This window comes from Planosporangium spinosum (assembly GCF_049999945.1).
GTDB classification, from domain to species: domain Bacteria; phylum Actinomycetota; class Actinomycetes; order Mycobacteriales; family Micromonosporaceae; genus Planosporangium; species Planosporangium spinosum.
Window position 1 is genome coordinate 114,727 of sequence record NZ_JBLYUB010000016.1, and the last position, 57,671, is coordinate 172,397.

The following is a 57,671-nucleotide window of genomic DNA, read 5'->3' on the forward strand; positions in this document are numbered from 1 at the left end:
TAACTGGAAGACAGTATGAAGTGAGAGTAGCTTCCAGAATCTGCGGACACAACGAATCGGACACAACGAAAGGGCGCCCGGCGTGCAGCCGGGCGCCCGAGGTCGCGGAAATTGACTAGCGGCGGAGCTCCGCCGCGAGCAACTCGGCGATCTGCGCGGTGTTCAGCGCCGCACCCTTGCGCAGGTTGTCGCCGGTGACGAACAGGTCGAGCGCGCGCGGGTCGTCCAGCGAACGCCGGATCCGGCCGACCCACGAGGGGTCGGTGCCCACCGCGTCGATCGGCATCGGGAACTCGCCGGCGGCCGGGTCGTCGACCAGGATCACGCCGGGCGCGTTCTGCAGCACCTCGCGCGCGCCCTCGGCATCGACCTCCGCGCCGAACACGGCGTGGACCGCGACCGAGTGCCCGGTCACCACGGGTACGCGGACACAGGTCGCCGAGACCTTCAGGTCGGGCAGACCGAGGATCTTGCGCGACTCGTTGCGCATCTTCAGCTCTTCGCTGGACCAGCCGGCGTCGCGGAGCGTGCCGGCCCACGGCACCACGTTGAGCGCGAGCGGCGCGGGGAACGGCCCGAGGTCGTCGCCGACGGCCTGCCGAACGTTGCCGGAGCGGGAGCCGAGGCTCCGGTCACCGCCGACCCGGTCCATCTGGTCGAGCAGGGTGTCGATGCCAGTCTTGCCGGCCCCCGAGACCGCCTGGTAACTGGCGAGCACCAGCTCCTTGAGCCCGTACTCGCGGTGCAGCGCCGCGATCGCGACGATCATCGCGAGGGTGGTGCAGTTGGGGTTGGCGATGATCCCCTTCGGCCGGTTACGCACCTGCTCGGGGTTGACCTCGGGCACCACCAGCGGCACGTCGGGGTCCATCCGGAACGCGCCGGAGTTGTCGACGACGACCGCGCCGTACTTCGCCGCGATCGGCGCCCACTCCATGGAGACCTCGTCCGGCACGTCGAACATGGCGACGTCGACGCCGTCGAAGACCTCCGGCGACAGGGCCCGGACGGTCAGCTCCTCACCGCGGACCACCATGGTGCGCCCGGCCGACCGCTCCGACGCGACCAGCCGGATCTCGCCCCACCTGTTCTTGCGCGAGGACAGCAGCTCGCACATGACGGTGCCGACGGCGCCGGTCGCCCCGACCACCGCCAGGGTCGGCAGCGGGCGCACCGAGGTCACCTCCCGGTCCCGGCGTAGACGACCGCCTCCTCGTCACCACCCAGTTCGAATGCGTCGTGGATCACGCGGACCGCGGCGTCGAGGTCGGTGTCGCGACAGACCACGGAGACCCGGATCTCCGAGGTCGAGATCATCTCGATGTTGATCCCCGCGTCGGCCATCGCCGAGAAGAAGGTCGCCGCCACGCCCGGGTGCGAACGCATGCCGGCACCGATGAGCGAGACCTTGCCGATGTGGTCGTCGTAGAGCAGGCCCTTGAAGCCGATCTTCTCCTGCACCTTGCCGAGCGCCGCCATCGCGGTCGGACCGTCGGTCTTGGGCAGGGTGAAGGAGATGTCGGTGCGCCCCGTCGACTCGGTCGAGACGTTCTGCACGATCATGTCGATGTTGCTCTCGGCACTCGCGACGGTCTCGAACACCCGCGCGGCGACGCCCGGCTCGTCGGGCACGCCGACGATCGTGATCTTCGCCTCGCTCCGGTCGTGGGCGACACCGGTGATCATTGCCTGTTCCACGGGAACGTCCTCCATCGAGCCGGTCACCATCGTGCCCGGGTTGTTTGTGTACGAGGAGCGCACGTGGATCGGGATCCCGAACCGCCGCGCGTACTCCACACAGCGAAGCATGAGCACCTTGGCGCCGCACGCCGCGAGTTCGAGCATCTCCTCGTACGTGATCTCCTTGATGTGCCGGGCGTTCGGCACGATCCGCGGGTCGGCGGTGAACACGCCGTCCACATCGGTGTAGATCTCGCAGACGTCGGCGTGCAGCGCCGCGGCGAGCGCGACGGCGGTCGTGTCGCTGCCACCACGCCCCAGCGTCGTGATGTCCTTGGTGTCCTGGGAGACGCCCTGGAAGCCGGCGACGATGGCGATGGCGCCCTCGTCGAGCGCGCCGCGCAGCCGGCCGGGCGTCACGTCGATGATCCGGGCCTTGCCGTGCGTCGAGGTGGTGAGCACGCCGGCCTGCGAGCCGGTGTACGACCGGGCCTCGTACCCCAGGTTGTGGATCGCCATGGCCAGCAGCGCCATGGAGATCCGCTCCCCGGCGGTGAGCAGCATGTCCAGCTCTCGCCCCGGCGGTAGCGGGCTGACCTGATGGGCGAGATCGAGCAGCTCGTCGGTCGTGTCACCCATGGCCGAGACGACCACGACGACCTCGTTGCCGGCCTTGCGGGCGGCGACGATACGCTCGGCGACCCGCTTGATGCGTTCGGCGGTTGCCACGGACGAGCCACCGTATTTCTGGACGACCAGCGCCACCTCGGTCAGCTCCCTTCACACGTGCCAACGCCGCCGGTGATCTCCCTCCGCGGTGAGGACGAAGCCGGCGGCGCTATCGGGACAACCCGAGCGTACCGGCGCCGCGAATCCGCCGGGAGTGGCGTTCCCACGATCCGACCTCGAACCACGCCACAATGACCCCATGCGGCGCCTCAAGGCTTCGATACCCGTCCTCGTCATGGCGACGCTCCTGACGTCCGGGTGCGCGGGTTCGCGGAACTCGCCGGCGGCCGCGGCCGGCGACCTGCCGCCGCCGTCGGCCTCCCCGCTCGATCCGCGCATCCAACTGGCCGGCCTCGTCGCCGCGGCCAAGGACCGCCGGTTCAGCGCCGGGTACACCTTCACCCCGCCGGGGCAGGCGCCCCGTACGGTCACGGTCGAGCTGGCCGCCGACGGCTCCTGGCGGGTGGAGGTGCCGGGCGGGGCGCTCGGCGGCCAGGCCACCGTCGCGCTGGTGGGCAACGCCACGGGGCTGTACCAGTGCCGGGTGTCCGGCGCGAGCCCGAGCTGCGTGAAGGCCGCGGACCCCGACGGCACGCTGCCGCCGTCGGCCGACCCCCGGGTGCAGCACCCGCTGGTGGACTGGCTGGATCCGCTGACCGACCGCACGTCGGCGCTGTCGGTGACGGTCGCGCCGGCGCCGGCCGGCGCCCGGGGTACGTGCTTCTCCGTCGAGGCCAACACCGCGGCCCTGACGGCCCCGGTCGACCCGGGCGTCTACTGCTACGACACCGACGGCACGCTGACCGCCGTCAAGGCCGGCTTCGGCTCGCTGGTTCTGGCGAGCACGCCGGCGCCGGCACCGGCGACCGTGGCACTGCCCGGACCCGTCACCGCCGGTGCGCCGTTGCCGACCGCCGCGGCGGGCGCCGGCTCCACGCCCTAGCCCCGCTCTGTGTCCCATTTAATGGGATCGGATTCCAGCCACCGAGCGCCCACCTCGCCGACCAGCACCGATGTGACCAGTACTATCCCCTGACGGGCTGACATCGGCGCCGACAGTCATGTACCGTGGCAGGCGTCATGTGGCAGGCGCGCCTTCTTCCGTGCCGCGACGAGGCCCCATCCGGCCGGCACCTCGTCGCGGTGTGCACCCGCGCCATCGCCTGAGAGCGCCGAGCGCAGCCGGTCGATCCCCTCGTATGGATCGTCCCCATCCCATGACTTTCTGGAGTCTTTTCATGTCTCATGACGTATCGGCTGACGCATCGACCACCGCCGGCACCATCGGCCACCAGCAGCCCAGTCGGCTGCCCGTGCACCGCTACCAGCCGTACCACGAGCAGTTCTCGGTCGACCTGCCCGACCGCCAGTGGCCGGGCCGCCACGTCACCCGGGCGCCCCGCTGGTGCGCGGTCGACCTCCGCGACGGCAACCAGGCACTGATCGACCCCATGTCCGTCGAGCGCAAGCGCCGGATGTTCAACCTGCTCGTCGCCATGGGATACAAGGAGATCGAGGTCGGCTTCCCGGCGGCCAGCCAGACCGACTACGACTTCGTCCGCCTGCTGATCGAGTCCGATCTCATCCCCGACGACGTCACGATCCAGGTCCTGGTGCAGTGCCGCGATCACCTCATCGAGCGCACCTTCGACTCGCTGCGCGGGGCGAAGCGCGCCATCGTGCACTTCTACAACTCCACCTCGACGCTGCAGCGGCGTGTCGTGTTCGGCCTGGACAAGGCCGGGATCACCGACATCGCCACCAGTGGCGCGCGGCTGTGCCAGAAGTACGCCGAGGCGATCACGCCGGACACCGAGATCTTCTACGAGTACTCGCCCGAGTCGTACACCGGCACCGAACTGGACTACGCGCTGGAGGTGTGCAGCGCCGTCATCGACGTGTTGCAGCCGACGCCGGACCGGCCACTGATCGTCAACCTACCGGCCACGGTCGAGATGGCCACGCCCAACGTGTACGCCGACTCGATCGAGTGGATGTCGCGCCGCCTGCCGCACCGCCAGTCGGTCGTGCTGTCGGTACACCCGCACAACGACCGGGGTACCGCGGTGGCCGCCACCGAACTGGCGCTGCTGGCCGGCGCGGACCGGGTCGAGGGCTGCCTGTTCGGCAACGGCGAACGCACCGGCAACGTCGACCTGGTCACGCTGGGGCTCAACCTGTTCAGCCAGGGCATCGACCCGCAGATCGACTTCTCCGACATCGACGAGGTGAAGCGCACCGTCGAGTACTGCAACCAGCTCCCGGTGCACGAGCGGCACCCGTACGCCGGCGACCTGGTCTACACCGCCTTCTCCGGCTCCCACCAGGACGCGATCAAGAAGGGCTTCGAGGCACTGGAGCGCGACGCGGCCACCGCCGGCGTACCCGTCGACCAGTTCACCTGGGGGGTTCCGTACCTGCCGATCGACCCGAAGGACGTGGGCCGCTCCTACGAGGCGGTCATCCGGGTCAACTCGCAGTCGGGCAAGGGCGGCGTCGCCTACATCATGAAGGCCGAGCACCAGCTCGACCTGCCCCGCCGGCTGCAGATCGAGTTCTCCGGCGTGGTGCAGCGCCACACCGACGACGAGGGCGGCGAGGTCGACCCGCGCGAGATGTGGGACATCTTCGCCGGCGAGTACCTGCGCTCCGGCCGGCTCGCGCTGCGCGACTACGACAGCGCGACCGTCGACGACAAGGTCGAGGTGTCGGCGGTCATCGAGTTCGACGGGGTACGGCACACCCTCGACGGGCGCGGCAACGGCCCGATCGAGGCGTTCGTCAACGCGCTGTCCGGGGTGGACCTGGACGTCCGGGTACTCGACTACGCCGAGCACGCCCTGACGGCCGGCGAGAACGCGCAGGCGGCCGCGTACGTGGAGTGCTCGGTCAACGGGCAGACGTACTGGGGCGTCGGCGTCGACGCGAACATCCTCACGGCGTCGCTGCGCGCCGTGGTGAGCGCCGTCAACCGCGGCGTCTGACCACCCGCTCCGGATTTCCTGCCCGTCGCCCCTGGCCACCACGCCGGTGACCAGGGGCGACGGGACAACCACGATCACAGGTGTCGAAGTTGTGACGAATACGGCGCCGTGTCGTGCTGGCCGTAACCGCTCCTCATCATCCACATTGACGGGTATGCGCGCCCCTCGCCTTCTCGCCGCCCTCCTCACCGTCGCCGCCGCGGTACCGGCTGCCGCATGCACCGTCCAGAGCGGTACGCCGACTCCGACCGCCCCGTCCGCCTCGGCGGCCTCGGCCGACCCGTCCCGGGCCCGGCAGGAACTCGACGGCCTCACCGTCGCCGCACCGCAGTCCATGGCCGGCTACAGCCGGGACCGGTTCCCCCACTGGAGCCAGCAGGGCAACGGCTGCGACACCCGCGAGTACGTACTCAAACGGGACGGCACGTCGGTACAGACCAGCCAGAACTGCAAGGCCACCAGTGGGCGGTGGCTCAGCCGGTACGACAACAAGACGGCCACCGAAGCGAACACGCTCGACATCGACCACATGGTCCCGCTGGCGAACGCCTGGCGCTCCGGAGCCAACTCCTGGACCGACGACAAGCGCTCGCAGTTCGCCAACGACATCACCCGCCCGCAGCTGTTCGCCGTTTCGGCGAGCGTCAACAGGGCAAAAGGTGACCAGGACCCGTCACAGTGGAAGCCGCCCTACCACGGGTACTGGTGCGAGTACGCGCAGAACTGGGTGACCGTCAAGAAGTACTGGCAGCTGACGGTGACCCAGGCGGAGAAGGCGGCCCTCGTCGACATGTTGGGGACGTGTTAGTGGCAGAGCAGCGGACAACCGACATCAAGGCCGGCCCCGGCGGCGTGATGACCGACGAGGTCGGCGTCGTGACCGGCGACCTCACCCTGCGGACCGAACTGGACGACTCCGGCGACGCGGCGCTCCGGGTGCAGTACAAGGACGCGGCCGAGTGGTACACCGTCACCGGAGGTAAGGCCAGGCTGGCCGATCCGGCCGACCTCGATGCGGTCCACGGCATCGCGGTCGGCCTGCTCAACCGCCCGGAGGGCTGACCGGTGACGAAGGGCGCCCCGCAACACGGGACCGTGTCACGGGGCGCCCTTGGTCACCGCGCTACAGCGCGGGCCCGGCCACGGTGTCCGGCGGAATCTCGGCCGCCGCCTGCTGGGCCGCCATCCGCCCCTGCGGGGTGCGCTCCACCTCGGTCACCGGGAAGTGGCAGGCGACCTGGTGCCCGGGGGCGATCTCGCGCAGCGGCGGCACCTCCTGGGCGCACCTGTCCTGCGCCTTCCAGCAGCGGGTACGGAACCGGCAGCCGGACGGCGGGTCGATGGGGCTGGGCACGTCGCCGGTGAGCAGGACCCGTTCCCGCTGGGCCCGGTCGCGCCGGGAGGGGTCCGGCACCGGGACCGCCGACAGCAGCGCCAGCGTGTACGGGTGGAACGGGCTGGCGTACAGCGCGTCCCGGTCGGCCACCTCGACCATCTTGCCCAGGTACATCACCGCGACCCGGTCGGAGATGTGCCGCACCACCGACAGGTCGTGCGCGATGAACATGTACGTCAGGTTCAGTTCGCGCTGCAGGTCGTCGAGCAGGTTGACCACCTGGGCCTGGATGGACACGTCCAGGGCGGACACCGGCTCGTCGGCGACGATCATCTTGGGCTTGAGCGCGAGCGCCCGGGCGATGCCGATGCGCTGGCGCTGGCCGCCGGAGAACTCGTGCGGGTACCGGTTGTAGTGCTCCGGGTTGAGCCCGACCAGTTCCAGTAGCTCCTGCACCGCGCGCTTGATCCCCTGCGGCGTCGGAATGTTCTGCACCCGCAGCGGCGCGCCGACGATCGTGCCGACGGTGTGCCGCGGGTTCAGCGACGAGTACGGATCCTGGAAGATCATCTGGATGTCACGGCGCAGCTTGCGCATCGCCCCCGTGGACAGGTGAGTGATGTCGCGCCCTTCGAAGGTGATCGAACCGCCGGTCGGCTCCAGCAGGCGGGTCACCAGCCGCCCGGTGGTCGACTTGCCGCAGCCGGACTCGCCCACCACGCCGAGCGTCTCACCGGTACGGACGGAGAAGTCGATCCCGTCGACCGCCCGCACGGCGCCGACCTTGCGCTGGACGAAGGCTCCCCGGGTGATCGGGAAGTGCTTCTCCAGCCCGCGGACCTCGAGCAGGGTTTCGGTCGCCGGGCGGGTCGCGGTGCGCTCGGTCTGGGTACTGCTAGCCACAGGGTGCTCCTTTTGCGAACGATCCGCGGTCACAGCGCCGGGGCGACGTCTTCAGCGAAGATCCGCTGGCGGTCCGCCGGCGGGATGTGGCAGGCGACGCCGTGGTCGCTGCCCTCCGTCAGCGTCGGGACCTCGGAGCGGCAGGGGATGCCGTTGTGTCCCGCGTACGGGCAGCGGGGGTGGAACGCGCAGCCGCTGGGCAGGTTGATCAGGCTCGGCGGCGTGCCCTTGACCGGGATGAGCCGGTCGCGCACCTCGCGGTCGACGCGGGGCATCGAGCCGAGCAGGCCCCAGGCGTACGGGTGCTCCGGACGGCGGAAGATCGTCTCGGCGGTGCCGTACTCGACCGACTTGCCGCCGTACATCACCAGGATGTCGTCGGCCAGCTCGGCGACCACGCCCAGGTCGTGCGTGATCATGATGACCGCCGAGTGGAACTCCTCCTGCAGGTCCCGGATGAGGTCGAGGATCTGCGCCTGCACCGTCACGTCGAGCGCCGTGGTCGGCTCGTCGGCGATGAGCAGCTCGGGGTTGTTCACCAGGGCCATCGCGATCATCGCACGCTGGCGCATACCGCCCGAGAACTGGTGCGGGTAGTCGTCCACCCGCTTCGCCGGCTGCGGGATGCCGACCCGGTCGAGCATGTCGATCGCGCGCTGGCGGGCGGCCTTCTTGGAGACGTTGTGGTGCACCCGGTACGCCTCGACGATCTGGGCGCCGACGGTGAAGTACGGGTGCATCGCGGTCAGCGGGTCCTGGAAGATCATCGCCATCCGCTTGCCGCGGAGCGAGCGCACCCGCTCCGGCGTGGCGGAGATGAGTTCCTCACCGTCGAGCCAGACCTCGCCGGACACCTTCGTCTTTCCCATCCGGTGCAGGCCGAGGATGCCCAGGCTGGTCACGCTCTTGCCGGAGCCGGACTCGCCCACGATGCCGAGGGTCTTGCCGCGCTCCAGGCTGAACGACAGGCCGTCCACCGCCTTGACCAGACCGTCGTCGGTCGGGAAGTGGATACGCAGGTTACGGACGTCGAGGAAGGGCTGTGCCCCGGACGGCTGGGAGCCGCCGGCCGCCGGCTGTCCACCAACAAGCAGATCGGTCGCCATGTCCACCCCTTTCATGAAAGCCGGACGCGCGGGTCGATCATGGCGTACACGATGTCGACGATGAAGTTCGCGAGCACGATGAAGAGCGCGCCGAAGAGCGTCACGCCCAGCACGACCGGCAGGTCCTTGGTGTTGACGGCGTCGATCGACAGGCGGCCGATGCCGGGGAGGCTGAACACGGACTCGGTGAGGATCGCGCCGCCGAGCACCGCGCCGAGGTCGAGGCCGAAGATGGTGACGATGGGCGTCAGGACCGAGCGCATCGCGTGCTTGCCGATGACCGTGCGCTCACGCAGGCCCTTCGCCCGGGCGGTGCGGATGTAGTCCTCACCGACCGTCTCGAGCATCTGGGCACGGGTCAGTCGGGCGTAGGTGGCCGCGTACAGCAGCGCGAGGGTGACCCAGCCGAGGAAGAGCTTGTTGGCCCAGCCGAAGGGGTCGTCGGCCAGGTTGACGTACTCCCCGCCCTTGAGCCAGTGCAGGTTGTGCACGAAGACCAACTGGGCGAGCAGGCCGGTGAAGTAGATGGGCAGCGACACACCGGCCAGCGCGACGACCATCATGACGCGGTCGAGGATCGATCCGCGCCGCAGCGCGGAGATGACGCCGGCGAGTACGCCACCGAGGAGCCAGATGACCGCGGCACCGACGGCAAGCGAGGCCGTCACCGGCAGGCGGTCGAGCAGCAGCGGCCAGACCGGGCGGTCGTTACGGAAGGAGTAGCCGAAGCAGGGCGCCGCGCAGTGCGTCTTGTCCGGACCGTTGTCGTAGTCCCGGCCGGCCACGAGGCCCTTCATGAACTCCCCATACTGCACGTAGACCGGCTTGTCGAGGCCGAGCTTGCGTGCGGTGGCCGCCACGTCCGCCGGCGTCGCCGACTTGCCGACGTACAGCTCGGCCGGATTGGAGCCGGCGAGCTTGGGGACCATGAAGAACACCCCGAACGTGACCATCGAAATGATGATCAGCAGTACGACCGAGGTCACCACCCGGCGAAGGATGTAATTGATCATGTTCTAGGCCTCGCGCCGGCCGGCGCCACGGGGGTTGCCCGCGGCGCCGGCCGGCGCGGTGGCCGTCACCTGCCTTCTACTACTCGCGCGAGAGGGGTAGGGACCGGCTCACTTGCCGTCGCTGAGACCCAGCTGACCGAAGCTCCACTCGCCCCAGTACTGGTCCTGGAAGACGTTGGTCAGCCGCGGGTTGCGGTAGTTGATCGCCTTCTCGTACACGAACGGCACCAGGGTCGCCGAGTCCATCACCTTGGCGTTGATCTGGCCCCAGATCTCCTGCGCCTTCTTGGCGTCCGGCTCGGCCTTGGCCTTGTCGATCAGGCTGTTGATCTCCGGGTCGTTCAGCTCCGGGTAGTTGTTGTTACCGCTCGGCAGGATCATCCGGCCGTCGACGAGCACGTCGAGGTAGCCGTAACCGGTCGGGAAGTCGGCCAGCCAGCCGGCGACCATGATCCCGTAGCCCTTGGCGTGCACGTTGGCGGGCGAGCCGATGGTCGACCGGAAGTACAGCGACGCGTCACCCTGGTCGATCGTGGCCTTGATGCCGACCGCCGCCAGCGACTGCTGGAGCGCCTCGGCCATCTTGGGCTCCTTGCCCTTGTTCCGGACCGCGATCTTGGTCTCGAAACCGTCCGGCTTGCCGCAGAGCTTCAGCTCCTCCTTGGCCTTCTCGACCTGGGGCTTGCCGCTCTTGGTGTTGTACGGGTCGAGGTTCGGGTCGTGCCCACCGATGTTCGGCGGCAGCATGTTGACGCCGATGTCACCGCCGTTCTCCGAACCACCGCGGGCGGTCTGGATCGCGGTCTTGTCCGTGGCGTACTGCACGGCCTTGCGGCAGTGGATGTTGTCGAACGGCGCGACCTGGGTGCTGAGCGCCGCGTAACGGATCGCACCGTTGTTCGGGGCGTCGGCGTTCTTCTTCAGGTTCGCGTCGAGCAGGATCTTGGCCTGGGCCGCCTGCTGCACACCGGTCTGCCCGAAGTCGAGGTCGAGCGTGCCGTCAAGCAGCTGCTTGTCGAGCTCGTCCGCGTTCATCTGGAGCGTCATCTCGATCCGGTCCGGCAGCGCCTTGCGGGTCTTGTCGGTGGCCGGGTCCCAGTGCGGGTTGCGCACCATCGTGAGCTTCTTGCCCGGGTCGAAGGTCTCGACCATGTACGGGCCGGTCGAGATCGGGTGGTCGGTGTACTTCTCACCGGTGTCCTTGGCCTTCGGCACCGCGCCGGCCGCCATGACCAGCAGGTACGGGAAGTCCGAGAAGGGCTGCGCCAGCTTGAAGGTGATGGTGGAGTCGTCCGGCGTCTGGACCGACTTCAGGCCCAGCTTCTCCGGGTCGGTGTCCTTGTACGGGCCGGGGTAGTTCTGCCCCTGGTCGAGCATCTCCTTCAGGTACGTCGGACCGCCGGAGAGCACGTCCTGCGCCCAGGTGCGCTCGATGCCGTACTTGACGTCCTTGGAGGTGACCGGCGTGCCGTCCTCGAACTTCAGGCCCTTCTTGAGCTTGAAGGTGTAGGTCAGCTTGTCGGCGCTGATCTCCGGCAGGGCCTCGGCCATGTCGGGCTCCAGGAGCAGCCCGTCCTTACCCGGCTTGGAGGCCGGGGTGATCAGCGTGCGGTTGTAGAACGACCGCATGAAGTTCTGGCCGGACGCGTAGTAGATCCGGGTCGGGTCGAGCGAGTCGACGTCCGAGGTGTACCCGAACCGCAGCGTGCCGCCCTTCTTGTCGGACGGGTTCACCACACCGGTGACACCGGCGTTGTATCCGGCGCTGCTCTTGGTGTCCTTGTCACTGGAAGAACCGCCGCCACCACAGGCGGTCAGTCCGAGAGCGACGGCGACCGTACCGGCCACCACCGCCCCTCTCTTGATCCTCACTGGATATTCCCTCCTTGTTTGCCACGGCCCTCCGGGGAGTTGGGCCATCGTGGCGGTAATGCGAGTGGGGTGGTGGGTGACCACCCGGGTCGAGTGGTCACCGGCCGGTTGGTCAGTGGTTTGCCGGTGGCGCCGAGCGCTCAGCGGTTCGCCCGTGGGGCCCGGCGTTCAGCGGTTCGCCCGTGGGGCCCGGTGCTCGGCGGTTCGACGTAGGGCCCGGCGCTCAGCGGTTCGACTTGGGGTCGAGCGCATCGCGCAGGCCGTCGCCGAAGAGGTTGAAGGCCAGCACGGTAATGAAGATCGCCATGCCGGGAACGAGCATGTACATCGGGTCGTGCTCGTAGTAGTTGACCGCGTCCGACAGCAGCCGGCCCCACGACGGGGTGGGCGACGGCACACCGACGCCGAGGAACGACAGGGCCGCCTCGAAGAGGATGTTCGTCGGGATGATCAACGTCGAGTAGACCAGGATCGGCGCCGCCAGGTTGGGCAGCAGTTCCCGGAAGATGATGCGGAAGTTGCTGGCGCCGATGCTCCGCGCCGCCTCGACGAACTCCCGCTCGCGCAGCGAGAGCGCCTGACCGCGCACGATGCGACCAATATAGGGCCAACTAAATCCGCCGATGATTAGTACGATGACGGTGACGCGGTACCAGTACGTCGGGGGGAGGACGGAGATCAGCGCGATCGCGAAGAGAATCAGCGGGAACGCCAGGATCAGGTCCATGAAGCGGCTGAACAGCGAGTCGACCCAGCCGCCGAAGAAGCCGGCGGTGATGCCGACCACGATACCGATGAACACCGCCAGCACCGTGGCGAGCAGCGCGATGAGCAGGGAGGTCTGTGCGCCGTAGATGATCTGGCTGAACAGGTCGCGACCGGTCACCGGCTGCACGCCGAGCAGGTAGTCCGCGCTGATCCCGCCCCAGGTCCCGATCGGCGGGATACCGCCGAGGTTCGCGTCGATCTTGTCCTGGTGGTACTCGTTCACCGGGTGGCCGAAGAACTTGTTGAGCACCGGCGCCAGGAGGGCGACCAGGATCAGGAAGACGATGACCACGCCGCCGCCGAGGGCGACCCTGTCGCGCTTGAGCCGCGTCCAGGCGATCCGGCCGAGCGAACGGCCCTCGATCGCCTGGCCGTTCGCGGCCGGCGTCTCCTCCTGCGCTGGCGGCGTCACATCGGTGCTCGATGTCACCGGTCCGACTGTCATGAACGCCGTGCCCCTCCTCCGACCGCCGCACGGAGCCACAGCAGCGACCGTCGGGGCATCACTGCCACGTCGGCGTAACCGGGGCCCGTTGCAGGCGGCAACCGATCTGGTCGCCCTTGCATGGACTCCTGCGGCTCCCAACCATAGGACACGCGTACCGTGACCTCGCAGGGAGTACAGCCGAAGACAGACTCGGTCAGTCGTCTTCGATGGGGGAACCCTGTCGCCCAGACTCCCTGGCGTCAAGTGCAGGATGCCCGGCCGTAACCAAGTTCAGGCCACACCGTGATGGTGGCGTGACCGCGAATCATCCGTTCGGCGGCCGGCCGCCACCCATGGGATGACAGCCGGTACAGCAACGGCTGTCCCGGATGCGCCGACGAACCGACGCCCGCCGGGCGCCCCGGTCGCGCGGTGGGCGTCGGTTCGCACGTGGCCGGTCGGTCAGATCGCGCGCCGGCCCTCGAACGCCCGGCCCAGCGTGATCTCGTCGGCGTACTCCAGGTCGCCGCCGACCGGAAGGCCGCTCGCCAGCCGGGTGACGTTCAACCCCATCGGCTTGACCAGCAGCGCCAGGTAGGTCGCGGTCGCCTCGCCCTCGGTGTTCGGGTCGGTGGCGAGGATCAGCTCCTTCACGTCACCGGCGGACAGCCGGGTCATCAGCTCGCGGACCTTGAGGTTGTCCGGTCCGACCCCCTCCAGCGGGTTGATCGCGCCGCCGAGCACGTGGTACCGGCCGCGGAACTCGCCGGTACGCTCGATCGCCACCACGTCCTTGGGCTCCTCGACCACGCACAGCACCTCGTTGGTGCGGCGCGGGTCGCGGCAGATCCGGCACTGCTCGGACTCGGCGACGTTGTAGCAGGTCGCGCAGAACTTCACCAGGTCCTTGACCCGGTGCAGCGCCGCGGCCAGCCGCTTGACGTCCACCGCGTCCGCGGCCAGGACGTGGAAGGCGATGCGCTGGGCACTCTTCGGCCCGATACCGGGTAACCGGCCGAGTTCGTCGATCAGATCCTGGATTGCGCCTTCGTACACGACCCGCCTACATTCCGGGGAGGCCGAGGCCGCCCGCGAGTGGACCCATCTTCTGCTCGGTGAGCGTGCGCGCCTGGTCCGCGGCGTTGTGCAGCGCGGCGAGCACCAGATCCTCGAGCGTCTCGACGTCGTCCGGGTCGACCGCCTTCGGGTCGATCTTCACACCGGTCACCTCGCCCGTGCCGGTCACCGTCACCGTGACCAGTCCACCACCGGCGGTACCGGTAAGCTCAGTCTCCGCGAGCTGAGCCTGGGCCGCAGCCATCTGCTGCTGCATCTTCTGAGCCTGCTTCATCAGCTGCTGCAGGTTCGGCTGTCCACCGGGGCGCACGGGTTACTCCTTCACGTCGACTGCGATTCGCCAGCCTAGTCGGTCGTACCGCTGAGATTACGCGGCGTTCGCATTCCCATACCCTGGATCGGCTCCAGACCGAACCGCCGGTAGTACCGGACCAACGGCGGGTCGCAGAGCAGGTCGACGGAGTACAGGTGGCCCAGCCGGTCGAGCATGCGGCGCATGAGCTTGGCGCCGACACCACGGCCGCGGTACTCGGGTACGACCTCCAGCCACGGGATGAAGGCGGCCGCCACGCCGTCGGAGAGCGCGTTGACGAAGCCGATGACCCTGTCCCCCACGATGGCGAATTCCACGGCGTAGCTGCCGCGCAGCGCATCCTGGAAGGTCGCCTGCGTGGGCGGGGACGGCCAGCCCTCGAAGAAGTCGGCGGCCCGGGGAACCGGTTCGTACCCGTATCCGCTGCGGTAAACGATCTTCTCTTTCACCGTCGTCCGTCGTCGATCTTCTCCGCACCCAGCGCCTCGGCAAGCAGCCGCAGCGCCTGCTCCTCACTCGACTCGCGGACCACCCGCTCGTCGATGACCTCGTCGGTCGGCTCGTCGCCGGGGTCGAAGCCGGGATACTGCGGGTCGTACACCGGCGGGTCGTAGTCCGGGTCGTACGGCGGCTCGTCCGCCGGGGCGGCGTCCCGGAAGCCACCGGCGTTCGGCCCCCGGTTGGCCCCGCGGCCGGCCGGACCGGCGGGCGCCGGGGAGACCGGGGCCTCGGCCGGGACCGGCTGGCGGCTCCCGGCCGGTACGCGACCGGCCGCACCCGCCGCGGCGGCACGCGCGGCGGCGAGCGCCGCGGACCGAGCGCCGGACGCGCCGGTGGCAGGCGGCTGGTCGGCGGCGGACGGGCGGCCGGCGGTGGCCGGCTGAGCGGCGGCGGATGGCTGGTCGGCAGTGAACGGGCGGCCGGCGGCGGCCGGCTGAGCGGTAGCGGGTGGCCCGGCCGGGGCGGTGCGGGCCGCCGTCATGGACTCGGCCACGCCGCTCGTCACCGGCTTGTCGGCCGGGGCAGCGGCCGGCGCCTGGCCGCCCGGGCGGGCCGGCTCGGGCCAGTCGTCCACCACGGCCGTCGGTGCCGGCGCGGCGGCGGTCGCACCGCCGGGTCGGGCCGGCGTCGGCCAGCCGTCGTCACCGGTGGCCGGGGCCTGGCTCGCGCGCGGCCCGGGGGCCGGGTGGCCGGGCGGGGCGGGTGGCGGGGCCGGCTGCGCGGGGCCGGCGGGGCCCCGCGCGGGAGCCGCGCCCCGCGGCGCCCCGCCCTGCGGGCCGCCGACCTCGCAGCGCACCTGCCAGGTGCCCCCGAGGACCTCGGTCATCGCCTGGCTCAATACGTCGGCCGACCTGGAAAGCATCTCGGCGAGGGGGCGGTGCTGGAGCAGCAGAACGACGGTGTTGCCCTCGACCTCGCGCACGGTCGCGTCACGCGCGAGCGCCGCGGTGGCCTTCTTCTTACGCCCGGTGGCGCTGACGATCTCGTCCCAGACCCGCCGGACGGCAGCGGCGTCGAGGATTCCCGGCGCGCGGGCCTCGTCGGACGGCTGACCGACCGGTGTCGCGTGACCGGGAGCGTCGCCGGATGGCGGTTGGTGGGGAGCACCCCGACCGAGCGGCGCGGCGGCGGGCGGCGACACGGCAGCCGGCGGCGCGGCGGCGGGCGGCGACACGGCGGCCGGCGGCGCGGGAGCCGGTGGCGGCGCGGCGGCGGGCGGCGACGCGGCAGCCGGCGGCGCGGGAGCCGGTGGCGGCGCGGCGGCGGGTGACGGCGCGGCGGCGGGTGACGGCGCGGCGGGCGGCGGCGCGGCGGGCGGCGGCGCGGGAGCCGGCGGGGCGGCCACCGGCGCGGCGAGACCGGCCGTGGCTGCCTCCCCCACCGCACCCAACCGGCGCTCCATGCGCTCCAGCCGTTGCAACAGGGCGACGGACGAGTCGTCGGCGCCGGGCAGCAACATGCGCGCGGTGACCAGCTCCAGCAGCAGCCGGGGCGCGGTGGTGCCACGCATCTCCGTAAGGCCGCCATGGACGATGTCGGCGAAGCGCGACAGCGTCGCCGGGCCGATCCGCGCGGCCTGGGCAGCCATCCGATCGAGCTGGTCGTCGGGGGCGTCGAGCAGCCCCTTGGTGACCGCGTCCGGTACCTGCTGCAAGACGATCAGGTCACGCAGCCGTTCCAGCAGGTCGGAGGCGAACCGGCGCGGGTCGTGCCCGGCCTCGGCGACGCGGTCGACGGTGGCGTACGCGGCGGCACCGTCACCGGCGGCGAGCGCGTCGCACATCTCGTCGATCAGGGCGACGTCGGTGACCCCGAGCAGGGCCACGGCACGGGCGTAGCTGACCCCCTCGGGGCCGGCGCCGGCGATGAGCTGGTCGAGCACCGACAGGGTGTCCCGGGCACTGCCGCCACCGGCGCGCACCACCAGCGGGAAGACCGCGGGCTCGACCTGGACCCCCTCGCCCTCGCAGAGCTTCTCCAGGTACGGTCGGAGCACGCCGGGCGGGATGAGCCGGAAGGGGTAGTGGTGGGTACGCGACTTGATCGTGCCGAGCACCTTCTCCGGCTCGGTCGTCGCGAACACGAACTTGACGTACTCCGGCGGCTCCTCGACCAACTTCAGCAGGGCGTTGAAGCCAGCGGACGAGACCATGTGAGCCTCGTCGATCACGTACACCTTGAAGCGGCTGCTGACCGGTGCGAAGAACGCCCGTTCCCGCAGGTCGCGGGCATCGTCCACGCCACCGTGGGAGGCCGCGTCGATCTCGATGACGTCGATCGAACCGGAACCGTCGGGAGCCAGGTCGCGGCAGGACTGGCACTCCCCGCACGGCTCCGGGGTCGGCCCCTTCTCACAGTTGAGCGAGCGGGCCAGGATCCGGGCGCTGCTGGTCTTGCCGCAGCCGCGCGGCCCGGAGAAGAGGTAGGCGTGGTGCAGCCGGCCACTGCGCAGCGCCTGGGCCAGTGGCTCGGTCACGTGCTCCTGGCCGATGACCTCGGCGAAGGTGCGTGGACGGTACTTGCGGTAAAGCGCGAGCGCCATCTGCGACCTCCTCGCCGCCGTCATCGGGGCCGCACGCCACGGTAGCGCCTATGCCCGACAAAAAGGGGCCCCCCGTGCACCCGTCAGAGCCCGCTTACCCTTGCTGCCTTCCGGCCCTGGGGGAGTTCACAGGATGTACGCCGCACGAGGGGCGACACCTACTGTACCCGGTTCCGCGGCGGCGGACGCTATGGGTATCCTTCTCGGCGGAGGATTCGCCTAGAGGCCTAGGGCGCACGCTTGGAAAGCGTGTTGGGTTCACACCCTCACGAGTTCGAATCTCGTATCCTCCGCCAGCCTGAAAAGGCAAAACGCAGGGCCGGTCCGCCACGGACCGGCCCTGCGTGCGACTACGGCACACCAGCCACCCCTCACCTCGTCGCACACCGCCCAGCGGTCGGTAAGGCGCATCCGATGGCGTACCTCACGACGTTCACCTGCGATTTCTCCGGCGCTGCCGGCCGTCGCCGGGCCCCTCCAGCCCGCAAAGAAGAGGGATGGTGGCACAGATCACAGTACGGCTCGACGCTGGAGCGGGAAGGCACCGTCGTCGCCTTCCCGCTCCGCCGTCGCCGTGACCGTCGGGCGATGACCCGGCCGAAGCGCGATGATCCGGCCGAAGTCAGTACTCGAAGACCGTCGAGTAGACGGTCTGTTTCGTTCCCTCCGTCTCCACGGAGACCCGGAAGTCGGCGTCCGGCTTCGGGTGGCCGAGGTAGGTCACGACGGTACGGTCAGGCGTCAGCGGCCAGCCCCACTTCCGGACGTCCGGATCGTGCGCCAGCGGTATCCGGTCGGCCGGCCCGGGTGAACCGCCACGGAGATCGTTGCGCTCCAGGAACGAACGCACACAGGTCTCGTCGGCCGTGAAGGTGAGGAAAGCCGTGCCCCCGATGACGGCGTCGTAGTAGTAGTAGTGCAGGTTCTCGACCGGGCAGTCCGGCAACGTGATGTGGAATTTGTCGGCCGTACCCTCGAGCGACCTGAACAGCGAGCTGCCCGGGTACGCGCGCCCGTCGACGAGCGCGCGCCCCCGCCACACCACGAGGCCACCGAGGACGATCACGAGCGCCACGATCGACACGGTCGACACGATGAGCCACACCCATAGACGTCGCCCGCGCGTGGGCCGCGACTCAGCCACGCTCATCCCCTGATCTCGTACGTGCCGCTGTGGCCACGCAATCCCATGCACCTCTTCAAGTGATTCATTTCGCTCGGACGCGTGATGGAGCCTAGAGGCCAGGGCGTGCGCCCGCCGCCGGCATAGCACGAAGTATGTCAATGCATCACATCGATGACATGCCGAGCGGGCCACGGCCGCCGGCCCGGTTCATCCGCGCGGCGATCCACGCGCCGGTCAGACGCGGTCGACCGAACCGGACGCGCGGGGAGCAGTCGCGGGAGCGGACCTCGCCGTACGTCCCCCGCGTGCCCTGGATCACCTCGGTCCGAGTGTCCTCAATCACTCCATCCGCCGGCCGATCACTCCGGTCGAGATCTCGTCCCTTTTGGCGCGATCATGCACTTTGCGCGAGCAACAACATGGATCGGAGTGGACCGTATGGCCATCGACACCACGGCGGGCAAGGAACGTACCAACTGGTTCGCCGACCGGAGCGTGACCACGAAAATCCTGGCCAGCCTCCTGGTGGCGTGCCTGACGACCGGCCTGGTCCTGGCGGTCGCACTGGCCCGGATGGCCACCCTGCGCGACAGCGCCCAGCAGATCCGCGACGGGGCCATCACCCCGATCGTGAACCTCAGCGAGATCCGCCGGGCCTTCCTCCAGACCCGGGTCGACAGCCTCGCCGACCAGACCATGGCCACGGACGCCAGCAGCCCCGAGCACCAGGCGTACCTCAAGGACGTCACCGCGATGGAGAGCGCCCTCGCCACCTACGGCCGCAACGACCTGTCGGCCGAGGAGCGGGCCACCCTGGACGACCTCAGCAAGTCGTGGACGTCCTACAACGACGTCGTCGCCAACCAGCTCATCCCGCTCGGCTGGGCCGGCAAGATGGTCGAGTTCGGGATCATCCGCACCCAGAAGGTCAAGCCGCTCTCGGCGCAGATCCAGACCGACCTCGACAAGCTGATCGCCAGCTCGAACCAGCGGGTGACCGCCCGAATGAAGGCCAACACCGCCGCGTACGACACCGCGCTCGTCACGGTGCTGACGACCGCGGCGGTCGGCATCGTGCTGTCCGTCCTGCTCGCGCTGATCACCGTACGCTCGATCATCGGCTCCGTCCGCAAGGTCTCCGGGGTGGTGGAGCGGCTCGCCGAGGGCGACCTGACCCGCTCAGCCGACGTACACAGCGGTGACGAGCTGGGCCGGATGGCATGCGGCCTCGACACCGCCACCGCCCGGCTGCGCGAGATGGTCGGCGCGGTGGCCGACAGCGCCCAGGCGCTGGCCGGCTCCGGCGAGGAGCTGGCCGCGGTCAGCAAGCAGATCACCGAGTCCTCGGCGCAGACCTCCAGCCAGGCCGGCATCGTCTCGGAGGCCGCCGATCACATCAGCCGCAACGTACAGACCCTCGCCTCCGGCGCCGAGCAGATGGGCGCCTCGATCGGCGAGATCTCGTCGAACGCCACCGAGGCGGCCCGTGTCGCCCAGGAGGCGGTCCAGGCGGCCGGCTCAGCCAGCACCACGATCAACCAGCTCGGTACGTCCTCGGCGGAGATCGGCAACGTGATCAAGCTCATCACCTCGATCGCCGAGCAGACGAACCTGCTCGCCCTCAACGCCACCATCGAGGCGGCCCGCGCCGGCGAGGCCGGCAAGGGCTTCGCCGTGGTCGCCAGCGAGGTCAAGGACCTCGCCCAGGAGACCGCGCGCGCCACCGAGGACATCGCCCGGCGCATCCACGTCATCCAGGGTGATGCTGGTCATGCCGTCGAGGCGATCGGCCGCATCGGCGACGTCATCGGCCGGATCAACGACTACTCCACGATGATCGCCTCTGCCGTCGAGGAACAGAGCGCCACCACCAGCGAGATGGTCCGGAACGTCGCCGAGGCATCCACCGGCGCCGCCGACATCGCCGGCAACATCACCGGCGTGGCCACCGCCGCCCAGTCGACCAACACGGGCATCGCCGAGACCAACCGCGCCGCCGCCGACCTGGCCCGGATGGGTAGCGAGCTGCAGCAGCTCGTGGGCCGCTTCCGGTACTGACGGCCGACCGGACGACCAGCGCCGACCGGCAAGCAGGAGGCCCGGACCACACCAGGTCCCGGCCTTCGTGCTGTCAGCCGTGCAGTGACGTCAGGGCACGACCGCACCGCCCGTCCGGCATCCGCCCGGGTGGGATCACGGCCGGTATCCGCCCGGCTGGGTTCAAAGATCAACGGCCGGGCCGCCCTCCTGGGGCTGCCCGGCCGTTCGACCTGTTCACAAGCGGTGGCGGCGGGATTTGAACCCGCGGAGGGGTTGCCCCCTCACACGCTTTCGAGGCGTGCTCCTTAGGCCACTCGGACACACCACCGCCGAGAAGGGTACATGACGCGCCAACGGGTTGTCGCGCACCCCACGCCGAAGCCGCCTGGCAGGATCAACGGCATGAGTACGCATATCGGCGCCAAGCCGGGTGAGATCGCGGAGCGGGTCCTCCTACCGGGCGACCCGCTGCGCGCAAAGTGGATCGCCGAGCACTTCCTCGACGACGCGAAGTGCTACTCGACGGTCCGCAACATGTTCGGCTTCACCGGGACGTACCGTGGCGTACCCGTCTCGGTGCAGGGCTCCGGCATGGGCATGCCGTCGGCTTCGATCTACACGCACGAACTGATCAACGAATATGGTGTCAAGACGGTCATCCGGGTCGGCAGCTGCGGCGCGCTCTCCCACGACCTGGGCCTCCGCGACGTGATCGCGGCCAGCGCCTCGAGCACCGACTCGGCGATGAACCGGGTGCGCTTCGACGGCCTGGTCGACTACGCGCCGGTAGCCGACTTCGGGCTGCTGCGCACCGCGGTGGACATGGCCGCGGCCAGGGGCGTCGAGATGACCGTCGGCCCGGTGCTGGCCGCCGACGCGTTCTACACCGACCGGCCCGACCTGTACGACCGGCTCGCCGACTACGGCGTGCTGGCCGTGGAGATGGAGTCCGCGGCGATCTACACGATCGCGGCCCGGTACAAGGCCCGGGCGCTGACCGTCCTGACCGTCAGCGACCACATCCGCACCGGTGAGAAGACCAGCTCCGAGGAGCGCGAGCAGACCTTCAACCAGATGGTGGAGATCGCGCTCGACACGATCATCGCCTGAACGTGATCGTCTCTCCTTGATCGTCACAACTTTCCCGAAGTCGTGGTCTCGGCACCCCCGGAGACCACGACTTCCCGGAAGTTGTGACGATCAAGGGGCCTGATCGGAACTCAGCGCCGCCGGGCGAAGAAGTCCAGCAGCAACGCCGCGCATTCGGCTTCGAGTACCCCGGCGTACACCTCGGGCCGGTGGGTGAGCCGCCGGTCGCGTACCACGTCCCACAGCGACCCGACGGCCCCCGTCTTGGGCTCCCAGGCACCGAAGACGAGCGTCCGCACGCGGGCCAGGACCAGCGCGCCGGCACACATCGTGCACGGTTCGAGGGTGACCACCAGCGTGCATCCGTCGAGGTGCCAGCCGTCACCGTGGACGGCCGCCGCCCGACGCATCGCGACGATCTCGGCGTGGCCGGTCGGGTCGCCGGTCAGCTCCCGCTCGTTGCGACCGGTCGCGAGCTCCCGTCCGTCCGGCCCGTACAGGACCGCACCGACCGGGACGTCGTCGGCGTCGGGCGCCGCACCGCCGATCGGTCGGAGCGGAACGGCGACCTCCAGGGCCCGCCGCATCCATGCCTCGTGCCGGACCCGCCGCCCGGCAACCTCGGGGGACCGGCTCACCCCTCGCGCAACTCCTCCATCTCGTCGCCGCACCCGATGACCTGGCACACCTCGGCGGTCACGTCCGACGGCAGCATGCCCTCCCGCGCGCACAGTTCCAGCAGCCGGCGCGCGGGCATGCCCAGGTCCGACAGCAGATCAGGGTCGCCGATGGGCTCGATGCCGGCCCCGGCCGCGCCCGGCTCCTCCTCATCGGCGCCGTGCCGGACGCTCCGCGCCTCGCCGGTGGCCCGGTCGATGTCGATGGCAGGCTCCTCGACGTCACCGAGCAGCAGCGCACCGAGGCGGGACTCCTCGGCGAACGTCGAGTCGGATCCGAAGACCCTCAGGTCCTCACCCTCGTCGAGGCGCAGGATCGCGAGGTAGGTCTCGTCGGACTCGACGAAGAGCAGCGACACCTCCGCGTCGGGCTCGGCGTCGCGGAGCAGGTCGGCCACCTCGTCGATGTCCGCGGCCCCGGACAGATCCATTTCGGTCGCGATCCAGCCGTCCGGACCGCGGACGGCGGCAGCAGCGAAGTACGACACGGTCCCCCCGGTCGATGTGGTCGGTACTGCGGGAACCCTATGAGATCAGCGTATGTCCCCACGAGTGGACGCTAGCCGAGAATATGCAGCCAGGGTGTCCGCTGCCCGCCGACTGCGCGCTGACACCCCGTCGTGTCGCACGATGGAGTGATGACCATGACGCCACCACCCGCCCCGGTCGCGGCGGTGCCACCGCCGGTCGCGGATCGGTACGCCTAACCGGCGAGGCGACGGCGCCTGGCGATGAGTTCCCGCAGCCGGTCGGTACGCGCCCCGCGGGGCTGCACCCGGTCACGCAGCGCCTTCGCGTCGGCCAGCTCGGCGAGGAGCCGGAGCCGACGGCGGCGCCGGTCCGGGTCGAGCCGCTGCAGCGTCAAAGCCATACGGCCGAGACTGAAGGCCCGCCGCCCGTACGTCAAGGTGGCGTACCTTCAGCAATCATCCAGGCACGAACGGCTACCCGGAGCGGTACCGTGTGCGGCCGGAAGGGCACGGCGGGTACCCGCGCGGCCGCCGATCGGTACGGCCGTCGGATCCGGACCTGTCACCAGAGCACCCAGTCGCCGGCGGCCCACCGTACCGCGACCACGATCATCGCGATGGCCAGACCGACGGCCGTCGACACGGCGAGGCCGACGGCCGCGCCCCGGTCCCCCATGCGGGCGAGCACCGCGGCCACGACCCAGGCGACCAGCCCCGCGGCGATACTGATCCAGGCGTACCCGCCGGCGTCGGACCCGAGCAGTCCGAACAGCATCATCCACAGCCCGCCGGCCACCATGCCCAGGGCGACGGCCCCGCCCCGGATCGGGAACGGTTCCCGGAAGACCGGACGCGGCGGGCCGACCGGGAACAGCCCCGACGGCAGCCGGATCGCCTCGCGCCGGGGCAACCGGTAGGGCGGTCCGTACGGTCCCGGCGGCGGCCAGCCGGCGGCCGGTGGCGCACCGGCCTGCGGCGGCCAGCCGGGCGGCGCGGGTCGCACGGGCGGCGCGGATCGCACGGGCGGCGCGGAGGGCACCGGCGGCGCCGGCGAAGCTACCGGTACTCCCGGGACCACGCCCGGTTCCGGCCCGGACGTCGTCTTCTCCGGCGGACCGGTGGAGGCGCCGCTGCCGGGCGGCGCCCACGGCGACGGCCGGCCCGGGTCCGTGCCGGCCGCGTCGTCGCTCATGTCACTGTCCACCGCATCGCAGCCTAGCGCCGAGTCGGGGTGGATCTCACCGGTGGCGGCACCTCGACCCACGCACAGCGCGTGGCTGGCACCATGATCGGATGCGCCACCACCTCCTGCGTACACCGACGGCCGGCCCGACCGTACGGATCCTGGCCGCCGGCCTGCTCGTGGTCGCCCTGGCCGGCGGCTGCGGCGGTACGTCCACGGAACGCCCGGCCGGCGTTCCCGTCACCGGCACGCCGGTCGCGAGCGGCGGGCCTTCCGCGCGGCAGACGCCTCCGCCGGCCGCCGTACCCGGGTCCTCCGGCACGCCCGCAGCCTCCGTGCCTCCCGGCGCCGACCCGCCGCCGGTGGCCGACGTGCACCACGTGTTCCCGGTGGCCGGCCGGGCCGACTACGGCCGCACCCACCACGACTACCCGGCGACCGACATCTTCGCCGCGTGCGGATCGGCGGTACAGGCGCCGGCGGACGGCGTGGTCCTCGAGGTGAACCGGGTGGACCGGTTCGACCCGGCTCACCCGGACGGCGCGGACAAGGGCGGCCTGTCCGTGTCGATCCGCGGCGACGACGGCGTGCGCTACTACGGCTCACATCTGGCGGCCATCGACCCCGGCGTCGACGCCGGCACCCGGCTCCGCGCCGGTATCCAGATCGGCGTGGTCGGCAAGACGGGGAACTCCAGCCAGGTGTGCCATCTGCACTTCGGCATCTCACCGGTCTGCCAGCGCACCGGTGACTGGTGGGTACGCCGAGGTGTGATCTTCCCGTGGAGGTACCTGGACTCCTGGCGGGCCGGCGGCAACCTCTCCCCCGCCGACGAAGCCGCCGCCTGGCAGCGCGACCACGGCTGCCCCACGGCGCCCACGCCGGGTACCCGCTGAGCCCGGCGCACGTCACCCCCCGGCGGAAGTCACCCCCGGGCAACGACCCGGCGGGGGGGTGTCACCCGGCAGGGGTCACCTGGACAGCATGGGCCGGCGCACCCGCTCGCGGAGCAGGATCCACAGCGCCTCGACGCCGTCCTTCCAGGTGATCTTCTTGCCTTCTTCCCGGCTCCGGGCCCGGTAGCTGATCGGCAGCTCGTACGGGCGGTAGCCGTTGCGCAGCAGCTTGCCGGTGACCTCGGCCTCCATGCCGAAGCCCTTCGACTTGATGTTCAGCGACCGGTACAGGTCGAGGGGCATCACCTTGAAGCAGGTCTCCAGGTCGCCGATGTAGCAGTTGAAGAGGATGTTGGCGGCCGTGGTGACGCCCTTGTTGCCCATCACGTACCAGAACGAGAAGGAGCTGTGCCCGCCGAAGGTCCGATTCCCGTAGACCACGGTGGCCTTGCCCTCGAGGATCGGGGCGAGCAGGCGGGGGATGTCCTGGGGGTCGTACTCGAGGTCGGCGTCGAGGATGACCAGGTAGTCGCCGACGGCCTGGGCGACCGCCGTCCGGATCGCGGCGCCCTTGCCCTGGTTGCGCTCGTGCAGGACCACCCGTAGCCGGGGATCATCGGTGCGGCCGAGGATCTCCCGGGTACCGTCGGAGCTGCCGTCGTCGACGACGACGAGCTCCACGTCACACGGGTAGTTGACGTCGAGAGCCTGCTTGAGCGCCTCGGCGAGCCGAGCTTCCTCGTTGTACACCGGCATGAGGATGGACAGCTTCACTGCGTACTCCGGAAGTTCGACTCGAGGACGGACGGACATAGCCTAAAGTCTCGCGATCGGCGGCGGTCCACACGTTCACAGCCGCCGCCCATGACCTCAGGTGCCGGTCCGATCGCTGGACGTCGGTGCCTGGGCCGCACAGCCGGCAGCCCACGGTGCAGGCGCCCCCGCCGTACCGGCACCTTAGACGAAAATCGCCGGCAGCCTACCCCGGCCGGCCAAGCGATTGTAGGGCAGCCCCTCAGGCGGGGTGGTACGGAGCCAGTTTCTCTCCCCGGTCCAGCCGGACCACCCGCCGGTCGGTGACGATCGCGGTCACCAACGAGTGCGGGGTCACGTCGAACGCGGGGTTGACCGCGTCGGCCCCCGCCGGTCCCGCGGCCACGCCGTGGAACGACATCACCTCGGCCGCGCCCCGGTCCTCGATCTCGACCTCGTCCCCCGACGGCGTGTCGAGATCGACCGTCGACTCGGGCGCCACCACCACGAACGGGATGCCGGCCGCCCGCGCGCCGAGGGCGTGCGCGTAGGTACCGACCTTGTTGACCACGTCACCGTTGGCACAGATCCGGTCGGCACCCAGGATCACGGCATCGACCTCCCCGCGGCTCATGAGGAACGGCCCGGCGCCGTCGACCGCCAGCCGGTACGGGATGCCTGCCTGAGCCAACTCCCAGGCGGTCAGCCGGGCTCCCTGCAACAGCGGGCGGGTCTCACTCGCGACCATGCCGGCCAGCGCGCCCCGCCGGTGCAGTTCGAACGCCACCGCGAGCGCCGTACCGCCGGTCACGGTGGCCAGCGCGCCGGTGTTGCAGTGGGTCAGCAGCCGGGGACGCTCCCCGCACAGCGAGCTGACCAGGTCGGCGCCGAGGCGGGCCATCCGGTCGGCGCTGTCGATCTCCTCGTCGCGGATCCGCAGCGCCTCGTCGAGGACGGCGTCGGGGCCGTCGGGCAGCCGGGTCGCCACCCGCTGGACGCAGCGGGCGAGGTTGACCGCGGTGGGGCGCGCCGTCCCTACCAGGTCCACGGCGGCAGCCAGCCGGTCGGGGTCACCGGCGAACTGGCGCGCGGCCAGCACCACACCGAAGGCGCCGGCCACCCCGATCGCCGGGGCTCCCCGTACCGCGAGCCGGCGGATCGCCGCGACCAGTTCCTCCACGGTGGACAGGCGCAGGATCCGGGTGGCGTCCGGCAGCGCGGTCTGGTCGATGATCTCCACCGCACCGTCAACCCAGTCGATGGTCCGCATCGACTCAGCCTAGTCAGGCCGGCACCGGTCACGAAGCGTCCGGCGCGGCTCCCGCCCGCTCCGCGTCGTCCCGGCCCATCGCGCCCACGACCCCGCCGAGCGCCTTGAAGCCCTCGCCCAGCTCTTCGGAGTGCAGGCTCTGGCGCAGCGTCACGGTACCGCCGTCGCGCATGGTCACCTCGAAGGTCACCGGTACCCGCTTCGCCAGCCGCGCCGTCGCGATGTCCTCGAAGGCGAGGAACCGACCGCCCGCCCGGGCGGCCAGCTCCGCGGGCGCGGTCTCGGCCGCCAGCTTGTACAGCCGCCGCTTGGCCTGCTCGTGGTGCTTCTTGCCGGGGGACGGGACGAGCTGGAGCCCGGTTGAGAACACCAGCACGTCGTAGAGCCCGTCGGCGGACTTCAGATCGCTGACCGCCGCGACGACCTCGGCGCCCACGGCGGTGGCGGCCGTCTGCTCGGCGCGGGCGACCGCGGTGTCCACGCCCCACCCGTGCAGGCGGGCCCGCAGCTCGGCCGCACCCGCCGGTCCGCCGACCGCCGCCGCCACGAGCGGGGTCAGGTCCAGGGCCGACCCGTCGCGCCCGACCAGGGTGGCCGACTGCGACCAGGAGTGCTGCCAGCGCCCGGCACCGGCGCGCTCCACGGCCACGGCGAGCGCGCTCTCCAGCGCCGATCCGAGCGCCGCGGCGTCCGCCCGGGGCTCGGGCCGCGCGCCGGGCCGCAGCGCGGAGCCCAGCTCGCCGCCCCGGCCCGCCTCGATGAGGTCCAGTACCGTGTCGAGGTCGCTGCGCGACACCCCGGCGATCCGGGCGGCCACCCGGTAGAGCGTGTCCGCGTCCCGCTGGTGGACCATCCGCATGGCCCGGGCCGTGTACTCCTCGAACGGCACCCGGACGCGGTCACCGAAGTCGAACGTGCTCCGCTCGATCGCGTCCAGCAGCTCCGGCAGCAGCGGCACGAGTGCCACCGCGGGGCGGCGGTCGCCGCTGTCCGGTACGGCGGGCTCCCGCTCGATCACCGCCACCCGGGCGCCGACCGGCGGGTGTGAGTCCCACCGCGAGCGCTCCTCGTCGGGCGCCTTCTCCCGCAGCTGCGCCAACTCGTCACCGCGCGCGGCGAGCATTCGGCCAAACCCGTCCAGGACACCGGTCGGGGCGTGCCCGGAGTCCAGCCCCCACCCGACGTAGTTGTTGAGGTAGAAGCCCCACGCGGCGCTGATGACCGGCAGTTCGCGCAGCGCGCCGGCGGCCGCGCCGCTGCCGCCCGCGCGGACGGCGGCCCGGTCGGCCTCCAGCTCCATGCGCCGGCTGACCGCCAGCGAGACCAGGAAGTACAGCCGCGCGTACAGGCCGAAGAGCCGACCGGCGAGCGTCTTCGGGCCCACCTGGGCGATGGTGTGCACGATGGCGGCCTTGCCCCGGTAGGTCAGGGCACCCAGCCGGGTGTGGCTGTGCGAGTAGTGGCCGAGTTCATGGGCGAGCACGGCCCGCACCTGGTCGACGGTGAGCGCCTGCAGCAGCGGCACTCCGATGTAGAGGTAGCGCCGGCCGGCCCGCAGGCCGAGCAGCCGGGAGTCCTCGGTGACGGCCGCGTTGACCTCGGCGACCAGCCGGATTTCGTCAGGTACTCGGGTCCGCACGACCGCGGCGAGCTCGCGCACGCCCGCCCACAGCTCCGGCGCCTGCCGCTCGTCGACGACCACGCCGTCCGGCGGCTCCGGCCGGGTGGTGACCACCTTCCACAGCGCCACCACGATGCCCGCCGCGAGCGCGAGTACGAGGAAACTCAGCTTGCCGGCAGCGGCGCCGGGATGCTCGCGCCACAGCCACACGGCGACCCAGCCGAGCCCCGCGACCACGCCGAAGGCGAGCACGTAGAAGCCGGCGAGCAGGGCGGCCGACACCGCCGCGCGCACTGTGGTGACCATCCGTGTTTCCTCCCATGGCATCGTCGAGCGGACCCTAACGGTCGCGATCATCAATGTCTCTCCTCCGGACGTACGACGATCCGGCGGTCGGCGCACTAACGTCGGCGGCATGGCCGACCGTGATCCGATCGAAGACCTGCGGCGCATCGCGTTCCTGTTGGAGCGCGCCCACGAGGCGACCTACCGGGTGAAGGCGTTCCGGACGGCCGCGGCGGTGCTCGCCACGGTGGGCGCGGACGAGGTGGCGGAGCGGTCCCGCGCCGGTACCCTCACCGAGCTGACCGGGGTCGGCGAGGTGACCGCCCGCTGCGTGGCCGAGTCGCTGGCCGGCGAGGAGCCGGTCTACCTGCGCCGCCTGCTCGACACCGAGGGCAGCGATCTCGACGAGGCGACCGCCGCGCTGCGGGCGGCGCTGCGCGGCGACTGCCACAGCCACTCGGACTGGTCCGACGGCGGCTCCCCGATCGAGGAGATGGCGCTGGCCGCGGTCGACCTGGGGCACGAGTACCTGGTACTCACCGACCACTCGCCGCGTCTGACAGTGGCTCGCGGCCTGTCGGCCGACCGGCTACGCGAGCAGTTGGACATCGTCGCCGCGCTGAACGAGAAACTGTCCGACCTCGCCGCCCAGGGTGCGATGAAGCCGTTCCGGTTGCTGACCGGCATCGAGGTGGACATCCTGGCGGACGGGTCGCTGGACCAGACCGACGAGTTGCTGGCCCGCCTCGACGTCGTGGTCGCCTCGGTGCACAGCAGGCTGCGCGACGAGTCCGCGGTGATGACCAGGCGCATGGTGACGGCGCTGGCCAACCCGCACGTGGACATCCTCGGGCACTGCACCGGCCGGCTGGTCACCGGCAGGAAGGCGACCGGGCAGAACAAGCGGCCGGAGAGCACGTTCGACGCCGACGCGGTGTTCGGCACGGCCGCCGAGTACGACAAGGCCATCGAGATCAACAGCCGGCCGGAGCGGCTGGACCCGCCGAAGCGGCTGCTGCGCCGGGCGTACGAGCTGGGCTGCCGGTTCAGCATCGACACCGACGCGCACGCCCCCGGCCAGCTGGACTGGCTGCCGTACGGCTGTGCCCGCGCCGCCGCGTGCGGGGTGGGCCCGGACCGCGTGGTCAACACGATGCCGGCGCACGAGCTGGTCGAGTGGGCCCGGTCGCACGGATGATCTTCCACGGCGGACGCACGGATGATCTCCCCGCCCGGTCGCACGGATGATCTCCCTAACGGCCACCCTCGGCCGGCCGGCGGCCGCCTTCTGCCGATACACGGCGCTGCCAGGGTCAACTAGGGTCGGACACGTGGATCGTGTACATGACATCGCCGACCGGTACGTAGACGAATGGGCGTCACTCGACCCGACCGGGGCGACCCACGCCGGCATCGCCGGCCACGACGACCGGATGACCGACTACTCCCCGGAGGGGTACGCCGCCCTCGCCGACCTCGACCGGCGCACGCTGGCCCGGCTCGACGCGGCGGAGCCGGCGGACGAGCGGGAACGGGTGGCGAAGGAGGCCATGCGGGAGCGGCTGGGCCGGTCCCTGACGCTCTACGACGCCGGTGACGTCACCAGCGCGGTCAACGTCATCGCCAGCGGCCTGCACACGATACGGGCCGCGTTCGACCTGATGCCCACGTCAGGCGAGGAGGCCGCGGCCAACATCGCCACCCGGCTGGCCGCGGTGCCGACGGCGCTGGCCCAGTGGCGGCAGACCCTGCGGCACGCGGCCGACTCCGGTCACGTGTCACCACGGCAACAGATGATCGAGGTCGCCAAGCAGTGCGACATCTGGACCGACCCGGCCGGGGACGACTTCTACCCCGCGCTGGCCGAGCGGGCCGCGGCCGGGGTGAGCGAGGCGCTGCGCGCCGACCTGCGCCGGGCCGCTGCGGCCGCGCGCGCGTCGACCGCCGAGACCGGACGGTTCCTGCGCGAGGAGCTGGCGCCACGGGGCCGGGCGAAGCAGGCCGCCGGACCCGAGCGGTACGCCCGCGCCCTCGGCTACTTCCTCGGCGCCGACGTCGACGCGCACGAGGCGTACGCGTGGGGCTTCACGGAGCTGGCCCGCCTGGAGGCGGAGATGCGCCGGGTGGCCGACAAGATCGTCCCCGGCGGCTCGGTCGACGACGCCGTGGACGCGCTGGACGCCGACCCGACCCGCAACATCACCGGCAAGGATGCCTTCCGCGGCTGGATGCAGGAGCTGGCCGACCGCGCCGTCGACGAGCTGCACGGCGCGCACTTCGACATCCCCGAGTCGGTGCGCCGGATCGAGTGCTGCCTCGCTCCCACCTCCGACGGCGCCATCTACTACACCGGCCCCAGCGAGGACTTCACCCGGCCCGGCCGGATGTGGTGGGCGGTGCCGCTGGGCATCGACACGTTCTCGACCTGGCGCGAGGTGACGACCGTCTACCACGAGGGAGTGCCGGGTCACCACCTCCAGATCGGACAGACGGTGGCCCGCGCCGAGCTGCTCAACCGGTGGCAGCGCCTGCTGTGCTGGTGCTCCGGCCACGGTGAGGGCTGGGCGCTGTACGCCGAGCGCCTGATGGACGAGCTGGGCTACCTGGCCGACCCGGGCGACCGCCTCGGCATGCTCGACGGGCAGGCGTTCCGCGCGGCCCGGGTGATCGTCGACATCGGCATGCACCTCGAACTGGAGATCCCGCGCGACAACCCGTTCGGGTTCCACCCGGGTGAGCGGTGGACGCCGGAGCTGGGCTGGGAGTTCATGCGGGCGCACTGCCGGGTGCCGGACGAGAACCTGCGTTTCGAGGTCAACCGCTACCTCGGCTGGGCCGGCCAGGCCCCCTCGTACAAACTCGGCGAGCGGATCTGGCTGCAGGCGCGCGAGGACGCGCGGGCGCGTAAGGGCGCGGCCTTCGACCTGCGCACGTTCCACCGGGACGCGCTCAATCTCGGGGCACTGGGGCTGGACCCGCTCCGGGCCGCCCTCGCGCGGGTCTGACCCGGATGCCCGGGCCGCTCCACGGCCTGCTGGTGGCCGACTTCTCCCGCGTCCTCGCCGGCCCGCTGGCCACGATGACGCTGGGTGACCTCGGCGCCGAGGTGGTGAAGGTGGAGCGGCCGGGCACCGGCGACGAGACCCGGTCCTGGGCCCCGCCGTCCGCACCCGACGGCACCTCCACCTACTACCTCGCCGTCAACCGCAACAAGCGCAGCGTCAGCCTCGACCTGTCCACTCCGGAGGGCCGGGAGGTCGCCCGAGAGCTGGCGCTGCGCGCCGACGTCCTCGTCGAGAACTTCGCCCCCGGCACCATGGAGCGCTTCGGGCTCGGCTACGACGACCTGGCCGCCGACAACCCGCGCCTGGTCTACGCCAGCGTCACCGGGTTCGGCCGGGACTCCGCCCTGCCCGGCTACGACTTCCTCATCCAGGCCGTGGGCGGGTTGATGTCGCTGACCGGCGAGCCGGACGGCGCGCCGACCAAGGTCGGCGTGGCGCTGGTCGACGTGCTGGCCGGCCAGAACCTGACCAGCGGGGTGCTGGCCGCGCTGTACGCGCGCGAGCGGACCGGCCGGGGCCAGCGCGTCGAGGTGAACCTGCTGGGCAGTCTGCTGGCCGCGCTGGTCAACCAGGCGTCGGCGTACCTCAACGCGGGAGTGGTCGGCGAGCGGATGGGTAACCGGCACCCCAGCATCGCCCCGTACGAGACGCTGCGCACCGCCGATTCCCCGATCGTCGTGGCGGTCGGCAATGACCGGCAGTTCGCCCGGCTGTGCGACGGGCTCGCCACGCCCCGGCTCGTGTCGGACGTCCGGTTCGCCGACAACCCGGCACGGGTACGTCACCGCGACGCCCTGGTCGCGGAGTTGGAGTCGGTGCTGCGCTCGCGCCCGGCCGCGCACTGGGTGGAGGCGCTGACCGCGGCCGGGGTGCCGTGCGGGCGGGTCAACGACGTGGCCGGGGCGTTCGCGCTGGCCGAGCGGCTGGGGCTGGACCCGGTGGTACGGCAACCGGGGTGGCCGACCAGCGTCGCGAGCCCGCTACGCCTGTCGGACACCCCGGTCAGCTACCGGCTTCCGCCCCCGGAGCAGGGGCCGCCGGTCACACCTCGTTGATCTTGAGGTTCGGCGCCTCGAGCGTGTCGCACCGCACGAAGACCAGGTCGATGACCGGGTCGGTGAACCACACCACCGGCAGGGGGATCGACGGCGGCGGCGAGTCGGGCGTGTAGGTGACGTTGGTCAGCGGGGTGTCGAGCCCGAACATCTTGCCGTGGAACTTGGACGCGAAGAACTTCACGTTGTCCTTGACCGTGAGCGAGTCGCTCGTGATCAGCGTGCTCTTGCCGTTGGGCTCGGCCACCTTCAACTGGAACGGCGTCGTGGTCGACCGGTCCATCGACATCTGGAGGGCCTTGACCTTGCCGGTCTTCGTGTCCAACTCCACCACGCCGTCGTAGCGGAAGTTGATCAGCGTGACGGACTGACCGGTCAGCACCGCCTGGGTGGAGGCGGGCATCGGCATACCGGACGGAGCCGGAATCGCCTTGACCTCGCCGTACCCGAAGCACGGCTCCACCGAGCCGGACGGCTGCGGCTGCTGGCTCGGCGTAACCGACGGCACGACCGGGGTACCGGACGCGCTGGTTCCGGGTACCGCGGGCAGCCCGGGAAGGATGCCGCTGGCGCTGGCGCTGGCGCTCGCGCTGGCGCTGGCGCTGGTGCTCGGGCTCTGCGACGCCGCCGCGGCCGGGGTGTCCGACCCGCCACCGAAGAGCCTGCCCACCCCGTCGACCACGCCGTTCAACCCGTCGACCACGCCGTTCAAGAAGTCCAGCAGCGGGTTGCCACTGTCATCGGAGGCGGCGGAGGGGTTCGGCTGCGGGCTGGCCGAGGCGGTACCGCCCTCCGGCGCGGCGCTCTTCGCGGCGGCCGCGCCCGGCACCGGCTTGGCACTCGGCGCCGCCTTCGCGCTCGGCGCCGGCTTCGCGCTCGGCGACTTCTTCGCGTTCGCCTGGGCGCTCGCCGAGGCGGAGGCGCTGGAAGTGACGGTCGGGCAGGCGGTCGGCGTCGGTATCGGCGGGGGCGTCGGTACCGCGTACGCCGGTCCGGTCCGGTTCACGGCGATCACCAGCGCGGCCGCCAGTGTCACCGGTACGAGCGTGATCGCCAGCGTCCGGGTGTAGGTGCCACCACCCGAGCCGCTGCCGGAGGTCGGCGGCTCCTGCTGGCCGTGCCGGCCGCCCGGCTGGGAGGGATCCCACCACCGCTGTGACTCGGCGTCACGCGGCTCGGCGTGGCGCGGCATCTCGACCGTGTCGGCGGCGCCGGGAACGGCCCCGTACGGCTGGCCGTGGTCGTACCGGGGCCGCGGGTCGGTCGCCTGGTCGGCGTAGGTGCCGGGGCCGACGGCCGCCGACTGGTCGGCGTAGTCGTCCGGACGGCTGTCCGCCGGCTCGCCGGCCGTCGGCGTGGCCGCGGGGGTGTCCGGGTTCGCAACCGGCGCCCAGGCGATGACGAGGGCGCCACCGATGATGCCGAGCAGCAGCCCGATGAAGAAGCCGCCGAGGTTGACCCCGATCAGCGAGTACACCGCGACCAGCGAGCCGAGGATGCCGTAGAACAGCCGCAGGTTGGGCGTCATCCAGGCCCCGGCGCCGCAGAGGATCAGCATCGCCGGTACGACGTACGACAGGAATCCCGTCGGCCCGACGTGGAACTGCAACGCACCGAGGTTGAGATTCCCGCTGAGGAACAGCTCGATGCCCGACAGGATCAGCAGCAGTCCGCCCCAGAACGGGCGTGACCGCCGCCAGTGGCGGAAGTTCCGCCCGCCCCCGGCGGGGCTACCCGCCTGCGACGCGTGTGCGGTCGGCACGTACTCCTCCAACGTTCAGGGGTAAGGAACCACTGCACGGGTGAGGCCCGCGGACAACCGACCGCGGGCCTCATGACGTGCTAGAAGCACTCCTTGGGGGTGCCCGTCGCGCTCACGTCCACGTACATGTGCAGGCCCGTGAGCTGGAAGGTGGCAGCCTGGGTGGACCGGGCCGTCTGCTTCAGGTTGGTGATCGTGACGTGGTCAGCCTGCTGACCGAAGGCGCCCGCCTGGCCGCGGGGCAGGTTGACTCCGCCCTTGTCCATCGTCGAGGCGTCCTGACCAATGTTGATGTTGGTGAACGTCGCGTTGCCCTTCAGGTCGTCCATGCCGATCAGCAGGTCGGTGGCCTTTGCCGGGTCACCATTGCCGCCAGCGTTGATCACCAGGCTGACGGGCAGGCCCGGCACCTTCACCGACTGGCACAGGCCGTAAAGGTCCGCCGACTTGATGCCGGAGACCGCGATCGGGTGGTTCTTGGGGTCGGCCGGGTTCTCCTTGTTGGCACCGGCCTCGCTGGCGAGCCCGCCGTACTGGGTGAAGCCGTCACCCTCGAGCCGGTCGGCCGCGACCTTGAACGTCTGGCCGGAGACCGAGAACTGCGCGGCGATCGCGCCGTTCGCCATCCCGACCATCATGGCGCCCGCGGCCGCCGCGGCGGGCAGCACCACAACGGCAAACCGCCGCCACTTGGTGCGGCCCTGCACCAGGTCGCCTTGCGCATCCTTCACGGAAGTCCTCCTCGCGAGTGGTGTCACCGGAGCGGTCGCGCAGCGCGACTGGGGGGTATCGCTGGTGACGAGATGCGTGAAGTGCATGTCTGCGCCACACCGGCCGGGCGGGTCACAGGCCGCCGGGGTGGGTGTGGCGTGCGAGTGATGTTGCCGTGACTGGGGGCCGCATTCAAGCCCGTGCTACTGGTCGGTAACCATCGTTCCGCGCGATAACTACCCAGAGTCACAATTTCGACGCCGAGCCGGCGACCGCAGATGCCCTTCGGTCGGACAAATGCGACCGAATCGCTCCTGTGAGTGTCACCACAAGTAGCTGAGAAATGTTCCCATTACATTTTGGTAACAAGGGTCCTGTCTGCCTGCTTGCCCATCCCCACCTGCGGTTGTTGTCACTTTCAGCTAACCGCAAGCGCACAATGTGCGAGCCTCGTCACGCATTGGTCATCACCGACGTCAATATACAAAGGGTTTCCGACGGTGACGCAAGGGGCCCATCGGGAGTCACGCACCGCGACGGCCACCATCCCCGATGGACGGCGTCCGGCCCCGACGAGCCGCCACGAACCACGGCCGGCCCTGCGCCTTCCCTACCGGTCACCGGCCGGAAAGGCGCAGAACTCGTTCCCCTCCGGGTCGGCCAGCACCCACCACCGGATGTCGCCACCGCGCTCACGCAGGACGGCCGCACCGGCGGCAACCAGCGCGTCCGGCCCGGATCCAACCAGGTCGACATCCCAGTGCATCCGATTCTTGACCACTTTGGGCTCGGGCACCTCGGCGAAGACCCAGGACCGCCACGGGAACCCGGTAGCGCCCTCGACCCAGGCGAACGGGCCCTCGTCGGACCGCCTCGCCTTACCGCCGGTGACCTCGGCCCACCACGTCGCCTGGGCCCACGCGTCACGGCAGTCGACGACCAGCTCGAACACTCCCGGCGGATCCGACGCGGCCGGTCCGGGTGGGAACGCACAGAACTCGTTCCCCTCCGGGTCGGCCAGTACCCACCACGGATCCCGGCCCGGTTCGCGTACCACCGTGGCGCCCGCGCGCAGCAGGGCCTCCGGGCTCGCCCCGGCGAGCCGCAGGTCAAGGTGGACCCGGGTCTTGACGGTACGCGGCTCCGGTACCGGATCGATCCAGATCGCCTCGCCGGAACTCCGGCCGGACGCCGGATCGAGCCGGGCCGATCCGTCGCCCCGGTCGACGGGCGAGGCGCCGAGCACCGAGGCCCAGAACCGCGCCTGGGAAAGCGCATCCTCGGCGTCCATACACAGATCCTTGAAGCTGGCGATGGTCATCCATCCATCTTTGTCCAATCCACGCGGGCCTGCGCGGAAAGAACGCACAGCTGGGCCCCCGCCGGTCACCTTTCCGCCGGGGACGGCGCCCCGCCGGCGGTTCAGGGTGCCGGGTGACAGCGGGCCGACCGTGGTCGCCGTCGGCCGTCCGTACGCCCGGCCTCGGGCGCGGTTCCCCGCGTCAGGTCTGTGGGTGCGGTTCCCGGCGGCGGGTGCTGGTCTCCTTGATCAGGTCATCCCGCCGCAGGCCGTCGGCGTCGGATATGCCCTCCTGCGCACGCCGGCGTGCGCACGCCGGCGCCCTCCTGCGCACGCCGGCGCCGGGCGGACTCAGGCCCGCATCACGGTGGCGATGGGGATGCGGGCCGCCCGTACCGCCGGGACGAAGCCGCCGAGCACCCCGGCGACCAGGCCGGCGACCACCCCCGCCACCCCGGCCTGCCAGGGGAACTGGAGATCCTGCAGGAAGGCCGCCCGTCCGCTGAGCACCACCGCGGCCACCTTCACGCATGCCGCCGCGACCCCGACCGCGGCCGCCGCGGTCAGCAGCCCGGTGAGCAGGGTCTCCGCCAGAACGATGCCGGCCAGCAGGGATCTCGGCGTGCCCACGGCGCGGCGGAGCGCGAACTCCTCCACCCGTTCGCCGACCGTGGCGAGCCCGACGTTGAGGATGCCGGCGACGCCGATGAGCAGGACCAGGCTCGCCATGCCGAGGAAGACCCAGCGCATGATGGCGAGCTCCGTCTCCATGCGCTCCCGGCTGTTGATCGGCTCAATGTGGATCTGATCGGCGGGTACGCCGCTGGCGGCCAGTCGCGCGCGCAGCGTCTGCTGCACATCCGTCGCCGTCGGCGCCAACAGCACCTGCAGGCCACCCCCGTACGGGCCGCCGCCGATCTTCGCCGCGGGCAGCCAGTTCATCAGCTCGTCCGCCCGCACGTACGCGGTCGGCTGGCCACCGCCGCCGTCATCGACCACCCCGACGATCCGGGGGGTGGCGTTGACATCGGCGCCGTCGACCCGCATCTCGGCGGGCACCCGGTACTTCGTGAAGCCCTTCGCCGCCTCCTTGTTGAGCACGAGTCCCGGCGACAGCGACGGGGCCGAGGAGAAGTCCAGCCACTGGCCGACCTGAGGCCGGAACGGACGGAACTGCCGGACGTCCCCGGTCAACGCGACCAGACGCACCTCGATCGCCTTGCCGGGCGGCGCGACGTCCGTCTTCTCCCGGGGGAAGCACCCGGTGGGGCCGCAGACCATGTCGCCGTAGTCGCCCGCGCCCGGCCCGTCGAACGGTGCGCCGCCCGGGTTGATCGGGGTGACCCCGGGCTCGCCGATGACGGCCCGGGTGTCGATCGCCGCCACCGCGCCGGCCCGGCCCCGCACGGTGTCCAGGACGACCGGGGCGACCGGCGGAGTGGACGGCAGGTAGATCTGCAGGGTGCCGTCCCTGCCCTGGGTCAGTTCGAGGTCGGCGAGCAGCGCGCGGTTGGCGATCTCGGCACCCGCCTGGACCACCACGACGGCCAGTACGCCGAGGAAGAGGCTCACCATCGACAGCAGGGTCCGCAGCTTGCGGGCCCTGATCCCCTGTACCCCGATGATCAGTGACGAGCGCAGCCGCCCGGACAGCCCGATCACGCGACCACCCGCTCGGCCGCCGGGGTGAGGGCCCCGTCGGAGAGCCGCAGTACCCGCTGCATCCGGTCGGCGTGGTCGCGGTCGTGGGTCACCAGGATCAGGCCGCACCCCCGTTCGGTCGCCGCGTGCAGCGCGCCGATCACCAGGTTGCCGGTCTCGGTGTCCAGCGCCCCGGTCGGCTCGTCGGCCAGCAGCAGCCGCGGCTCGCGTACCAGGGCCCGGGCGATGGCGACCCGCTGCTGCTCACCGCCGGACAGCCGCGGCGGCCTGTGCTTGGCCAGGTGGGCGATGCCGACCTGCTCCAGGGCCGCCATGACCTTGGCTCTGCGCTTGCGCCGGGGCAGCCAACCCTGGCCGTTGACCAGCGCCATCGCCACGTTCTGCGCCGCGGTCAGGTGTTTGAGCAGGAAGAACCGCTGGAACACGAAGCCGAACTCGGCGCTGCGCAGGGCGGCGGCCTTGCGCTCCGGTAGCCGGCTGATGTCCCGGCCGCCCAGCAGGTACTGGCCGCCGTCCGGCCGGTCGAACAGCCCGATCAGGCTCAGCAGGGTGCTCTTGCCCGATCCGGAGCGCCCGAGGATCGCCACGCTCTCGCCCGGGTGGACGGTGAGGTCGACGCCGTCGAGAATGGTGCGCTCCTTGCCCTGGCCCTTGAGCGTCTTGGTCACGCCGACGAGTTGGATGAGCGGGGTCACTTGGTCTCCGCCGGGGTCGGTCCGCCGTCACCCTCGGACTTGGCGGGCGGCAGGTTCGGGCCGGGTACCGCGAGCGTCTCGTCACCGGTCAGGCCGGACTTGATCTCCACGACCTTGCCGTCGGTCAGCCCGAGCACGACGTCCCGGGTCTCCCGGGTACGGTCCGGCCGCACCACGTCGACCTTGCCCTTGCCCTGGGTACCGGCGACGGCCTCGACCGGTACGACGAGCGCGTTGGCCGTCTTCGCGGTCACCACCTCGATGGTGGCGGCGGCCCCGTTGATCAGCTTCACGTCGGCGGGCGCGGTGCACACCAGCCGCATACCGGTCGGCTCCGACGGGGTGGCCGCGCCGTCACGCTCCCCCGGCGCCCCCGGGGCTCCCGGCGGTGCGGACTGCTTGTCCGGCGGCTGGTTGGCCTGGCCGCTGGGCGCGGCGGCCGGCGGGTCCGGGATGGTACCGGCCGGCAGGGCCGCGATGGTACCCAGCACGGTGCAGGGGAACGGCCCCGGGCCGTTCTTGATCTGGACCTGCGCCGAGCCGAGCGCGTCGGTGAGCTTGTACGCCTGCGCCGCGTCGATGTCGGCCACGATGCCGTAGCCCACCAGCTTCGCCGAGACCACGGGCATCCCGGCGGTGACGGTGGACCGGTCGGCGACCAGCCGGCCGGCGAACGTGGCCCCCGCCGGCACCTCCACGCGGTTCGCCTTGCCGTCGGCCCACACGCTCGCCACCCAGGTCGGCTTGGTCGGCGTACTCTGCGGGGCCTTGACGTCGAGGTAGCGCACCTGCCCGGCGACGGGGGCGACCAACCCGAAGATCGGGTTCATGACGACCTTGCCGCCGAGGCTGACCTTGTTGGACAGGTCCTGACGGGTCGGCTTGGCGGTCGTCATCGTCGTGCCGCGCGCGGCGAGTTCGGGACTCGCGGTCTTGGGCTGCGACGAGCCGCACGCGCTCGCCACGGCCGCGACCGCCGCGAGGACGCCCGCGCGGAGCAGGATCTGTTTTGGCACCGGTAACCCCCGTTGGAATGCTTGGCGGTTGCGACAATTCCCCAGGTATACGTAGGGCGGAGCACAGAGCGTCGCGTCCGGTCGCACCCGCGTCGGACGGCGCGCCACAAGGTACGGCACGGTGTCAAACCCGCGCCCCGTACCGTTGGGGCGCCCGCCCCCGCCGGCACGCACGAGGGGTGCGACCGACCGCAACGAGGTGCTTCAATGTACATCCCCGCCCATTTCGCCGCCGACGCACGAGCCGTCCACGATCTCCTGGCCAACCACGGCGCGGCCGACCTGGTGACGGCGACCCCGCAGGGCCTGGTCGCGACACTTCTGCCGTTCGTGTACGACCCCGAGGTCGGCGAGCACGGCGCACTGCTCGGCCACCTCGCCCGCAACAACGACCAGTGGCGGCAGCCGATGATCGGCGAGGCGATGGTCATCGTCCGCGGCCCGGACGCCTACGTGTCACCGTCGTGGTACCCGAGCAAGGCCGAGCACGGCCGGGTCGTGCCGACGTGGAACTACGTGACCGCGCACGTCTACGGCCGGCTGGTCGTCCACGACGACCCCGCCTGGCTCGACTCGCTGGTGCGCCGGCTCACCGACCGGCACGAGGCGGCGGGCGCACCGCCGTGGTCGGTGGACGACGCGCCGCCGGCGTTCATCGCCGGGCAGCTACGCGCGATCGTCGGGGTCGAAGTGGTCATCAGCCGGATCGAGGCGAAGCTCAAGCTGAGCCAGAACCGGTCGCGGGCCGATGTCGACGGGGTCGGGGAAGGGCTGGCGGCGCGGGGCGACACCGCGAGCGCCGCGGCGGTGCGCGCGGCCAACCCGGTCGCCGACGCGCCGAACCCGCCCCGGTGAGGACCTCGCCGGACAGCGGACCCGGCGCATCCCGGGGTACGGTCGGAGATCTGCATCGACGAACGTGACCGGGTGATCCATGGCGACGACGGCTTCGGGCCTTGCCGACGAACTGCTGGACGCGTTCTTCGACGCGGAGCCGGGGGCCGCCACCCTGGCGGGAATCCATGACCGCGACGACCGGCTGGCCGACCACAGCGAGGCCGGCCGTGAGGCGGTCCGGGCGCGGGTCGCGGACATCGCCGCCCGCGCCGAGGCCCTGGATCCCGGCGCGCTCGACGCGACCGATCGGGTGACCGGAGCGGTGGTGGTGCAGCAGGCCAAGGCGATCCTGGATCGCCTGGCCTCCCGCGCGGTCGAGTACACGGTGACCGACACGTTCGCCGCGCCGGCCACCGAACTGCTGTTCCTGCTGCCGATGACCGGCATCGCCGAGCGGTCCCACGCCGACGCCTACCTCGCCCGGCTGGCCCGGATACCCGAGGTGCTGGCGGCCATCGCCGACCGCCACCGGTCAGGCATCACCGCCGGGCGGCTACCGGTACGCCACCTCGTTCAGGCCGCCGTCGCACACCTGGACCGGTACCTGTCCGACCGGGACAACGACCCGCTGCGCCGGCCGAAGCCGCCCGCCGAAGCCGCCGGGGCGTTCGACGCCGAGCGCGACCGCCTGCTCGACGAGCTGGTGCGCCCGGCCTTCGCCCGCTACCGCGACGTGCTGGCCACCGAGGTACTGCCGCACGGCCGGCCCGCCGACCGGGCGGGCCTGTGCTGGCTGCCCGACGGTGCGGCGACCTACGCCCGGCTCGTCCGGGTGCACACCACCACCGATCGCTCACCGCAGGAACTGCACCGGACCGGGTTGGACATCGTCGCCGGCCTGGCCCGGGAGTACGCCGAGATCGGCGCGGCGGAGTTCGGGACCCGCGACGTCGCCGAGATCTTCACCCGGTTGCGCAACGACCCGGCCCTGCGCTGGAAGGACGGCGAGGAACTGCTCACCGCCGCCCGCGCCGCGATCAGCCGGGCGGAGGCGGCCGCGCCACGGTGGTTCGGCCGGCTGCCTGGCCAGCGGTGCGTGGTGGAGGCCGTGCCGGCCGCCGAGGCCCCCGGCGCGCCGGGCGCGTACTACAACGCGCCGGCACTCGACGGCAGCCGGCCCGGCACCTACTTCGCCAACACCCACCGCGCGGAGGAGCGCAACCGGTACAGCAGCGAGGCGACCGCCTTCCACGAGGCCGTACCGGGCCACCACTTCCAGCAGGTCCTCGCCCAGGAGCTGACCGACCTTCCGCTGCTGCGGCGGCTGGCCCCGTTCACGGCGTACGACGAGGGCTGGGGCCTGTACGCGGAGCGGCTGGCCGACGAGATGGGGCTGTACTCCGACCCGATCGCGCGGCTCGGCATGCTCAGCGCGGACTCGATCCGGGCGGCCCGGCTCGTGGTCGACACCGGCCTGCACACGATGGGCTGGTCGCGGCAGCAGGCGGTGGACTATCTGCGGGACAACACCGCGATGTCACAGGTGGAGATCGACTCCGAGGTGGACCGGTACATCGCGGATCCGGGGCAGGCGCTGGCGTACATGGTGGGCCGGCTGGAGATCCAGCGGATCCGGGCCGCCGCCGAGCAGGCGCTCGGCGACCGGTTCGACATCCGGTCGTTCCACGACACCGTCATCGGCAGCGGCCCGGTGCCGCTACGGGTACTGGGCGAGATCGTCGAGGCGTGGGTGGCCGGTCACCGGTGACAGCGAGGCGCCCAGGTCAGCGCGGCGCGCCACCGGGCCCACGCACCCGTCGCGGCCGCACCGGTACCAGCCCGTGGGCGCACCAAGATCCACGCAATGTCGCACACATTGCGGCATCCATCCCCGCCGAGGCAGCAATGTCCGCGACATTGCGCGGATCTTGCGGAACTGTGGATCTTGCGGAACTGTGGATCTTGCGGAACTGTGGATCTTGCGGAACTGTGGATCCGAAGCGGCCCATGGATCCCGAAGCGGCCCGCGGATCTTGAGAGGCATCGCGACTCCCCGGCCGGCGTCCCCTCTCCGCAATCGGGGGATCGAGGGTCCTTGATGGGGTGCGGTTCGGCCTGTTGTTACTTTCCTACATCTATTCTCTCCGTATTGTTAATCAGCAACCCCTTGTGGAACGCGGTCCAACCGGCGATGCTCATCGACGTCTTTCGATGACTTCCCCGGAGGGATCAATGACACAATCGACGCGCGGCACGTCCACCCCCCAAGCGCCGGTGGACGGGTCGACTACTGGCCAGCCTGTCCGTCGCGGCGACCGCGGCGGCCCTCGCCATGACGCCGACCGCCGCCAGCGCAGCCCCCGCGGGCCTCCCCGGCATGGACGTCTCCGGCTACCAGGGCAACGTGAACTGGCAGGCGGCCTGGAACAACGGCGCCCGGTTCGCCTACGTCAAGGCCACCGAAGGCACCGGCTACACCAACCCCTACTTCGCCCAGCAGTACAACGGCTCGTACAACGTGGGCATGATCCGCGGCTCCTACCACTTCGCGCTGCCCGACCGCTCCAGCGGCGCCGCCCAGGCCAACTACTTCGTCGACCACGGCGGCGGCTGGTCCAAGGACGGCAAGACCCTGCCCGGCGCGCTCGACATCGAGTACAACCCGTACGGCGCGACGTGCTTCGGCCTGTCCCAGGCCAGCATGCGGAGCTGGATCGCCGACTTCGTCAACCAGTACAAGGCCCGCACCGGCCGCTGGGCCACCATCTACACCACCACCGACTGGTGGACCACCTGCACCGGCAACACCTCGCAGTTCAGCGCCAACAACCCGCTGTGGATCGCCCGGTACTCCAGCTCGGTTGGCACGCTCCCGGCCGGCTGGGGCACGTACTCGTTCTGGCAGTACGCGTCCTCCGGCACGTTCCCCGGTGACCAGAACGTCTGGAACGGCACCCTGGACCGGCTGAAGGTGCTGGCCTGCAACGGCCCCTGCTGACGATCGAACCGGTCATGGTCTCGGGCGGTCACCGCGGATCCGGTGGCCGCCCGAGACCGCACTGTCCGATCTGACCTAGGCTTTCGGGCATGGAGCAGCGGATGCTTGGCCGCACCGGGATCCCGGTCGGCGTGATGGGTCTGGGCACGTGGCAGCTCGGCGCGGACTGGGGCGAGGTCCACGAGGGCGACTCCTTGGACGTACTCCTGGCGGCCGCCGACGCCGGCGTGACCTTCTTCGACACCGCAGACGTGTACGGCGACGGGCGCAGCGAGCGCATCATCGGCCAGTTCCTGCACTCCTCCGCCGGCTCCGGGATCACCGTCGCCACCAAGATGGGCCGCCGGTTGAGCCAGGATCCCGCCAACTACACCCTCGACAACTTCCGCGCCTGGACCGACCGGTCCCGGGAGAACCTGGGCGTGGACACCCTGGACCTGGTGCAACTGCACTGCCCGCCGACGCCGGTCTACGCCAGCGACGCCGTCTTCGACGCGCTCGACACGCTGGTGCAGGAGAAGCGGATCGCCGCGTACGGCGTGAGCGTCGAGACCTGCGCGGAGGCACTGACCGCGATCGCCCGCCCCGGCGTGGCGACCGTGCAGATCATCGTCAACGTCCTGCGCCTCAAGCCGCTCGAAGAGGTGCTGCCGGCGGCCCGGGCGGCCGGGGTCGGCATCATCGCGCGGGTACCGCTGGCCAGCGGGCTGCTGTCGGGCAGGTACGACGAGCAGACCCGCTTTCCGGACAACGACCACCGCACGTTCAACCGCAACGGCGAGGCGTTCGACGTCGGTGAGACGTTCTCCGGCGTCGACTTCGCCACCGGCCTCGAGGTCGTGCGACGGCTCACCCCGCTGGTACCGGAGGGCGCCACGACCGCCCAGTTCGCGCTGCGCTGGGTGCTCGACCACCCGGCGGTCTCCGTGGTGATCCCGGGTGCCCGCGACTCGCGGCAGGCCCGGGCCAACGCCGCGGCGGCCGAGCTCCCGCCGTTGCCGCAGTCCACCCACGACGAGGTGGCGGCGGTCTACCGCGAGCTGGTCGCCGACCAGGTGCACCACCGCTGGTGACGACCGGCGCACGCTAGACCGCCACAACTTCCGGGTCGTCACAACTACCGGGAAATTGTGGTATCCGGCCAAGGCTGAGGCCACAACTTCCCCGAAGTTGTGACGATCAAGTCCGGAGCGGGACTACGCATCGATGACCGTCTTGCTCCCGGGAAAGCGCTGTCCTAACCTGGGTACGGCCTCGGCGCTCTGCACCCTCGAAAGGGAGAGCGCGCCATGAAACCACTACGTACCCGGCCGCGAATGGCGGCCCTCACCACCGTCGTCGCCACCGCGGCCGCCGTCGCCGCCACGCCGGCCCCCCTCCTGGCGGCCACCGCCGCCGACGCACCGACCCCTCTCCTGGCGGCCACCGCCAGGCAGGCCGAACGGCTCGGCCGGGGCGTGGTGAGCGTCCGGTCCGGCAACGGAAACCTGGTCAGCTGGCGACTGCTCGGCACCGACCCGGCCGACGTGACGTTCAACGTCTACCGCGGCTCGACAAAGCTCAACTCCACACCGATCGCCAACTCGACCAACTACCTCGACGCCGGCGCCGCCGCCGGCAGCGGGTACACGGTGCGCGCCGTGGTCGGCGGCGTCGAGCAGGCCGCGTCGCCAGCCGCACTCCAGTTCACCAACGGCTACCTCGACGTGCGGCTCCAGGTACCACCGGGCGGCACGACACCCTCGGGTGAGGCGTACACGTACGCCGCGAACGACGCCAGCGTCGGCGACCTGGACGGCGACGGCCAGTACGAGATCGTCCTGAAGTGGGACCCGTCCAACTCCAAGGACAACTCGCAGTCCGGGTACACCGGGAACGTCTTCGTCGACGCGTACACGCTGTCCGGCACCCGGCTCTGGCGCATCGACCTGGGTCGCAACATCCGCGCCGGGGCGCACTACACCCAGTTCCAGGTGTACGACTACGACGGGGACGGCCGCGCCGAGGTGGCGATGAAGACCGCCGACGGGAGCCGGGACGGCACCGGGCGGGTCATCGGCGACTCCGGCGCCGATTACCGCAACTCCAGCGGCTACGTGCTGTCCGGCCCCGAGTACCTGACCATGTTCGACGGCCGGACCGGCGCGGCACTGTCCACGGTGAACTACGACCCGCCTCGCGGGACGGTCTCGTCCTGGGGGGACAGCTACGGCAACCGGGTCGACCGGTTCCTGGCGGCCACCGCGTACCTCGACGGCCAGCGCCCCAGCCTGATCATGTCGCGCGGCTACTACACCCGTACGGTCATCGCCGCCTGGGACTTCCGCTCCGGGAGCCTGACGAAGCGGTGGACGTTCGACTCCGCCGCGAGCGGCAACAGCGCGTACGCCGGGCAGGGCAACCACCAGTTGTCGATCGCCGACGTCGACGCCGACGGCCGCGACGAGATCATCTTCGGCGCGATGGCCGTCGACGACAACGGCCAGCGCCTGTGGAACACCGGGTACGGCCACGGCGACGCGCTGCACGTCGGCGACCTCGACCCGGCCCACCCCGGGCTGGAGGTGTTCAAGGTCGACGAGGACACGAGCAAACCGGCCGCCTGGTTCGCCGACGCCCGTACCGGTGCGGTCCTGTGGCAGAACGCGTCGTGCGGCTGCGACAACGGCCGGGGGGTCTCCGATGACATCTGGGCCGGCAGCCCCGGCGCGGAGTCCTGGTCGTCCGCCGTCTCCGGGCTCTACAACACCAGGGGACAGAACGTCGGCCGCAAGCCCGGTTCGGCGAACTTCCTGATCTGGTGGGACGCCGATCCCGTGCGCGAACTGCTCGACGGTACCCACATCGACAAGTACGGCACCGGCGGTGACACCCGCCTGCTCACCGGCAGCGGAGTCGCCTCCAACAACGGCACCAAGGCCACCCCGGCACTGTCGGCGGACCTGTTCGGCGACTGGCGCGAGGAGGTGGTCTGGCGTACGTCGGACAGCTCGGCCCTGCGTATCTACGCCACGACCACCGTCACCGACCGGCGCATCACCACGCTGATGCACGACACGCAGTACCGGGTCGCGGTCGCGTGGCAGAACACGGCGTACAACCAGCCGCCGCACCCCAGCTTCTTCATCGGTGACGGCATGGCCACCCCGCCCCGGCCGAACATCTACGTCCCCTGACCCCGGACGCGACCGCGCTCCGACCGTCAACGCGATCACGCCCCGACCATCGACGCGATCACGCCCCGACCGCCGGCCGCGACCGGGCACCGCCCCGGCCGCGGCCGGTCCGGTTTACCCGCGCCTTCCGTGCGGGTACCGATGGGCATATGGCTGAACTGGAGTGGCTCGGCATCGTCCGGCACGGGGAGAGCACGGGTAACGTCGCGGCGGCCAGCGCCGAGGCTGGCGGATCGGAACTGATCGACATCCCGGAGCGGGACGCCGACGTCCCGCTGTCGGAGACCGGCCGGGGGCAGGCGGCCGCCGTGGGGCGGTGGCTGCGGGAGCGGCCCGACCGGCAGCGGCCGGACGTCGTGGTCGTCTCGCCGTACCTGCGCACCGTGCAGACCGCCGAGATCGCCCTCGACGGCCTGGCCGTCCCCCTGGTCCGCGACGAGCGGTTGCGCGACCGGGAGCTGGGCGTTCTCGACCTGCTCACCGGGTACGGGGTGCGTACCCGGCTGCCCGCCGAGGCGGTCCGCCGGCAGCGGTTGGGCAAGTTCTACTACCGGCCGCCGGGCGGCGAGTCGTGGGCCGACGTGACGTTACGGCTGCGCAGCCTGCTCGGTGATCTCCGGCGCGACCACGACGGCGGCCGCGTTCTGCTGGTGGGCCACGAGGCCGTGGTGTTCCTGCTCCGCTACCTCCTCGAAGGGCTCACCGAGGCGGAGCTGATGGAGGTGGCCCGCGACAACTCGATCACCAACGGATCGGTCACCAGCTGGCGGCGCACGGCGGACGGCGGGATGTCGATCGTGGACTTCAACCGGGCGGACCACCTGCGCCGGGAGGGCGCCACGCCGACGCGGGAGGAAGAGGTCCATGCCGAGCCGGTCTGACCCCGAGGTCATCACCCCGCGCCTGCTGCGGCAGTGGCCCTTGCCGGTGCCGGGAAGTGGCGACGACAAGGGCGCCCGCGGCACGGTCCTGGTCGTCGGCGGCTCCCGCTTCACCCCCGGGGCGGTCCTCCTCGCCGGCGTGGCGGCGCTGCGCGCCGGTGCCGGCGTGCTCCAGCTCGCCGTGGCGGATTCGACCGCGGCGGCGTTGAGCATCCAGGTACCGGAGGCGCTGGTGATCGGCCTTCCCGAGACGGCCGCCGGGTCGGTCGCCGGCCGACCACCGGGCCGCCTGGCCGACCTGGCTGCCGACGCCCGGGCCGTCGCCGTCGGTCCGGGGCTGGACAACGTCGACGAGACCGCGGTACTGCTGCGCCACGTCATCGACGCGGCCGGCCCGGACACCGCGCTGGTCCTCGACGCGTACGCGCTGGGGGCCCTCAGCCACGACCCCGACCTGCTGGCCGGGCACCGGGCGCAGTCCGTCCTCACCCCGAACCTCACCGAGGCGGCGTTCCTGCTCGGCCGCGAGCCCGACGAGGACCTCGGCCGCACCGCGGCCGTCCTGGCCGAGCGGTACGGCGCCGTCGTGTCACTCTTCGGCCACATCGCCGCCCCGGACGGGCGGACCTGGCGCGAGGAGAGCGGCGACGCCGGCCTCGGCACCTCGGGCAGCGGCGACGTCCGCGCCGGGATCGTGGCCGGGCTGCTGTCCCGGGGCGCCGACGCGGCACAGGCGGCGTGCTGGGGCGCGTACGTCCACGCGGCCACCGGGCTGCGCCTGGCACCCCGCTTCGGCCGGATCGGGTTCCTCGCCCGCGAGCTTCTCGACGAGGTGCCGCGCACGATCGCGGAGATCTGACGCGACCGGTCGGGCCACCGAGGGGTGACCCGGCCGGTTACGGTGTCACCTCCGGCCAAATTGGTGACACGTCAACATAAGACCGCTATCGTGGCCCACGTGACCGGACCCCGATGGCTCGACGAGCGGGAACACCGCGCGTGGCGGGATTTCCACGTCATGCGCCGCCGACTGGAAAGCGTCGTCAACCGGCAACTTCTCCACGACGCCGGGCTGTCGGCCGCCGACTACGAACTGCTGGTACCGCTGTCGGAGGCACCGGGTCAGCGGCTACGCGCCCGTGACCTCGGCCGCGAGGTGGACTGGGAGAAGAGCCGGCTGTCCCACCACATCGGGCGGATGGAGCGGCGCGGGCTCATCGAGCGCCGGGAGTGCCCCACCGACGCCCGGGGCGCGTTCATCCACCTGACCGAGAAAGGCCGACTGGCCGTCGAGACGGTCGCGCCCGGTCACGTCGAGACCGTCCGGCGGTACTTCATCGACCTGCTCACCCCGGCGGAACTCGACACCCTCACGTCGATCGCCGACCGGGTGATACGGCGAGTCGCCGAGGGTACGGCACCGGAGGACCGCTCCGGCGGTGACAACCGGGCGGTCACGCAGCCGCCCCGCTGACGCCCGTGCCGCACCGGACGTGATCACGTAGCCGCCCCGCCGGCGCCGACGTCACACCGGCCGGGGCCGGGCCCGTGGCCGGCGCCCCGGCTTGACCTTCGCGCTGCGGCGTAGGGCGCTCTCGATGTCCTCCAGGCTGCGCCCCTTGGTCTCCGGCAGGTGCCGGTACAGGTAGGTGAAACCGATGACGCCGAAGACCGCGTACATCCAGAACAGGCCGGTCGCGGTCAGCGCGTTGACGGTGGTGAGGACGGTCAGTGAGATCAGGAAGTCCAGGCTCCAGTGCGTCACCGTGCCGAACCCGGCCGCCTTACCGCGGACCGCGGTCGGGAAGATCTCGCTGTTGATCAGCCAGATGCCGAGCCCGAGGCTGACGGCGAAGGCCGCGATGTACACGCACAGCGCGGCGACCATGAGCCAACGGATCGGACCGGCGTGCCCGGGCAGCAGGTACAGGGCGCCGAGGGCGATCAGGTCCACGATGATCACGGCGGTACCACCGAGGATCAGCGGCCGCCGGCCGACCCGGTCGACCATCGCCAGCGCGACGATGGTGACGAGCATGTTGACCAGGCCGATGCCGACCGTGGACAGGATCGCGGCCGACGCGCCGAATCCGGTACGGGTGAGCAGCGTCGGCGTGTAGTAGATGATCGCATTGACACCCACCAGCTGATTGGTGGCGGCGATGGCCACCCCGAGCAGGATCGCCGGTCGCATCTGTGGGGTCAGCAGATCACGGAAGGTCAGCTGGCTCTCGGTTGCGGCCAGGGCGTTGATCTCGGCGATCTCCTCGTCGGTCTCCGCGGCGGTGCGGGAGCGCAGCATCACCCGCCGCGCCTCCGCCTCGCGGCCCCGCGCCAGCAGCCAGCGGGGGCTCTCGGCCAGCGGCAGGAGGCCCACGAACATCACCACGGCCGGTACCACGGCGAGGCCGAGCATCCAGCGCCAGCCCCCGCGGCCGGCGAAGGCGTACCCGACAAGGTAGGAGACGAAGATCCCGACCGTGATCATCAGTTGTTGCAGTGAGACGAGCCGGCCCCGGACCGCTCGCGGCGACATCTCCGCGATGTAGCTCGGCACCACCAGGGACGCCGTGCCGATCGCAGCGCCGAGGAAGAAGCGGGCCACGATCAGGACCCCTTCGTTCGGCGTGAACGCCGACACCAGGGCACCAGCACCGAACACGAACGCCGCGACCATCAGCATGCGCCGCCGGCCGAACCGGTCGACGAGCGGCCCGGAGGCGAGCACCCCGACGATCGCCCCGAGCAGCAGCGAGGCGACGACCACCTGTTTCAGGGTGTCGGTCAGGTGGAAGGCCGGCCCGAGGTACAGCAGTGCGGCGGAGATGACGCCGGTGTCGTACCCGAACAGGAAACCGCCGATCGCCGCGACCAGGGCCGGTCCGAGGATCGGCCACACCGACCTCGGCTGCCGCGCCGGGTCACCGGCGCCGGGCCGCGATACCTCACCAGCCATGGCTCACCTCGGCGCAGCGTCCTCGCAGGTGGCCGCGGGTCGGGCCGGCGGCCGCCCGTCCTCTCCAGAATCCCAGGCGCGCACCGGCCCCAGCCACTCGGGCGGCGCAACGGCCCCGGGTACGGCAGGATCCCGGTATGGAGGTGCTCTCCAGCCGCATCCTGCTCCGGCCGTCGGACCCGCAGCGCAGCCGTCGGTTCTACCGCGACACCCTGGGCCTGGCGATCTACCGGGAGTTCGGTCCGCCCGACGATCCCGGTGTCGTGTTCTTCCTCGGTCAGGGGCTGCTGGAGGTGTCCGGCCGGTCCGACGGCGCGACCGGCGACGTCGTCCAACTGGCCTTCCAGGTACGCGACGTGCACGCCGAACACGAGCGCCTCGCCGCTGCCGGCGTGCCGGTTCTCCGGCCGCCCCGGCGGGAACCGTGGGGCCTGGACGAGATGTGGATCGCCGACCCCGATGACGTACGCATCGTGCTCATCGAGGTCCCCGCCGACCATCCACTCCGCCGTGACCAACGCGGTTGACGGGTCGGAGGCTGACGCCGGTGGCGGAACAGCGCACCGGGCGGCTCGGCTACCAGGCGTACCGTGCGGGCGTGCTGCTGCGACGGCCGTCGGAGATCGCCGACCGGCTCCGCGGCCGACTGGAGCGGCGGTTCGACACCGTCCTGCCGATCGCGTTCACCCCCTGCGACGAGATCCACACCCGGCTGCACCGGCTGCTGGGCGTGCCCGTCGGCTGCGACGCCTGCCTCGGCTTCGACGACGTCTGGGCGTCGGTCACGGCCCGGATCACCGACCCGTGTGGTCACGACGCGGGCGCCGGGCTGGCCCGCGCAGCCTGGGCGGCGGTGACGCACCTGCGCCCGGACCGGGTGGTGGAGACCGGCGTGGCGCGCGGGGTGACGACGGCGGTCCTGCTGGAGGCGATGGAGCGGACCGGGCGCGGCGCGCTGTGGAGCATCGACCTGCCGGATCTCCACCTCGCCTGGCGCGGGGGCGTATCGGCGGCCGTACCGGCCAGGCTGCGCACCCGGTGGACCTACGTGCGCGGATCGAGCCGGCGGCGCCTGCCCGCGGTCCTGGCCGACCTCGGCTCGATCCAACTGTTCCTGCACGACGGGCTGCACACCCACGGCAACATGCTGTTCGAGTACGAGACGGCCTGGCAGCACCTGGAGCAGGGTGGCCTGCTCGTGTCCGACGACGTCGACGGCAACGGCGCGTTCAGCCACTTCGCCGAGTGGACCGGCTCGCCACTCGCCCTGGTCTGCCCGGAGGACCGCAAGCCGGGCGCGTTCGGCCTGGTACGCAAGCCGGCGCCGATCTCACCCCGGCCGCCCGACGTGGGGTGAGACCCGCCGGTCAGGACCCGGTCATCGTGTGCGGCGCCTCCACCGGCTTGGACTGCGACGAGCCACGCTGCCGCAGGAAGATGCTGAACACGATCAGCACGCCCACCGACAGGAACTCGCTCTGCCAGTTCTGCATCGACTGGAACCAGAACTGCGGGTGGGCCAGGAACGCGACCGCCGAGGTGGCCGGCTGGCCGTGCAGGGCCTGCTCCGCGTTGTACGCCGCGGTAGCGCCGAGCAGGTGCAGCACGAAGGAGACCACGAACAACCCGAGCAGGGCCAGTGCCAGGCTGTTCTGGTACAGCCAGAGCACGGCCCCGCCGCGCCTGGCCGGCCACGGCGAGTCCGGGGTGACCGGCGCGCGGTCGGCGTCGGAACTCTCGTCCAGCGGCTTGGACTCCGGTGAACCCTTCTGCACCAGGTACGCGGCGAGCAGCACGTACGAGCCCATCTGGAGGAACTCGGACTCCCAGTTCTCGAAGGTCGCCTCGACGAACGCGCCGCTGCCGACGTAGGACCAGTACGACTGGGTCGCCCGGGCGTGGTCGGCCAGGTCCTGGTTGTCGGCCAGCCAACCGAAGACGCTCTGCAGCACCAGGAACACGACGAACGCCGCGAACATCACCAGCGACAGCGCGTTCAGCTTCAGCCACCTGCTCATGGGCCGGTCATACCCCGCCTGTGGATCACGCAACCGCGTCATGATCGTCGGTTCGTGCCGGATCTCTCCGATGAGACGGTCGTCCGGCGCGCCGCGGACGATCTGATCAACCAGATCAGTTTTCTCCATCCGGTCGACGAGTTCTACAAGGCCATCACCCTGACCGTTCGTGAGGGCCGGCTCTCCCCGACCGCGCTAGAGATCGCGGGGGAACGTCACAACGAAGCGGAGATCCTCCGCTTTCTCGCCCGACTGGCTCAGCACCTCGACCAGCTCCGTCCCTGGCCGGCTCCGGCCTTCCCCAAACTCGACGTCGACGCATGGAACAGCTTCCGCGACGCAAAGCCGATCGCGCGCATCGACCGACCGATGCACCAGATCAACGGCCTCCTCAACAACTCCTTCGACACCGTCCCGCTCGGTGCCGAGAAGCTGCCGGTCATGGTGCTTCGGCTGCGCTAGGGCGACGTGGTGGCGTTGATGGGGTCGGTGAACCCCCGGTCCACCACCTTCGCGCTGATGCAGCGCGACCCCGGTGACCCGGCCGAACTCATCGCACGCTTCTGCGAACTCGGCGGTTTCCCACGGGGGGACGTCCTACCGCTCACCGGCTGATACCCGCGCCGGCGAGAACCGGCAACGCGGAACGGTGACGGGTAGCCGACACGAGAACGGTGGCGACGATCTGCCACGATCGATGGCGGCGTCACGGGACGTGGGAGACCAGGGGAGGTTCAAACACCCATGACAGACCACGACGAGATCCTCATCGTCGCCCATCTCGGCGCGGCGCCCGACGAGGACGCCGCCGACGTCGAGCAGGGGGTCATCGAGGTCAACCGGGTACTCGCGAGCATCGGCACGCTGCGCCCCCTCGAAACCGCACCGCGACCCCTCGAAACACCGCCGCACCTCGACACAGCACCGCACCTCGAAACAGCACCGAGCCCGCCGCCCGTGAGCCCACCCGAGCCGGTGCCGCCAGCCCCGGGCAGCACGCGCGGCGTCGACCTGGCCGCGCTCGGGACCGTCTGCGCGAGCGTGCTTCCGCTGGTACCCGACCTGCTGGCCACCGTGAGGTCGCTGCTGGACTGGGCCGCCCGGCGGCCGGGCCGGACGGCGGCGGTGCAGCGCGCGGACGGATCCCGGATCGAGCTGACCGGGCTGTCCGCCGAGGACCTGCACCTGCTGGTCACCGACTGGGTCGAGTCCCACCCCCGGGCATGACGGCCCGCCGGGCACTGCTGGTGGCCTGCGCCGAGTACCGGGACCCCAAGCTGCGTACGCTCCGGTCGCCGGTACACGACGTCGACGGCCTCGCGGCGGTCCTGTCCGACCCGGCCATCGGCGGCTTCGAGGTCGAAACGCTGATCAACCGTACGGACACCGAGGTGCGCCGGGCGGTCGCCCGGTTCCTCCGCACCGCACGGCGGACCGACACGCTGCTGCTGCACTTCGCCTGCCACGGCTTCAAGGACGTCGACGGCCAGTTGTACCTGACGGCGTCCGACACCGAACTCGATGACGTCATGGTGAGCGCGGTCCCCGCCGAACTGCTCAGTCGACTGGTCAACCGCTCACCGTCGCGGCGGGTGATCCTCGTCCTCGACTGTTGTTTCAGTGGTGCGATCTCGCGGGTGATGACCTACCGCGGGCAGCGCGAGGTCGACGTCGGCGGGTACTTCGCGCGGGGTGAGGGCCTGGCGGTGCTCGCCGCGAGCAGGGCCGAGGAGTACGCCTGGGAGCCGGCCGGCGATCCCCTCGCCCTGCGCGACAACGCCATGCACTCGGTCTTCGCCGAGGCGCTGATCGAGGGCCTGAAGACCGGCGCGGCCGACCTGGACGGCGACGGCGAGATCTCGATCGACGAGCTGTACCTGTACGTCCACGACCGGGTCACCGCCACCGGGTCGCCGCAGACCCCGATGCGCTGGAGCTTCCTGCAGGGCACGCTGCTCGTCGCGCACCGGGCATCGGCCGGGCCGGAACTTGCGGCAGCGCGCCCGGCCGGGTCGGATCCCGCATCGGCACCTGCGGCCCCGCGCGGTACGGCCCGCTCGCCGTGGGACGCCCACCTGCTCAACTGGCGCTTCCCGGTCACGCCGGCGGTCGACCGGCTGATCCGCGGGTACGGTCGGGGCGGCGCCGAGGCGTACGCCTGGGGTGCGCTGCGCAACGGCGAGTGGGACCGGGCGGCGGTGGCCTTCGACGAGGCGAGCGGTTCCGCTCCGGACAGCCCGCTGGCCTGGTGGGGGTGGGCGGTGAGCCGTGCGATCGGCGGCGGGTGGCGCGCCGCCGGTGAGGGGTTCGCCCGGGCCGCCGACCGGGTTCCGCTGGACCCGGCGGACCCGCAGAGCCTGGGTATGTACGCCGGCGCGGTGCTGCTCGGCGCCGTCGCGTTCACCGCCGCGGGCAGCCGACGGGCGCAGGAACTGCTCGACGACGGCCTGGACCGGGTCCCGTACTGCCCGCACCTGCTGGCCTACCGCGCGGTCGTACTCGGCCGGCGCGAACAGCTCGGTGCCGCCTTCCTGTTCGCGCCCGACCTGGTGAGCGAGTTCGCGGCGGTCGGGGTGGACGTGGCCGAGGCGGTCGGGCAGGCCCTCGCCGAGGCCGAACGTCGGACCGCGGCGCTGGTACGGGCATCCGGCCGGGTCGCCGCGCTCCGCCAACACGTACCCGGCCTGCCGCCGGCCCGGCCGGTACCGGGGCCGGTCGGTCAGCGGCTACCCGCGGACCGGCGGCTGGACGCGTACGGGGCGTTGGCGTCCCGGTCCCGCCGGATCCTCGCCGCCGAGGTGGTGGATCTGCAGACCGCCGCGGACACCCTGCTGGCGGCCGCGGTCGACCGCCGCGCGATGGCGCTGGTCGACGAGATACGCCACGTGACCTCGGACATCACCGGTGCCCTGGCCGCCACCGACCGGCCGGTACCCGTCGCGGCGCTCGGCCTACCGCCCCGCATCGAGCGGTGACCTGATTGACATCCTCCCCGCCCTAAAGAGCGGGGATTCCCGTGGTCGCCCTCGGGTTTTCCTGCTTCACCGCCGACCGCCCCGTCCGGGAGGACTCCCGTTGAGGTCTTACACCGGCTCCACAGGCCGTCACCGCCAGCCCGGCGGCCAGAATGTTGCAGGCCGCGTTGACGTCGCGGGGGGGGGGGGGGGGGGGGGGGGGGGCCCGCCCCCCCCCCCCCCCCCCCCACGACCGCACGTGAAGCGGCATCGCCTCGGCCAGTGCACCGCAGGCCGAGCAGAGCTTGCTGGACGGGTACCACCGGTCCACAACGACCAGGTTGCGGCCGTACCAGTCGGCCTTGTACTCCAGCATGGTGCGGAACTGCCGCCAGGCCGCACGCGGGTGGACGCCGATCCGCCGCGGCGGCGGATCGGCTTTGCCTGCCCTGCCCGGCAGGGGTTGGCGTTTCCTCTCCGGCCTGAAGGCCGGAGTATCCACGGAAGGAACCTGAATGAATACCGACGACAGATAGATCGACACCGTCGAGTGTTCTGTTCGGCGCCACGCCACGCTTACTATGAGACAAGCGCGATTGGCGCCCGGACGCCGCCTCCTGGCCGAGCGGCTCAGCCTTCTGGCCGAGTTGCTCAGCCTCCTGGGCCAAGCAACTCAACGCCGACGTTCCCGGCCTGACCCGCGGTTGTTGCCGCTCGATGGGATGCGTTTCTCGCGAGGAGGGAACAGGTGGAAGTCACCACTGCCCGACCGGTCGGCGTGACAGGCCGGGATCGGGGGCGGTAGTGCCGCCGACCGCCGACAACCAGCGTCGCCTCGTCGATGCGATCCTGCGGTTGCCCGGTGCGCAGAATCGGGAGTCCCGTGACCGGTACGTCGCCGCTGTCGGCTCGCTGCTCGGTGTCGAGCCGGACTTCCCGCGGGCGGAGGCGGCGCCCGACGACCTGACCCGCCTGGTCGCCTGGTGCGCGGCCGCCCGGCCGGACGGACTGCGCGTGCTGGTGGAGGCGGTTGCCGGCGTCGAGGAGCAGGGCGGCGCGGTCGACCGGCTGCGCGCCGTCGGTTCGATCGGCCGGCCCGCGGAGGTCCTCCAGCCGCACGAGCGCGCCCGCGTCGAGGAGCTGCTCGCCCGCCTCGACCACGCCAGCCGCGCCGCGATGGTGCGCGACCTCGCCAGCCGGTGGGGGCCGCGGCTGCGCCCGGACACCCGCGAGCCACAGACCCTGCTGCGCCTGCTGGAGGACTCCATCGCCGGTGCGGACGAGCCGCACCCGCTGTACACCTTCCTGAGCCGGCTGGCGCAAGCGTTCCGCGACACCCCGTACGAGGACCTCGGCGACCTGGTCAGCGAGGTCGGGTACCGCACCAGCGGCGGCCCGGTGATGCTGGCCGATCCGGCGGCAACGCCCGACCCCGGCCGGTACTACTTCGTGGTCCGACTCGCCGAGGACGGCCTGGCCCCGTCGCGGTACCTGGTGCACGTCTGGCTCGCCGACGACCGGGGGGCGTGGGAGCTGCGCTACACCTCGGACTCACCACACCTGCTGGCCGAGGTCCGCACCATGGTCGACGACCAGCTGGCCGCGCTGGCCGAGGACGAGGCGGTGGAGATCGACGCGCTGTCGATCGAGTTCATCCTGCCGCGGGCGCTGCTCGACCACGGTGTCGACCAGTGGCTGGTGTCCGCACCGGGCGTCTCCAACGCGATCGGTGTGCACTACCCGGTGGTGGTGCGCGACCTGGCCCGCATGCGCAACCGGATCATCCGCAGCCGGTGGCGGCAGCGCTGCCGCTGGCTCAACGGGCACGGCCACCCCACGGCCGCGAAGGCCGTCCGGTTCGAGCACCTCAACGGCACCGCCCCGGACATCTTCGCCGAGCTGATGCAGGACCCGGAGTGCCCGG

General features: G+C 71.3%; 52 protein-coding genes, 2 tRNA genes, 1 other RNA gene and 1 pseudogene (1 of these 56 running past the window's edge). 26 read left to right on the plus strand and 30 right to left on the minus strand.

Annotation, left to right across the window (positions count from 1 at the left end; genetic code table 11):
- Positions 1-115 precede the first annotated feature (115 nt).
- Together ACNTMW_RS21305 and ACNTMW_RS21310 are read right to left on the minus strand one after the other, a co-directional pair.
- Positions 116-1,174 carry an aspartate-semialdehyde dehydrogenase gene (locus ACNTMW_RS21305; RefSeq protein WP_426635473.1) on the minus strand — a complete coding sequence of 353 codons (1,059 nt, stop codon included), beginning with the start codon at positions 1,172-1,174 and terminating at the stop codon, positions 116-118.
- Between the two features lie 5 nt (positions 1,175-1,179).
- On the minus strand, positions 1,180-2,445 hold the full coding sequence (locus ACNTMW_RS21310; protein WP_426635474.1) for an aspartate kinase: 1,266 nt from the start codon (positions 2,443-2,445) through the stop codon (positions 1,180-1,182).
- 163 nt (positions 2,446-2,608) lie between these two features.
- On the opposite strand from ACNTMW_RS21310, the gene ACNTMW_RS21315 reads away from it, so the two are divergent.
- From ACNTMW_RS21315 to ACNTMW_RS21330, 4 genes and pseudogenes are all read left to right on the plus strand, one after another.
- Positions 2,609-3,352: a hypothetical protein gene (locus ACNTMW_RS21315; RefSeq protein WP_426635475.1), complete on the plus strand. Its 744-nt coding sequence runs from the start codon at positions 2,609-2,611 to the stop codon at positions 3,350-3,352.
- Between the two features lie 274 nt (positions 3,353-3,626).
- The gene (leuA, locus tag ACNTMW_RS21320; protein WP_426635476.1) at positions 3,627-5,393 is read left to right on the plus strand and encodes a 2-isopropylmalate synthase; all 1,767 of its coding nucleotides are present in this window, start codon (positions 3,627-3,629) and stop codon (positions 5,391-5,393) included.
- A gap of 145 nt (positions 5,394-5,538) precedes the next feature.
- A complete protein-coding gene (locus ACNTMW_RS21325) occupies positions 5,539-6,201 on the plus strand; it encodes an HNH endonuclease family protein (protein WP_426635477.1) in 663 nt (220 codons plus the stop codon).
- A pseudogene (locus tag ACNTMW_RS21330) lies at positions 6,144-6,455 on the plus strand (hypothetical protein); the annotation flags it as partial. The gene ACNTMW_RS21325 and the pseudogene ACNTMW_RS21330, both read left to right, overlap by 58 nt.
- A 61-nt stretch (positions 6,456-6,516) precedes the next feature.
- On the opposite strand, the gene ACNTMW_RS21335 reads toward ACNTMW_RS21330, so the two are convergent.
- The 10 genes from ACNTMW_RS21335 to ffs form a co-directional block, all read right to left on the minus strand.
- Positions 6,517-7,632: an ABC transporter ATP-binding protein gene (locus ACNTMW_RS21335; RefSeq protein WP_426635478.1), complete on the minus strand. Its 1,116-nt coding sequence runs from the start codon at positions 7,630-7,632 to the stop codon at positions 6,517-6,519.
- Between the two features lie 29 nt (positions 7,633-7,661).
- The gene (locus ACNTMW_RS21340) at positions 7,662-8,738 is read right to left on the minus strand and encodes an ABC transporter ATP-binding protein (RefSeq protein WP_426635479.1); all 1,077 of its coding nucleotides are present in this window, start codon (positions 8,736-8,738) and stop codon (positions 7,662-7,664) included.
- Between the two features lie 11 nt (positions 8,739-8,749).
- Positions 8,750-9,751 (minus strand): ABC transporter permease, encoded by a 1,002-nt coding sequence (locus ACNTMW_RS21345; RefSeq protein WP_426635480.1) that lies wholly within the window; start codon positions 9,749-9,751, stop codon positions 8,750-8,752.
- 108 nt (positions 9,752-9,859) lie between these two features.
- Complete coding sequence (locus ACNTMW_RS21350) at positions 9,860-11,623, minus strand: ABC transporter substrate-binding protein (protein WP_426635481.1); 1,764 nt, start codon at positions 11,621-11,623, stop codon at positions 9,860-9,862.
- Positions 11,624-11,846: 223 nt separating this feature from the next.
- Positions 11,847-12,821: an ABC transporter permease gene (locus ACNTMW_RS21355; protein WP_426635482.1), complete on the minus strand. Its 975-nt coding sequence runs from the start codon at positions 12,819-12,821 to the stop codon at positions 11,847-11,849.
- Between the two features lie 459 nt (positions 12,822-13,280).
- On the minus strand, positions 13,281-13,874 hold the full coding sequence (gene recR / locus ACNTMW_RS21360) for a recombination mediator RecR (protein ID WP_426635483.1): 594 nt from the start codon (positions 13,872-13,874) through the stop codon (positions 13,281-13,283).
- A 7-nt stretch (positions 13,875-13,881) separates the two neighbouring features.
- Positions 13,882-14,205 (minus strand): YbaB/EbfC family nucleoid-associated protein, encoded by a 324-nt coding sequence (locus tag ACNTMW_RS21365; protein ID WP_426635484.1) that lies wholly within the window; start codon positions 14,203-14,205, stop codon positions 13,882-13,884.
- Between the two features lie 35 nt (positions 14,206-14,240).
- Positions 14,241-14,657: a GNAT family N-acetyltransferase gene (locus ACNTMW_RS21370; protein WP_426635485.1), complete on the minus strand. Its 417-nt coding sequence runs from the start codon at positions 14,655-14,657 to the stop codon at positions 14,241-14,243.
- Positions 14,654-17,251, minus strand: coding sequence for a DNA polymerase III subunit gamma and tau (locus ACNTMW_RS21375; protein ID WP_426635486.1), 2,598 nt, complete (start codon positions 17,249-17,251; stop codon positions 14,654-14,656). The genes ACNTMW_RS21370 and ACNTMW_RS21375 overlap by 4 nt, the downstream gene beginning before the upstream one ends.
- 60 nt (positions 17,252-17,311) lie before the next feature.
- Positions 17,312-17,408, minus strand: an RNA gene (gene ffs / locus ACNTMW_RS21380) — signal recognition particle sRNA small type.
- A 51-nt stretch (positions 17,409-17,459) separates the two neighbouring features.
- On the opposite strand from ffs, the gene ACNTMW_RS21385 reads away from it, so the two are divergent.
- A tRNA-Ser gene (locus ACNTMW_RS21385) sits at positions 17,460-17,547 on the plus strand.
- A 326-nt stretch (positions 17,548-17,873) separates the two neighbouring features.
- Here ACNTMW_RS21385 and ACNTMW_RS21390 read toward each other — a convergent pair.
- A complete protein-coding gene (locus tag ACNTMW_RS21390; RefSeq protein WP_426635487.1) occupies positions 17,874-18,335 on the minus strand; it encodes a hypothetical protein in 462 nt (153 codons plus the stop codon).
- Between the two features lie 480 nt (positions 18,336-18,815).
- On the opposite strand from ACNTMW_RS21390, the gene ACNTMW_RS21395 reads away from it, so the two are divergent.
- The gene (locus ACNTMW_RS21395) at positions 18,816-20,435 is read left to right on the plus strand and encodes a methyl-accepting chemotaxis protein (RefSeq protein WP_426635537.1); all 1,620 of its coding nucleotides are present in this window, start codon (positions 18,816-18,818) and stop codon (positions 20,433-20,435) included.
- A 223-nt stretch (positions 20,436-20,658) separates the two neighbouring features.
- On the opposite strand, the gene ACNTMW_RS21400 is transcribed toward ACNTMW_RS21395, so the two are convergent.
- Positions 20,659-20,745 (minus strand) — tRNA-Ser (locus ACNTMW_RS21400).
- A 74-nt stretch (positions 20,746-20,819) separates the two neighbouring features.
- Between ACNTMW_RS21400 and deoD the strand changes: the two genes are divergently transcribed.
- A complete protein-coding gene (deoD, locus tag ACNTMW_RS21405) occupies positions 20,820-21,527 on the plus strand; it encodes a purine-nucleoside phosphorylase (protein ID WP_426635488.1) in 708 nt (235 codons plus the stop codon).
- Between the two features lie 110 nt (positions 21,528-21,637).
- Here the strand turns inward: deoD and ACNTMW_RS21410 are convergent, their stop codons facing one another.
- From ACNTMW_RS21410 to ACNTMW_RS21425, 4 genes are all read right to left on the minus strand, one after another.
- A complete protein-coding gene (locus ACNTMW_RS21410; RefSeq protein WP_426635538.1) occupies positions 21,638-22,093 on the minus strand; it encodes a nucleoside deaminase in 456 nt (151 codons plus the stop codon).
- 47 nt (positions 22,094-22,140) lie between these two features.
- The gene (locus ACNTMW_RS21415; protein WP_426635489.1) at positions 22,141-22,671 is read right to left on the minus strand and encodes a tRNA adenosine deaminase-associated protein; all 531 of its coding nucleotides are present in this window, start codon (positions 22,669-22,671) and stop codon (positions 22,141-22,143) included.
- A gap of 215 nt (positions 22,672-22,886) precedes the next feature.
- Positions 22,887-23,054, minus strand: coding sequence for a hypothetical protein (locus ACNTMW_RS21420; RefSeq protein WP_426635490.1), 168 nt, complete (start codon positions 23,052-23,054; stop codon positions 22,887-22,889).
- 161 nt (positions 23,055-23,215) lie between these two features.
- Positions 23,216-23,563, minus strand: a complete 348-nt coding sequence (locus tag ACNTMW_RS21425; RefSeq protein WP_426635539.1) for a hypothetical protein — start codon at positions 23,561-23,563, stop codon at positions 23,216-23,218.
- Positions 23,564-23,961: 398 nt separating this feature from the next.
- On the opposite strand from ACNTMW_RS21425, the gene ACNTMW_RS21430 reads away from it, so the two are divergent.
- Entirely contained in the window at positions 23,962-24,732 is a 771-nt protein-coding gene (locus tag ACNTMW_RS21430; RefSeq protein ID WP_426635540.1) for a M23 family metallopeptidase, read from the plus strand.
- Positions 24,733-24,807: 75 nt separating this feature from the next.
- On the opposite strand, the gene ACNTMW_RS21435 is transcribed toward ACNTMW_RS21430, so the two are convergent.
- The 3 genes from ACNTMW_RS21435 to ACNTMW_RS21445 form a co-directional block, all read right to left on the minus strand.
- Positions 24,808-25,506, minus strand: a complete 699-nt coding sequence (locus ACNTMW_RS21435; protein ID WP_426635491.1) for a glycosyltransferase family 2 protein — start codon at positions 25,504-25,506, stop codon at positions 24,808-24,810.
- A 241-nt stretch (positions 25,507-25,747) separates the two neighbouring features.
- Positions 25,748-26,755, minus strand: a complete 1,008-nt coding sequence (gene mtnA / locus ACNTMW_RS21440) for an S-methyl-5-thioribose-1-phosphate isomerase (RefSeq protein WP_426635492.1) — start codon at positions 26,753-26,755, stop codon at positions 25,748-25,750.
- A gap of 28 nt (positions 26,756-26,783) precedes the next feature.
- On the minus strand, positions 26,784-28,682 hold the full coding sequence (locus ACNTMW_RS21445; RefSeq protein WP_426635493.1) for a M48 family metallopeptidase: 1,899 nt from the start codon (positions 28,680-28,682) through the stop codon (positions 26,784-26,786).
- 109 nt (positions 28,683-28,791) lie between these two features.
- Here ACNTMW_RS21445 and ACNTMW_RS21450 point away from each other — a divergent pair, with 109 nt between their 5' ends.
- From ACNTMW_RS21450 to ACNTMW_RS21460, 3 genes are all read left to right on the plus strand, one after another.
- A complete protein-coding gene (locus tag ACNTMW_RS21450) occupies positions 28,792-29,859 on the plus strand; it encodes a PHP domain-containing protein (RefSeq protein WP_426635494.1) in 1,068 nt (355 codons plus the stop codon).
- Between the two features lie 133 nt (positions 29,860-29,992).
- Positions 29,993-31,666, plus strand: coding sequence for a DUF885 domain-containing protein (locus ACNTMW_RS21455; protein ID WP_426635495.1), 1,674 nt, complete (start codon positions 29,993-29,995; stop codon positions 31,664-31,666).
- 5 nt (positions 31,667-31,671) lie between these two features.
- On the plus strand, positions 31,672-32,781 hold the full coding sequence (locus ACNTMW_RS21460; RefSeq protein WP_426635496.1) for a CaiB/BaiF CoA transferase family protein: 1,110 nt from the start codon (positions 31,672-31,674) through the stop codon (positions 32,779-32,781).
- Here ACNTMW_RS21460 and ACNTMW_RS21465 read toward each other — a convergent pair.
- The 6 genes from ACNTMW_RS21465 to ACNTMW_RS21490 all read right to left on the minus strand — a co-directional run bounded on the left by ACNTMW_RS21465 (position 32,768) and on the right by ACNTMW_RS21490 (position 39,927).
- Positions 32,768-34,543, minus strand: coding sequence for a DUF6114 domain-containing protein (locus ACNTMW_RS21465; RefSeq protein ID WP_426635497.1), 1,776 nt, complete (start codon positions 34,541-34,543; stop codon positions 32,768-32,770). The two genes, ACNTMW_RS21460 and ACNTMW_RS21465, sit on opposite strands and share 14 nt — an antisense overlap.
- A gap of 80 nt (positions 34,544-34,623) precedes the next feature.
- Positions 34,624-35,361, minus strand: a complete 738-nt coding sequence (locus ACNTMW_RS21470; protein ID WP_426635498.1) for a DUF6230 family protein — start codon at positions 35,359-35,361, stop codon at positions 34,624-34,626.
- A gap of 503 nt (positions 35,362-35,864) precedes the next feature.
- Positions 35,865-36,575: a VOC family protein gene (locus ACNTMW_RS21475; RefSeq protein WP_426635499.1), complete on the minus strand. Its 711-nt coding sequence runs from the start codon at positions 36,573-36,575 to the stop codon at positions 35,865-35,867.
- Between the two features lie 330 nt (positions 36,576-36,905).
- Entirely contained in the window at positions 36,906-38,216 is a 1,311-nt protein-coding gene (locus ACNTMW_RS21480; RefSeq protein ID WP_426635500.1) for an ABC transporter permease, read from the minus strand.
- A complete protein-coding gene (locus ACNTMW_RS21485) occupies positions 38,213-38,911 on the minus strand; it encodes an ABC transporter ATP-binding protein (protein ID WP_426635501.1) in 699 nt (232 codons plus the stop codon). The genes ACNTMW_RS21480 and ACNTMW_RS21485 overlap by 4 nt, the downstream gene beginning before the upstream one ends.
- Positions 38,908-39,927, minus strand: a complete 1,020-nt coding sequence (locus tag ACNTMW_RS21490) for an efflux RND transporter periplasmic adaptor subunit (RefSeq protein ID WP_426635502.1) — start codon at positions 39,925-39,927, stop codon at positions 38,908-38,910. The genes ACNTMW_RS21485 and ACNTMW_RS21490 overlap by 4 nt, the downstream gene beginning before the upstream one ends.
- A gap of 207 nt (positions 39,928-40,134) precedes the next feature.
- Between ACNTMW_RS21490 and ACNTMW_RS21495 the strand changes: the two genes are divergently transcribed.
- The 8 genes from ACNTMW_RS21495 (at position 40,135) to ACNTMW_RS21530 (ending at position 49,293) form a co-directional block, all read left to right on the plus strand.
- Positions 40,135-40,782: an FMN-binding negative transcriptional regulator gene (locus tag ACNTMW_RS21495; RefSeq protein ID WP_426635503.1), complete on the plus strand. Its 648-nt coding sequence runs from the start codon at positions 40,135-40,137 to the stop codon at positions 40,780-40,782.
- A 79-nt stretch (positions 40,783-40,861) separates the two neighbouring features.
- Positions 40,862-42,532: a DUF885 domain-containing protein gene (locus tag ACNTMW_RS21500; protein WP_426635504.1), complete on the plus strand. Its 1,671-nt coding sequence runs from the start codon at positions 40,862-40,864 to the stop codon at positions 42,530-42,532.
- A 564-nt stretch (positions 42,533-43,096) separates the two neighbouring features.
- A complete protein-coding gene (locus tag ACNTMW_RS21505; RefSeq protein ID WP_426635505.1) occupies positions 43,097-43,762 on the plus strand; it encodes a lysozyme in 666 nt (221 codons plus the stop codon).
- 89 nt (positions 43,763-43,851) lie between these two features.
- Positions 43,852-44,835: an aldo/keto reductase gene (locus ACNTMW_RS21510; RefSeq protein ID WP_426635506.1), complete on the plus strand. Its 984-nt coding sequence runs from the start codon at positions 43,852-43,854 to the stop codon at positions 44,833-44,835.
- 216 nt (positions 44,836-45,051) lie between these two features.
- The gene (locus tag ACNTMW_RS21515) at positions 45,052-46,938 is read left to right on the plus strand and encodes a rhamnogalacturonan lyase (protein WP_426635507.1); all 1,887 of its coding nucleotides are present in this window, start codon (positions 45,052-45,054) and stop codon (positions 46,936-46,938) included.
- 149 nt (positions 46,939-47,087) lie between these two features.
- Entirely contained in the window at positions 47,088-47,819 is a 732-nt protein-coding gene (locus tag ACNTMW_RS21520; RefSeq protein WP_426635508.1) for a histidine phosphatase family protein, read from the plus strand.
- Positions 47,803-48,678, plus strand: a complete 876-nt coding sequence (locus ACNTMW_RS21525) for an NAD(P)H-hydrate dehydratase (RefSeq protein ID WP_426635509.1) — start codon at positions 47,803-47,805, stop codon at positions 48,676-48,678. Before ACNTMW_RS21520 ends, ACNTMW_RS21525 begins: the two co-directional genes overlap by 17 nt.
- Before the next feature lie 99 nt (positions 48,679-48,777).
- On the plus strand, positions 48,778-49,293 hold the full coding sequence (locus ACNTMW_RS21530; RefSeq protein ID WP_426635510.1) for a MarR family winged helix-turn-helix transcriptional regulator: 516 nt from the start codon (positions 48,778-48,780) through the stop codon (positions 49,291-49,293).
- A gap of 51 nt (positions 49,294-49,344) precedes the next feature.
- Here the strand turns inward: ACNTMW_RS21530 and ACNTMW_RS21535 are convergent, their stop codons facing one another.
- The gene (locus tag ACNTMW_RS21535) at positions 49,345-50,775 is read right to left on the minus strand and encodes a sugar porter family MFS transporter (RefSeq protein ID WP_426635511.1); all 1,431 of its coding nucleotides are present in this window, start codon (positions 50,773-50,775) and stop codon (positions 49,345-49,347) included.
- Positions 50,776-50,912: 137 nt separating this feature from the next.
- Between ACNTMW_RS21535 and ACNTMW_RS21540 the strand changes: the two genes are divergently transcribed.
- Positions 50,913-51,302, plus strand: a complete 390-nt coding sequence (locus ACNTMW_RS21540) for a VOC family protein (RefSeq protein WP_426635512.1) — start codon at positions 50,913-50,915, stop codon at positions 51,300-51,302.
- A 20-nt stretch (positions 51,303-51,322) separates the two neighbouring features.
- A complete protein-coding gene (locus ACNTMW_RS21545) occupies positions 51,323-52,132 on the plus strand; it encodes a class I SAM-dependent methyltransferase (protein WP_426635513.1) in 810 nt (269 codons plus the stop codon).
- Between the two features lie 10 nt (positions 52,133-52,142).
- Here the strand turns inward: ACNTMW_RS21545 and ACNTMW_RS21550 are convergent, their stop codons facing one another.
- Positions 52,143-52,793 (minus strand): DUF6766 family protein, encoded by a 651-nt coding sequence (locus ACNTMW_RS21550; protein WP_426635514.1) that lies wholly within the window; start codon positions 52,791-52,793, stop codon positions 52,143-52,145.
- A 54-nt stretch (positions 52,794-52,847) separates the two neighbouring features.
- Between ACNTMW_RS21550 and ACNTMW_RS21555 the strand changes: the two genes are divergently transcribed.
- The 4 genes from ACNTMW_RS21555 to ACNTMW_RS21570 all read left to right on the plus strand — a co-directional run bounded on the left by ACNTMW_RS21555 (position 52,848) and on the right by ACNTMW_RS21570 (position 55,768).
- A complete protein-coding gene (locus tag ACNTMW_RS21555) occupies positions 52,848-53,255 on the plus strand; it encodes a hypothetical protein (protein WP_426635515.1) in 408 nt (135 codons plus the stop codon).
- Positions 53,256-53,273: 18 nt separating this feature from the next.
- Complete coding sequence (locus tag ACNTMW_RS21560; RefSeq protein ID WP_426635516.1) at positions 53,274-53,408, plus strand: hypothetical protein; 135 nt, start codon at positions 53,274-53,276, stop codon at positions 53,406-53,408.
- 129 nt (positions 53,409-53,537) lie between these two features.
- On the plus strand, positions 53,538-54,020 hold the full coding sequence (locus tag ACNTMW_RS21565; protein ID WP_426635517.1) for a hypothetical protein: 483 nt from the start codon (positions 53,538-53,540) through the stop codon (positions 54,018-54,020).
- Positions 54,017-55,768, plus strand: coding sequence for a caspase family protein (locus tag ACNTMW_RS21570; protein ID WP_426635518.1), 1,752 nt, complete (start codon positions 54,017-54,019; stop codon positions 55,766-55,768). The genes ACNTMW_RS21565 and ACNTMW_RS21570 overlap by 4 nt, the downstream gene beginning before the upstream one ends.
- 22 nt (positions 55,769-55,790) lie before the next feature.
- On the opposite strand, the gene ACNTMW_RS21575 is transcribed toward ACNTMW_RS21570, so the two are convergent.
- Complete coding sequence (locus ACNTMW_RS21575) at positions 55,791-56,321, minus strand: zinc ribbon domain-containing protein (RefSeq protein WP_426635519.1); 531 nt, start codon at positions 56,319-56,321, stop codon at positions 55,791-55,793.
- Positions 56,322-56,551: 230 nt separating this feature from the next.
- On the opposite strand from ACNTMW_RS21575, the gene ACNTMW_RS21580 reads away from it, so the two are divergent.
- Positions 56,552-57,671 carry the 5' portion of a VMAP-C domain-containing protein gene (locus ACNTMW_RS21580; RefSeq protein WP_426635520.1) on the plus strand. It continues 320 nt past the right edge of the window, so 1,120 of the gene's 1,440 nt are visible here — the first part of the coding sequence; its start codon is at positions 56,552-56,554; the stop codon falls past the right edge of the window.

Excerpts from the sequence above, each read along its gene's own strand:
- ACNTMW_RS21315 (WP_426635475.1), top strand. The coding sequence starts at position 2,609 with ATGCGGCGCCTCAAGGCTTCGATACCCGTCCTCGTCATGGCGACGCTC.
- leuA (WP_426635476.1), top strand. The coding sequence starts at position 3,627 with ATGACTTTCTGGAGTCTTTTCATGTCTCATGACGTATCGGCTGACGCA.
- ACNTMW_RS21340 (WP_426635479.1), bottom strand. The coding sequence starts at position 8,738 with ATGGCGACCGATCTGCTTGTTGGTGGACAGCCGGCGGCCGGCGGCTCC.
- ACNTMW_RS21345 (WP_426635480.1), bottom strand. The coding sequence starts at position 9,751 with ATGATCAATTACATCCTTCGCCGGGTGGTGACCTCGGTCGTACTGCTG.
- ACNTMW_RS21375 (WP_426635486.1), bottom strand. The coding sequence starts at position 17,251 with ATGGCGCTCGCGCTTTACCGCAAGTACCGTCCACGCACCTTCGCCGAG.
- ACNTMW_RS21395 (WP_426635537.1), top strand. The coding sequence starts at position 18,816 with ATGGCCATCGACACCACGGCGGGCAAGGAACGTACCAACTGGTTCGCC.
- deoD (WP_426635488.1), top strand. The coding sequence starts at position 20,820 with ATGAGTACGCATATCGGCGCCAAGCCGGGTGAGATCGCGGAGCGGGTC.
- ACNTMW_RS21410 (WP_426635538.1), bottom strand. The coding sequence starts at position 22,093 with ATGCGGCGGGCCCTGGAGGTCGCCGTTCCGCTCCGACCGATCGGCGGT.
- ACNTMW_RS21420 (WP_426635490.1), bottom strand. The coding sequence starts at position 23,054 with ATGGCTTTGACGCTGCAGCGGCTCGACCCGGACCGGCGCCGCCGTCGG.
- mtnA (WP_426635492.1), bottom strand. The coding sequence starts at position 26,755 with ATGCGGACCATCGACTGGGTTGACGGTGCGGTGGAGATCATCGACCAG.
- ACNTMW_RS21445 (WP_426635493.1), bottom strand. The coding sequence starts at position 28,682 with ATGGTCACCACAGTGCGCGCGGCGGTGTCGGCCGCCCTGCTCGCCGGC.
- ACNTMW_RS21450 (WP_426635494.1), top strand. The coding sequence starts at position 28,792 with ATGGCCGACCGTGATCCGATCGAAGACCTGCGGCGCATCGCGTTCCTG.
- ACNTMW_RS21460 (WP_426635496.1), top strand. The coding sequence starts at position 31,672 with ATGCCCGGGCCGCTCCACGGCCTGCTGGTGGCCGACTTCTCCCGCGTC.
- ACNTMW_RS21470 (WP_426635498.1), bottom strand. The coding sequence starts at position 35,361 with ATGCACTTCACGCATCTCGTCACCAGCGATACCCCCCAGTCGCGCTGC.
- ACNTMW_RS21475 (WP_426635499.1), bottom strand. The coding sequence starts at position 36,575 with ATGACCATCGCCAGCTTCAAGGATCTGTGTATGGACGCCGAGGATGCG.
- ACNTMW_RS21495 (WP_426635503.1), top strand. The coding sequence starts at position 40,135 with ATGTACATCCCCGCCCATTTCGCCGCCGACGCACGAGCCGTCCACGAT.
- ACNTMW_RS21500 (WP_426635504.1), top strand. The coding sequence starts at position 40,862 with ATGGCGACGACGGCTTCGGGCCTTGCCGACGAACTGCTGGACGCGTTC.
- ACNTMW_RS21505 (WP_426635505.1), top strand. The coding sequence starts at position 43,097 with ATGACGCCGACCGCCGCCAGCGCAGCCCCCGCGGGCCTCCCCGGCATG.
- ACNTMW_RS21510 (WP_426635506.1), top strand. The coding sequence starts at position 43,852 with ATGGAGCAGCGGATGCTTGGCCGCACCGGGATCCCGGTCGGCGTGATG.
- ACNTMW_RS21515 (WP_426635507.1), top strand. The coding sequence starts at position 45,052 with ATGAAACCACTACGTACCCGGCCGCGAATGGCGGCCCTCACCACCGTC.
- ACNTMW_RS21520 (WP_426635508.1), top strand. The coding sequence starts at position 47,088 with ATGGCTGAACTGGAGTGGCTCGGCATCGTCCGGCACGGGGAGAGCACG.
- ACNTMW_RS21525 (WP_426635509.1), top strand. The coding sequence starts at position 47,803 with ATGCCGAGCCGGTCTGACCCCGAGGTCATCACCCCGCGCCTGCTGCGG.
- ACNTMW_RS21535 (WP_426635511.1), bottom strand. The coding sequence starts at position 50,775 with ATGGCTGGTGAGGTATCGCGGCCCGGCGCCGGTGACCCGGCGCGGCAG.
- ACNTMW_RS21540 (WP_426635512.1), top strand. The coding sequence starts at position 50,913 with ATGGAGGTGCTCTCCAGCCGCATCCTGCTCCGGCCGTCGGACCCGCAG.
- ACNTMW_RS21550 (WP_426635514.1), bottom strand. The coding sequence starts at position 52,793 with ATGAGCAGGTGGCTGAAGCTGAACGCGCTGTCGCTGGTGATGTTCGCG.
- ACNTMW_RS21560 (WP_426635516.1), top strand. The coding sequence starts at position 53,274 with ATGGGGTCGGTGAACCCCCGGTCCACCACCTTCGCGCTGATGCAGCGC.
- ACNTMW_RS21565 (WP_426635517.1), top strand. The coding sequence starts at position 53,538 with ATGACAGACCACGACGAGATCCTCATCGTCGCCCATCTCGGCGCGGCG.
- ACNTMW_RS21570 (WP_426635518.1), top strand. The coding sequence starts at position 54,017 with ATGACGGCCCGCCGGGCACTGCTGGTGGCCTGCGCCGAGTACCGGGAC.